At 71.0% G+C, this 55,424-nt stretch carries 53 protein-coding genes, 3 tRNA genes, 2 pseudogenes and 1 riboswitch (1 of these 59 only partly in view); of the genes and pseudogenes, 34 read left to right on the top strand and 24 right to left on the bottom strand.

What is annotated here, in order from left to right; genetic code table 11:
- The 8 genes from LE548_RS32035 to fahA all read right to left on the bottom strand — a co-directional run.
- Positions 1 to 2,329: the 5' portion of a fumarate reductase/succinate dehydrogenase flavoprotein subunit gene (locus LE548_RS32035; RefSeq protein ID WP_225100509.1), read on the bottom strand. Its footprint begins 437 nt before the window's first position; the window shows 2,329 of its 2,766 coding nt (coding positions 1–2,329); its start codon is at positions 2,327 to 2,329; its stop codon lies beyond the left edge, outside the window.
- An 11-nt stretch (positions 2,330 to 2,340) separates the two neighbouring features.
- Complete coding sequence (locus LE548_RS32030; protein WP_225100508.1) at positions 2,341 to 3,129, bottom strand: ABC transporter ATP-binding protein; 789 nt, start codon at positions 3,127 to 3,129, stop codon at positions 2,341 to 2,343.
- Positions 3,113 to 4,027 (bottom strand): ABC transporter permease, encoded by a 915-nt coding sequence (locus tag LE548_RS32025; protein ID WP_225100507.1) that lies wholly within the window; start codon positions 4,025 to 4,027, stop codon positions 3,113 to 3,115. Before LE548_RS32025 ends, LE548_RS32030 begins: the two co-directional genes overlap by 17 nt.
- Complete coding sequence (locus LE548_RS32020) at positions 4,024 to 5,367, bottom strand: ABC transporter substrate-binding protein (RefSeq protein ID WP_225100506.1); 1,344 nt, start codon at positions 5,365 to 5,367, stop codon at positions 4,024 to 4,026. The genes LE548_RS32025 and LE548_RS32020 overlap by 4 nt, the downstream gene beginning before the upstream one ends.
- A 15-nt stretch (positions 5,368 to 5,382) precedes the next feature.
- On the bottom strand, positions 5,383 to 5,610 hold the full coding sequence (locus LE548_RS32015; protein WP_030180763.1) for a ferredoxin family protein: 228 nt from the start codon (positions 5,608 to 5,610) through the stop codon (positions 5,383 to 5,385).
- Positions 5,611 to 5,655: 45 nt separating this feature from the next.
- Positions 5,656 to 6,447, bottom strand: a complete 792-nt coding sequence (locus LE548_RS32010; RefSeq protein WP_225100505.1) for a GntR family transcriptional regulator — start codon at positions 6,445 to 6,447, stop codon at positions 5,656 to 5,658.
- A gap of 132 nt (positions 6,448 to 6,579) precedes the next feature.
- Entirely contained in the window at positions 6,580 to 7,518 is a 939-nt protein-coding gene (locus LE548_RS32005; protein ID WP_225100504.1) for a M56 family metallopeptidase, read from the bottom strand.
- Between the two features lie 486 nt (positions 7,519 to 8,004).
- The gene (gene fahA, locus LE548_RS32000; protein ID WP_225100503.1) at positions 8,005 to 9,222 is read right to left on the bottom strand and encodes a fumarylacetoacetase; all 1,218 of its coding nucleotides are present in this window, start codon (positions 9,220 to 9,222) and stop codon (positions 8,005 to 8,007) included.
- Between the two features lie 281 nt (positions 9,223 to 9,503).
- On the opposite strand from fahA, the gene LE548_RS31995 reads away from it, so the two are divergent.
- The 3 genes from LE548_RS31995 to LE548_RS31985 all read left to right on the top strand — a co-directional run bounded on the left by LE548_RS31995 (position 9,504) and on the right by LE548_RS31985 (position 13,007).
- On the top strand, positions 9,504 to 10,748 hold the full coding sequence (locus LE548_RS31995; RefSeq protein WP_225100582.1) for an ATP-grasp domain-containing protein: 1,245 nt from the start codon (positions 9,504 to 9,506) through the stop codon (positions 10,746 to 10,748).
- Between the two features lie 120 nt (positions 10,749 to 10,868).
- On the top strand, positions 10,869 to 12,071 hold the full coding sequence (locus tag LE548_RS31990; RefSeq protein ID WP_225100502.1) for an FAD-dependent oxidoreductase: 1,203 nt from the start codon (positions 10,869 to 10,871) through the stop codon (positions 12,069 to 12,071).
- Positions 12,072 to 12,194: 123 nt separating this feature from the next.
- Positions 12,195 to 13,007, top strand: coding sequence for an HAD family hydrolase (locus LE548_RS31985; protein ID WP_225100501.1), 813 nt, complete (start codon positions 12,195 to 12,197; stop codon positions 13,005 to 13,007).
- A gap of 111 nt (positions 13,008 to 13,118) precedes the next feature.
- Here LE548_RS31985 and LE548_RS31980 read toward each other — a convergent pair whose 3' ends face one another.
- Positions 13,119 to 13,613 (bottom strand): transglycosylase SLT domain-containing protein, encoded by a 495-nt coding sequence (locus LE548_RS31980; protein ID WP_225100500.1) that lies wholly within the window; start codon positions 13,611 to 13,613, stop codon positions 13,119 to 13,121.
- A 5-nt stretch (positions 13,614 to 13,618) separates the two neighbouring features.
- A riboswitch (cyclic di-AMP (ydaO/yuaA leader) is annotated at positions 13,619 to 13,795 on the bottom strand.
- A 655-nt stretch (positions 13,796 to 14,450) separates the two neighbouring features.
- On the opposite strand from LE548_RS31980, the gene LE548_RS31975 reads away from it, so the two are divergent.
- The 4 genes from LE548_RS31975 (at position 14,451) to LE548_RS31960 (ending at position 18,962) form a co-directional block, all read left to right on the top strand.
- Positions 14,451 to 15,461: a polyprenyl synthetase family protein gene (locus LE548_RS31975; protein ID WP_225100499.1), complete on the top strand. Its 1,011-nt coding sequence runs from the start codon at positions 14,451 to 14,453 to the stop codon at positions 15,459 to 15,461.
- A gap of 364 nt (positions 15,462 to 15,825) precedes the next feature.
- Positions 15,826 to 17,025: a DUF2092 domain-containing protein gene (locus tag LE548_RS31970; RefSeq protein WP_225100498.1), complete on the top strand. Its 1,200-nt coding sequence runs from the start codon at positions 15,826 to 15,828 to the stop codon at positions 17,023 to 17,025.
- 70 nt (positions 17,026 to 17,095) lie between these two features.
- Positions 17,096 to 18,094, top strand: a complete 999-nt coding sequence (locus LE548_RS31965; protein ID WP_225100497.1) for an ABC transporter ATP-binding protein — start codon at positions 17,096 to 17,098, stop codon at positions 18,092 to 18,094.
- The gene (locus tag LE548_RS31960) at positions 18,081 to 18,962 is read left to right on the top strand and encodes an ABC transporter permease (RefSeq protein ID WP_225100496.1); all 882 of its coding nucleotides are present in this window, start codon (positions 18,081 to 18,083) and stop codon (positions 18,960 to 18,962) included. The genes LE548_RS31965 and LE548_RS31960 overlap by 14 nt, the downstream gene beginning before the upstream one ends.
- 6 nt (positions 18,963 to 18,968) lie before the next feature.
- Here the strand turns inward: LE548_RS31960 and LE548_RS31955 are convergent, their stop codons facing one another.
- Entirely contained in the window at positions 18,969 to 19,556 is a 588-nt protein-coding gene (locus LE548_RS31955; protein WP_225100495.1) for a flavodoxin family protein, read from the bottom strand.
- A gap of 204 nt (positions 19,557 to 19,760) precedes the next feature.
- Between LE548_RS31955 and LE548_RS31950 the strand changes: the two genes are divergently transcribed.
- On the top strand, positions 19,761 to 21,164 hold the full coding sequence (locus tag LE548_RS31950; RefSeq protein WP_225100494.1) for a tetratricopeptide repeat protein: 1,404 nt from the start codon (positions 19,761 to 19,763) through the stop codon (positions 21,162 to 21,164).
- A 28-nt stretch (positions 21,165 to 21,192) separates the two neighbouring features.
- Here the strand turns inward: LE548_RS31950 and LE548_RS31945 are convergent, their stop codons facing one another.
- From LE548_RS31945 to LE548_RS31935, 3 genes are all read right to left on the bottom strand, one after another.
- Positions 21,193 to 21,660 carry a VOC family protein gene (locus LE548_RS31945; RefSeq protein ID WP_225100493.1) on the bottom strand — a complete coding sequence of 156 codons (468 nt, stop codon included), beginning with the start codon at positions 21,658 to 21,660 and terminating at the stop codon, positions 21,193 to 21,195.
- A gap of 66 nt (positions 21,661 to 21,726) precedes the next feature.
- On the bottom strand, positions 21,727 to 22,686 hold the full coding sequence (gene rarD, locus LE548_RS31940; RefSeq protein WP_225100492.1) for an EamA family transporter RarD: 960 nt from the start codon (positions 22,684 to 22,686) through the stop codon (positions 21,727 to 21,729).
- Between the two features lie 119 nt (positions 22,687 to 22,805).
- Complete coding sequence (locus LE548_RS31935; RefSeq protein ID WP_225100491.1) at positions 22,806 to 23,660, bottom strand: SDR family oxidoreductase; 855 nt, start codon at positions 23,658 to 23,660, stop codon at positions 22,806 to 22,808.
- A gap of 93 nt (positions 23,661 to 23,753) precedes the next feature.
- Here LE548_RS31935 and LE548_RS31930 point away from each other — a divergent pair, with 93 nt between their 5' ends.
- Entirely contained in the window at positions 23,754 to 24,164 is a 411-nt protein-coding gene (locus LE548_RS31930; protein ID WP_225100490.1) for a helix-turn-helix domain-containing protein, read from the top strand.
- A gap of 16 nt (positions 24,165 to 24,180) precedes the next feature.
- Here the strand turns inward: LE548_RS31930 and LE548_RS31925 are convergent, their stop codons facing one another.
- The 5 genes from LE548_RS31925 to LE548_RS31905 all read right to left on the bottom strand — a co-directional run bounded on the left by LE548_RS31925 (position 24,181) and on the right by LE548_RS31905 (position 30,981).
- On the bottom strand, positions 24,181 to 25,242 hold the full coding sequence (locus tag LE548_RS31925) for a 2-oxoacid:ferredoxin oxidoreductase subunit beta (RefSeq protein WP_225100489.1): 1,062 nt from the start codon (positions 25,240 to 25,242) through the stop codon (positions 24,181 to 24,183).
- Positions 25,235 to 27,163, bottom strand: coding sequence for a 2-oxoacid:acceptor oxidoreductase subunit alpha (locus LE548_RS31920; protein ID WP_225100488.1), 1,929 nt, complete (start codon positions 27,161 to 27,163; stop codon positions 25,235 to 25,237). The genes LE548_RS31925 and LE548_RS31920 overlap by 8 nt, the downstream gene beginning before the upstream one ends.
- Before the next feature lie 178 nt (positions 27,164 to 27,341).
- A complete protein-coding gene (locus LE548_RS31915; RefSeq protein ID WP_263636806.1) occupies positions 27,342 to 28,031 on the bottom strand; it encodes a response regulator transcription factor in 690 nt (229 codons plus the stop codon).
- A 178-nt stretch (positions 28,032 to 28,209) separates the two neighbouring features.
- Positions 28,210 to 29,571, bottom strand: coding sequence for a sensor histidine kinase (locus tag LE548_RS31910; RefSeq protein ID WP_225100487.1), 1,362 nt, complete (start codon positions 29,569 to 29,571; stop codon positions 28,210 to 28,212).
- A gap of 228 nt (positions 29,572 to 29,799) precedes the next feature.
- Positions 29,800 to 30,981 carry a sensor histidine kinase gene (locus tag LE548_RS31905; RefSeq protein WP_225100486.1) on the bottom strand — a complete coding sequence of 394 codons (1,182 nt, stop codon included), beginning with the start codon at positions 30,979 to 30,981 and terminating at the stop codon, positions 29,800 to 29,802.
- Positions 30,982 to 31,248: 267 nt separating this feature from the next.
- On the opposite strand from LE548_RS31905, the gene LE548_RS31900 reads away from it, so the two are divergent.
- The 12 genes and pseudogenes from LE548_RS31900 to LE548_RS31845 form a co-directional block, all read left to right on the top strand.
- Complete coding sequence (locus tag LE548_RS31900; RefSeq protein ID WP_225100485.1) at positions 31,249 to 31,668, top strand: NADH-quinone oxidoreductase subunit A; 420 nt, start codon at positions 31,249 to 31,251, stop codon at positions 31,666 to 31,668.
- On the top strand, positions 31,659 to 32,255 hold the full coding sequence (locus tag LE548_RS31895; RefSeq protein ID WP_225100484.1) for an NADH-quinone oxidoreductase subunit B: 597 nt from the start codon (positions 31,659 to 31,661) through the stop codon (positions 32,253 to 32,255). Before LE548_RS31900 ends, LE548_RS31895 begins: the two co-directional genes overlap by 10 nt.
- The gene (locus tag LE548_RS31890; RefSeq protein WP_225100483.1) at positions 32,252 to 33,775 is read left to right on the top strand and encodes an NADH-quinone oxidoreductase subunit C; all 1,524 of its coding nucleotides are present in this window, start codon (positions 32,252 to 32,254) and stop codon (positions 33,773 to 33,775) included. The genes LE548_RS31895 and LE548_RS31890 overlap by 4 nt, the downstream gene beginning before the upstream one ends.
- A complete protein-coding gene (locus LE548_RS31885; protein WP_225100482.1) occupies positions 33,772 to 34,740 on the top strand; it encodes a complex I subunit 1 family protein in 969 nt (322 codons plus the stop codon). The genes LE548_RS31890 and LE548_RS31885 overlap by 4 nt, the downstream gene beginning before the upstream one ends.
- A gap of 2 nt (positions 34,741 to 34,742) precedes the next feature.
- Positions 34,743 to 35,294, top strand: a complete 552-nt coding sequence (locus LE548_RS31880) for an NADH-quinone oxidoreductase subunit I (RefSeq protein WP_225100481.1) — start codon at positions 34,743 to 34,745, stop codon at positions 35,292 to 35,294.
- Positions 35,295 to 35,308: 14 nt separating this feature from the next.
- Positions 35,309 to 35,947, top strand: a complete 639-nt coding sequence (locus LE548_RS31875) for an NADH-quinone oxidoreductase subunit J (RefSeq protein ID WP_225100580.1) — start codon at positions 35,309 to 35,311, stop codon at positions 35,945 to 35,947.
- Positions 35,947 to 36,336, top strand: a complete 390-nt coding sequence (gene nuoK, locus LE548_RS31870) for an NADH-quinone oxidoreductase subunit NuoK (protein WP_225100480.1) — start codon at positions 35,947 to 35,949, stop codon at positions 36,334 to 36,336. The genes LE548_RS31875 and nuoK overlap by 1 nt, the downstream gene beginning before the upstream one ends.
- Positions 36,333 to 38,327, top strand: a complete 1,995-nt coding sequence (locus LE548_RS31865; protein ID WP_225100479.1) for an NADH-quinone oxidoreductase subunit L — start codon at positions 36,333 to 36,335, stop codon at positions 38,325 to 38,327. The genes nuoK and LE548_RS31865 overlap by 4 nt, the downstream gene beginning before the upstream one ends.
- Positions 38,328 to 38,333: 6 nt before the next feature.
- The gene (locus LE548_RS31860; RefSeq protein WP_225100478.1) at positions 38,334 to 39,908 is read left to right on the top strand and encodes an NADH-quinone oxidoreductase subunit M; all 1,575 of its coding nucleotides are present in this window, start codon (positions 38,334 to 38,336) and stop codon (positions 39,906 to 39,908) included.
- Positions 39,905 to 41,422: an NADH-quinone oxidoreductase subunit N gene (locus LE548_RS31855; RefSeq protein WP_225100477.1), complete on the top strand. Its 1,518-nt coding sequence runs from the start codon at positions 39,905 to 39,907 to the stop codon at positions 41,420 to 41,422. The genes LE548_RS31860 and LE548_RS31855 overlap by 4 nt, the downstream gene beginning before the upstream one ends.
- Before the next feature lie 188 nt (positions 41,423 to 41,610).
- Entirely contained in the window at positions 41,611 to 42,474 is an 864-nt protein-coding gene (gene htpX / locus LE548_RS31850; protein ID WP_225100476.1) for a zinc metalloprotease HtpX, read from the top strand.
- A pseudogene (locus LE548_RS31845) lies at positions 42,471 to 42,587 on the top strand (YccF domain-containing protein); the annotation flags it as partial. The gene htpX and the pseudogene LE548_RS31845, both read left to right, overlap by 4 nt.
- On the opposite strand, the gene LE548_RS31840 reads toward LE548_RS31845, so the two are convergent.
- Positions 42,565 to 44,532 carry a recombinase family protein gene (locus LE548_RS31840; RefSeq protein WP_225100475.1) on the bottom strand — a complete coding sequence of 656 codons (1,968 nt, stop codon included), beginning with the start codon at positions 44,530 to 44,532 and terminating at the stop codon, positions 42,565 to 42,567. The pseudogene LE548_RS31845 and the gene LE548_RS31840 overlap by 23 nt on opposite strands.
- A gap of 94 nt (positions 44,533 to 44,626) precedes the next feature.
- On the opposite strand from LE548_RS31840, the gene LE548_RS31835 reads away from it, so the two are divergent.
- Positions 44,627 to 44,884 carry a hypothetical protein gene (locus LE548_RS31835; protein WP_225100474.1) on the top strand — a complete coding sequence of 86 codons (258 nt, stop codon included), beginning with the start codon at positions 44,627 to 44,629 and terminating at the stop codon, positions 44,882 to 44,884.
- A gap of 48 nt (positions 44,885 to 44,932) precedes the next feature.
- Here LE548_RS31835 and LE548_RS31830 read toward each other — a convergent pair whose 3' ends face one another.
- The gene (locus LE548_RS31830; RefSeq protein ID WP_225100473.1) at positions 44,933 to 45,334 is read right to left on the bottom strand and encodes a YccF domain-containing protein; all 402 of its coding nucleotides are present in this window, start codon (positions 45,332 to 45,334) and stop codon (positions 44,933 to 44,935) included.
- Between the two features lie 117 nt (positions 45,335 to 45,451).
- Between LE548_RS31830 and LE548_RS31825 the strand changes: the two are divergent.
- Positions 45,452 to 45,673 (top strand): annotated as a pseudogene (locus tag LE548_RS31825) (YccF domain-containing protein); the annotation flags it as partial.
- Between the two features lie 66 nt (positions 45,674 to 45,739).
- Here LE548_RS31825 and LE548_RS31820 read toward each other — a convergent pair.
- Positions 45,740 to 47,005, bottom strand: coding sequence for an APC family permease (locus LE548_RS31820; protein ID WP_225100471.1), 1,266 nt, complete (start codon positions 47,003 to 47,005; stop codon positions 45,740 to 45,742).
- Between the two features lie 156 nt (positions 47,006 to 47,161).
- Here LE548_RS31820 and LE548_RS31815 point away from each other — a divergent pair, with 156 nt between their 5' ends.
- Positions 47,162 to 47,428, top strand: a complete 267-nt coding sequence (locus LE548_RS31815; RefSeq protein WP_225100469.1) for a GlsB/YeaQ/YmgE family stress response membrane protein — start codon at positions 47,162 to 47,164, stop codon at positions 47,426 to 47,428.
- A gap of 93 nt (positions 47,429 to 47,521) precedes the next feature.
- Here the strand turns inward: LE548_RS31815 and LE548_RS31810 are convergent, their stop codons facing one another.
- Positions 47,522 to 48,010 (bottom strand): YajQ family cyclic di-GMP-binding protein, encoded by a 489-nt coding sequence (locus LE548_RS31810; RefSeq protein WP_225100467.1) that lies wholly within the window; start codon positions 48,008 to 48,010, stop codon positions 47,522 to 47,524.
- A gap of 226 nt (positions 48,011 to 48,236) precedes the next feature.
- Here LE548_RS31810 and LE548_RS31805 point away from each other — a divergent pair.
- From LE548_RS31805 to LE548_RS31795, 3 genes are all read left to right on the top strand, one after another.
- Positions 48,237 to 48,318: transfer RNA gene (locus LE548_RS31805), tRNA-Tyr, on the top strand.
- 165 nt (positions 48,319 to 48,483) lie between these two features.
- Positions 48,484 to 48,708 carry a hypothetical protein gene (locus LE548_RS31800; RefSeq protein ID WP_031167006.1) on the top strand — a complete coding sequence of 75 codons (225 nt, stop codon included), beginning with the start codon at positions 48,484 to 48,486 and terminating at the stop codon, positions 48,706 to 48,708.
- A gap of 41 nt (positions 48,709 to 48,749) precedes the next feature.
- The gene (locus LE548_RS31795) at positions 48,750 to 48,962 is read left to right on the top strand and encodes a hypothetical protein (protein ID WP_225100465.1); all 213 of its coding nucleotides are present in this window, start codon (positions 48,750 to 48,752) and stop codon (positions 48,960 to 48,962) included.
- Between the two features lie 84 nt (positions 48,963 to 49,046).
- On the opposite strand, the gene LE548_RS31790 is transcribed toward LE548_RS31795, so the two are convergent.
- Together LE548_RS31790 and LE548_RS31785 are read right to left on the bottom strand one after the other, a co-directional pair.
- Complete coding sequence (locus LE548_RS31790) at positions 49,047 to 49,703, bottom strand: SDR family oxidoreductase (protein WP_225100463.1); 657 nt, start codon at positions 49,701 to 49,703, stop codon at positions 49,047 to 49,049.
- 329 nt (positions 49,704 to 50,032) lie between these two features.
- Entirely contained in the window at positions 50,033 to 51,298 is a 1,266-nt protein-coding gene (locus LE548_RS31785) for an amidohydrolase family protein (protein WP_225100461.1), read from the bottom strand.
- Positions 51,299 to 51,677: 379 nt separating this feature from the next.
- On the opposite strand from LE548_RS31785, the gene LE548_RS31780 reads away from it, so the two are divergent.
- From LE548_RS31780 to LE548_RS31750, 7 genes are all read left to right on the top strand, one after another.
- Positions 51,678 to 51,750: transfer RNA gene (locus LE548_RS31780), tRNA-Thr, on the top strand.
- A gap of 46 nt (positions 51,751 to 51,796) precedes the next feature.
- A tRNA-Met gene (locus tag LE548_RS31775) sits at positions 51,797 to 51,869 on the top strand.
- Between the two features lie 90 nt (positions 51,870 to 51,959).
- Positions 51,960 to 52,124, top strand: a complete 165-nt coding sequence (rpmG, locus tag LE548_RS31770; protein ID WP_003948671.1) for a 50S ribosomal protein L33 — start codon at positions 51,960 to 51,962, stop codon at positions 52,122 to 52,124.
- 122 nt (positions 52,125 to 52,246) lie between these two features.
- Complete coding sequence (locus tag LE548_RS31765) at positions 52,247 to 52,699, top strand: MaoC family dehydratase N-terminal domain-containing protein (RefSeq protein WP_225100460.1); 453 nt, start codon at positions 52,247 to 52,249, stop codon at positions 52,697 to 52,699.
- Positions 52,700 to 52,706: 7 nt separating this feature from the next.
- Positions 52,707 to 53,135 (top strand): MaoC family dehydratase, encoded by a 429-nt coding sequence (locus tag LE548_RS31760; protein ID WP_225100458.1) that lies wholly within the window; start codon positions 52,707 to 52,709, stop codon positions 53,133 to 53,135.
- A 116-nt stretch (positions 53,136 to 53,251) separates the two neighbouring features.
- Complete coding sequence (locus tag LE548_RS31755) at positions 53,252 to 53,821, top strand: TetR/AcrR family transcriptional regulator (protein WP_225100456.1); 570 nt, start codon at positions 53,252 to 53,254, stop codon at positions 53,819 to 53,821.
- 163 nt (positions 53,822 to 53,984) lie between these two features.
- Positions 53,985 to 55,421, top strand: a complete 1,437-nt coding sequence (locus LE548_RS31750) for an MFS transporter (RefSeq protein WP_374116198.1) — start codon at positions 53,985 to 53,987, stop codon at positions 55,419 to 55,421.
- Positions 55,422 to 55,424 lie beyond the last annotated feature (3 nt).

Raw genomic sequence — 55,424 nt, 5'->3', positions numbered from 1 at the left:
GGGAGGGATCGTCCGCGGCACCGGCCAGCGGCCGGACAGCGTCGACCGAGACCAGCGCCCGTACGGCCTCGGTGCGGACGCCGACGTCGGGGTCGGCCAGCGCCGCCGCGAACACACCGGCCTCGCCGAGCCGCAGGGCGCGGAGCACATCGAGCGCGGCGGCCCGGACCACCGGATCGGCCTGGCCGAGCGCACCGGTGAGGGCTGCGCCCAGGGCGGGTTCGGGCGCCAGGGTCTCGACGATCTCGCGCAACGAGGCCACGGCGGCCGCGCGGACCTCGGCATCGGGATCGGCGAGGGCACCGGCCAGGGCCTGCCCGGTGCCGGGCGGCACGGTCTCGGTGAGGACCGAGACGGCCGTACGGCGCACAGCCGCATCGGTGTCCGCCAAGTAGGGCTGCAGAGCTACAAGTTCGGGCTCCGTCTCGGCCAGCTCCAGCAGCTGGAGGAGCCGAGGCGAGGCGGTGCCCTGGGTGTCGGCCCGTTCGCCGGAGACGTCGGCACGCGCAGAGGCCGGTCCTGCGGCGACCGGCGCCACCTCACGCGGCCCGGCCGTGGCCACGTGCTCCGGACGGACTTCGCCGATCCGTCGGGAGGGACCGCCGACGGGCGCGAACTCCTCGACCGGAACCAGATAGGGAGCCACGGGACGCGCCGTGAACTCCATGGCACCAGAGGGGGACTTGTGCAGATCGAGATGGTGGAACCAAGAGGCGTCGTCGCGGCCGGGGTGGTCGAGACGCTCGTGGTAGAGGCCCCAACGGGACTCGGTACGGGCGAGGGAGGCACGGGCGGCCATCTCCGCGCAGTCGCGGATGAAGGTGACCTCGGCGCAGCGCATCAGCTCGTGCGGGGTGCGGGCGCCCATGGCGGCGATGTCGGCGCGCATCCGCTCGAAGGCCTCCAGGGCGAGGGAGAGCCGCGCTCCGGACTTCGGCGGTGCGACGTAGTCGTTCACGAGGCGGCGCAGCTTGTACTCGACCTGGGGCTGCGGCGGACCGTCCGGGTGGCGCAGCGGGCGGTAGATCAGCTCGTGCGCCTCGCGCACCTGGTCCGCGGGAAGTTCGCCCTCGTACGCCGTGTACTGGGCGGCGTCCGCGCCCGCGAGGTCGCCGAAGACGAACGCGCCGATCATGTAGTTGTGCGGGACGCAGGCGAGGTCCCCGGCGGCGTACAGACGGGGGACGGTCGTGCGGGCGTGGTCGTCGACGCGGACGCCGGAGGCGGAGTGGCCGCCGCACAGGCCGATCTCGGAGATGTGCATCTCGACGTCGTGGGTGCGGTAGTCGTGCCCGCGTCCGGCGTGGAAGGTGCCCCGGGTGGGGCGTTCGGTGGAGTGCAGGATCGACTCCAGGGCGGAGACCGACTCCTCGGGGAGATGGCTGAGCTTGAGGTAGACCGGGCCGCGGGGGCCCGCGACCTCGGCGGCGAACTCGGCCATCATCTGCCCGGACCAGTAGTCGGAGTCGACGAACCGCTCGCCGTACCGGTTGACCTGGTAGCCGCCGAAGGGATTGGCAACGTAGGCGCAGGCCGGGCCGTTGTAGTCCTTGATCAGCGGGTTGATCTGAAAGCACTCGATGCCGGTCAGCTCGGCGCCCGCGTGGTAGGCCATGGCGTATCCGTCACCGGCGTTGGTGGGGTTCTCGTAGGTGCCGTAGAGGTAGCCGGAGGCGGGCAGGCCGAGCCGGCCGCAGGCGCCGGTCGCGAGGATGACGGCGCCCGCGCGGACGGTGACGAAGGCGCCCGTGCGCGTGTGGAAGCCGACGGCGCCCACGGCCCGCCCCTCGGCGGTCAGGACCCGGACCGGCATCACCCGGTTCTCGATCCGGATCCGCTCCCGCATCTCGCGCCGCCGCAATTGCCGGTAGAGGACCTTTTTGACGTCCTTGCCCTCTGGCATCGGCAGTACGTACGAGCCGGAGCGATGGACCTGGCGGACCGCGTACTCTCCGTGCTCGTCCTTCTCGAACTTGACCCCGTACGACTCCAGCCGCTGCACCATCGCGAAACCACGCGTGGCGGTCTGGCGGACGGTGGACTGGTCGACGATGCCGTCGTTGGCGCGGGTGATCTCGGCGACGTAGTCATCGGGTTCGGCGCGGCCCGGGACGACCGCGTTGTTGACGCCGTCCATGCCCATGGCCAGCGCGCCGGAGTGACGGACGTGGGCCTTCTCCAGCAACAGGACGTCCGCGCCGCGCTCGGCGGCGGTCAGGGCAGCCATGGTGCCGGCGGTGCCGCCGCCGATGACGAGGACGTCGCAGGTCAGCTCCTCGGCGTCGGTGACGGCGGGAATCTCCGGAGGAGTGGTGGCGGGGGTGGTCACCGGGGTGCCTTTCAGGAGCCGAGAGAGGTGAGGATGTCGCGGCGCAGGGCCGCGCGGGCCGGGTCGTCCACAGCGCCACGGTCGCGGGGCCCGGGGACGTCGCGTACGGCGACCACTCGGCCGGAGCCGAGCAGGGCCACGCGGTCGCCGAGGAAGAGGGCCTCGTCCACATCGTGCGTGACGAAGACGACGGTTGCCCCCGTGCCGCGGAGCACCTCCACCAGCAGGTCCTGCATGCCGGAGCGGGTCTGGGCGTCGAGGGCGCCGAAAGGCTCGTCCATGAGGACCGCCCGCGGGCTGTCGGCCAGCGCGCGCGCCAACTGGGCACGTTGGCGCTGCCCGCCCGACACCCGGTGCGGCAACTGTCCTGCCTGCGCGCTGAGTCCGACCCGTTCGAGCAAGGACTCGGCCCGGGCACGGCGTTCACCGCGCGGTACGCCGCTGATGGCGAGTGGAAGCTCGACGTTCCCGCGCAAGGTGCGCCAGGGCAGCAGTGCGTCCTCCTGGAAGACCAGCGCACGGTCGGCCGACGGCCCGGTCAGCGGGTTGCCGTCCACCTCGGCCGTGCCGCCCAGCGCAGGCAGCAACCCGGCGAGGGTGCGCAGAAGCGTGGACTTTCCGCAGCCGGAGGGGCCGACGACGGTGAGGATCTCACCGGGAGCGACATCCAGGTCGACGTTGTACAGCACCGGCGCGTCCGGGCGGCCGAGCACGGTGGAACGGAAAGTGAGCCGGGTGCCGCGTACGGCCCCCGATAGCGGCGCGACGGGAGCGGTGACGGTTTCAGACGAGGTGCTCATCGTGGGCCTCCTCGGTGTCCTTGTGGCCCTGCTGCTCGGGCTGGGTGTGATGCTCGGCCTTGCGGTCGGCACGGACGGGGGTGACGGTAGGCCGGGGCACGCGGGTGCGGCCAGTGGGGATGTACGAGGTGCGGGGCAGCCAGCGGGTCAGGCGCCGGCCGAGGAGTTCCACGGCCGTGGAGGTGACCCAGCCGAGGACGCCGATGGTGACCATGCCGACGAAGACGCCGGAATAGTTCACCACCGTGTAGTCCTGCCAGGTGCGGTAACCGACCCCGTACTGGCCGGAGATCATCTCGGCGGAGATCACACAGATCCACGACACGCCGATGCCGACCGACAGCCCGCCGAAGATGCCGGGCAGCGCGCCGGGCAGCACGACCGACCCGAGGATCCGCAGCCGTCCACCGCCCATGGTGCGCACCGCTTCCTCCCAGACGGGGGTCAGCGCACGGACGGCGTGCCGGGTGGAGACCAGCACGGGGAAGAAGGCGGCGGTGCAGGTGATGAAGACGATGCCCTGCTCGTTGGAAGGAAAGAGCAGAATCGCGACCGGGACGAGGGCGATCGCAGGGATCGGGCGGATCACTTCCAGGACCGGACCGAGCAGGTCCTCGGCGAGCCGCGAGCGGGCGACGAGCACGCCGGTCGCCACGCCCAGGACTGCCGCCAGCGCGAAGCCGGTGAGGATACGGGTGAGGCTGTCGGTGAGGTCGGTCCAGTAGTCGCTGCCGGAGAGCCGGTCGGCGAAGGCGCGGGCGACCTCGGTGACCGTCGGGAACTGCGAGAAGCGCAGCCACAGGTCGACCTTGAGGCCGGTCAGCAGCTGCCACAGGCAGAGGAAGGCGGCCAGGGAGGCGGTGCGCAGCGTATACCGGGCAAGGGGCAGCCGGGTCATGAGGCGCGTCCCAGAGCTTCGCGATACGACACGACGCGGGCGCCGCCGTGGGCGGTGACATAGGCCTGCGCGGTCGCAGGGGTGACGAAGGGCAGCAGCTGCTCGCCGTCGGTCACCCAGACGGCCTTCTCGGCGAACCAGAGCGTGCCGGTGGTGGCGTCAGGCACGTAGGCGCCACGGATGCGGTCCTGGTGCTGGGCCACGTACGCCAGCAGCTCCCGGGCGGACTTGAAGGAGACGGTCTTGTCACTGCCCTTGGCCCACACCTCGCTCGTGGCCGGCACGGGCGTGGCGGTGAGCCGCTTGGTGTAGGAGGTGCCAAGGGCCTTCTTCACGTACTGGTCGTCGACGAACGAGTCCACGTCGATGTCGCCGGTCAGCTTGGCGGCTTTCAGCACGGACACGTCCTGCTTCAGAGCGGAGACGAGCTGAGGCTTGACCGCCGGGTCGAAGGTGGCGATGCCGTGGGCGCCGTTGTAGAGGTAGACCACCTCGGCGGGCAGACCGGTGGCCTGGGCGACCTTCTCCGCGGCGGTGACAGGGTGGGCGTTGAGGTAGTCCGTCGCCTCGGCCTGGGCCTTGAGGAACGCCTCCAGGACCGCCGGGTGCCGACGGGCGAAGTCCTCGCGGGCGGTCACGCCGTGGAAGGTCGGCAGGTTCAGCTGTGCCCCGTCGTACAGGGCCTTCGCCTTGTCCTGGTAGGCGAGCAGGCCAGGCCAGGCGACGAACTGCGACAGGGCGTCCACGCTGCCGGAGGAGAGCGCCGAGGCGCCCACGGCGGGCTGCTGGTTGATCTTGGAGATGTCCTTGTCCGGGTCGATGCCGACACGCTGCAGGGCCCGCACGAGCGTGCCGTCGGCTGCGGAGCCGATGCTCGTGGAGACCTTCTTGCCCTTCAGATCCTTCAGTGAGGTGAGCGTCGAATCGGGCGCGGTGACCACGGTGTTGAGGCCGCCGCGCAGGTTGTAGCCGGTCACCGAGACCAGGTGGGTGGGCCGCCCGAGCTGCTTGCCGCGGGCCGCGTTCAGCAGCAGCGGGAAATCACCCATCGAGCCGATGTCGATCTTTCCAGCGGTCATCTGGGCGGTGATCGGGGCGCCGGTGGCGTAGTCCTGCCAGTCGACCTTGTAGGTGTGGCCGTCGTGCAGGGCGTTCAGGTCCCTCTCGAAGTAGCCGAGGGAGCGCAGCAGGGTGCCCGCCGTGACGGTGTTGATGGTCTTGGACTGATAGCCGATGGTGATGGTGACGTTCTTGCCGTCACCGGCCTCGGCGCTGCCGACGCAGCCGGTCAGCGGGAGGAGGAGAAGAGCGGCGGTAAGGGCAAGCGCGGTGCGTTTCACGGGAGTTCGGGCCTCTCACCGGAGCAGATAGGGCATGTTGACCGTGACGGCGCCGGTGGGGCAGCGGGCCGCGCACGGACCGCAGTACCAGCACTCGTCGACGTGCATGTACGCCTTGCCGGTGCTGTCGTCGATGGCGAGGGAGTCCAGCGGGCACATGTCCACGCAGAGGGTGCAGCCGTCGATGCACTTCGACTCGTCGATGGTCACGGGCACGTCGGCCCGCTGGGGCGCCAAGGGCATGGCTGTCTCCAGGAAACGTGCGGGCGGGGCGGTTGCGGCGGCCGGTTACAGCGACCGGTGGAGCAGGCCGCTCATGGTGATGCGGTCGCCGCGGAAGCGGATGAACTCCAGGTCGACGGGGCGGCCGTCGGCGAGGTGGGTGAGGCGTTCCAGCATCAGTACGGCGGTGCCACGCGGGGCCTGGAGGACGGCGGCGGAGTGGGCGTCCGCGTTCACCGCCTCCAGGGTGATCTCGGCGTGGCCGAGGCGCTGGCCGGTGATGGCTTCCAGGAGGCGGAAGACATCGGTGTTCTCCAAGTCGGCGCCGAGCAGGGCGGTGCCGAGGTCGAGCGGGATGTAGGTGAGGTCGAGTGAGAGGGGAAGGCCGTTGAGGCGGCGCAGGCGTTCGATGCACAGGACGTCGGCGCCGGCCGGGACGCCGAGGCGGTCGGCGACCGGGGCGGGGGCGGGGGCGGGGCCCATGGTGCGGACCTCGTTGGTGACGCGGCCGTGTTCGCGGAGGGTTTCCGCGAGGCCCATCAGACGGTCGAGCCCGTGCGGGTACTTCCGGGCGACGACCACGGTGCCGACGCCGGGCAGTCGCTCCACCAGGCCCTCGGCCCGGAGCAGGTCCAGGGCCTGGCGGACGGTGTTGCGGGAGGCGCGGTAGTCGGCGGCGAGGGTCGACTCGTGCGGGAGGGGACTTTCCTGGAAGGCGCCGCCGATGATCTGGCGGCGCAGGAGGTCGGCGAGCTGCCGGGCCCGGTCCGCGCGCAGCCGACGACGCGTCCGGTGGGCGGCGACGGTGGTCGCGGCGCCCTGACCGGCGTGGTCTCGGGGGCGATCGGCGGGAGGCATGGCTGGAACCATACCGATGCGGTAGGGAAAGTCGTGTTGCCGAAGTGTTGCGCCAGGTGAGGGGGCGTCGGATACGTCGCTGAGCTGCGGGTTTTCCTTTTCGTTCGGGAAGATCTGCCACCTGGGGGCCCGTCAGGTCAGTGCCGTCAGTCCCGGGGCGAAGGTGATCAGCAGGGGCAGCAGCGGAACCAAGGCGGCCACCGTCGTCGTCAGGGCCCGGTGCCGGCGCAGCAGCCGTGGCGGGGGCTCCAGGAGGCGGTCCACGCGCTCGCCCAGCAGGCGGCGGCTGGAGTCGCAGGAGAGGACGCCCCGGTGCTGGTTCAGCTCGATCAGCGCGAGGGCTGTGGTGAGGTGTCCGCAGCGACGGGACGCCGTGTCGTCGGCCGCCAGCTCGACCAGCCGGTGCGTCTGGGCGCAGAAGTGGGCGAAGAGCGGCACGCGCGGGAAGCCTGTGGCGAGCGCGGTGGACAGATGCAGGAGCCAGTCGTGGTGGGCTCGGGCGTGTCCGCGTTCGTGGGTGAGGACGGCGTCCAGCTGGTGGCCGGTGAGGCGCTGTAGCGCACCCGTAGTGACGACCAGCTGCGGCGGGTGCCCCGGCATCCACCAGGCGTCCGGGTACTCGTCCTCCAGCACCAGCATCGGGCCGCGCGCCGCGGGCAGCCCGGCCGGCAGATCGGGAGCGCGCTCACGCAGTTGTGCGCGGGCCCTGCCGCGCCTGCGGCGGGCCTCGACGAGCTCCCGGGCCAGCATCGCCGTCGTCCAGGCGGCCCCGAAGGCCAGCAGCAGGGTGAGGGTGGTGGCCCACACCGGTGCGGCGGAGAGGTCGTACGCGGCGGTGACCGAGGGCGGCGCCGGGGCGAAGACGCGGTCGCGGACGGTGTGGAAGACAGCCGCAGTGCCCAGGATCAGCGCGGCCAGGCAGCACAGCAGGACGGTGGCTACCAGGCACTGCCACACCCACAGTGCGACCACGGGTTCCCGTTCGGGCCAGGCGGCGCGGGTCAGCGCGCGCGGCGCCGGCAGGGCGGCCGTCAGGGCGACGACGCTCAGCAGGAGCAGGCAGACGGTCATGCCGGGGCTCCGGTTCCTGGTCGGAGAGGTGTGCGGGGCGGGTGGTGCCGAGGGTGCGTCACGCGGATGCGTGTCGCGTGTGGTGCGTGTCCCCGCCAGTATGACGAAAACCGGGGGCACGAGTCAGGTGTCGGGGACGATCCGCTTCGCGACCGGCCACGCGCGCGTGAACGCCGATGGCGGCCGCAACTGCTCCGGCGCGGCCCAGGTCGGCGGCCAACTGCCGTACTGCCGGCAGGTCTGCCCGTGCCAGGCCAGGGCGAGTTGTCGGCCCGCCTGGCCCGCCCGCCCCGCCCGGCCCGCCTGGCCCGCCCGCCCGGCCCGCCCGGCCCGCCCGCCCGGCCCGCCCGGCCGGCCCGCCCGGGTCGTCAGGCGAGGCCGTCGGGCCGTCGCCGTGGCCGGGCGGGGCGGTCAGGGGGCTGCCAGGGTGCCCGTGGCCGCCCCCGGCCGGCGAGTGTGGCGGGCGACCGGAGACCCGGGAGGGGGTCAGCGTGTCACGATCCGTCCGCTCACCTCGCCCAGCCCGACCCGGCATCCGTCCGGGCCGGGGGCCCACGCGGACAGGGTCACCACGTCGCCGTCCTCCAGGAAGGCCCGTTTGCCGTCGGGGAGTTCGAGGGGTTCGCGGCCGTTCCAGGTCAGCTCCAGCAGGGAGCCGCGTTGGCGTTCCTCGGGGCCGCTCACCGTGCCCGAGCCGTAGAGGTCGCCGGTGCGCAGCGAGGCGCCGTTCACCGTCATGTGGGCGAGTTGCTGGGCGGCGGTCCAGTACATGGTCGAGAAGGGGGGTTCGGAGACCACCTGGCCGTTGATCGCCACGGAGATCCGCAGGTCGTAGCCGCCCGGTTCGATGCCCGGCGCCGAGTCGTCGAGGTACGGCAGCAGGGGATGTGTGCGCTCCGGCGCGGCCACGCGCGCGTGCTCCAGCGCCTCCAGCGGGGTGACCCACGCCGACACCGAGGTCGCGAAGGACTTGCCGAGGAAAGGCCCGAGGGGGACGTACTCCCAGGCCTGGATGTCCCGCGCGGACCAGTCGTTCAGGAGACAGAGGCCGAAGACGTGGTCCCGGAAGTCGCCGAGTGCGACGGGCCTGCCCAGCTCGGAGGGGACGCCCACGACGAAGCCGACCTCGGCCTCGATGTCCAGCCGGATCGACGGGCCGAACACGGGTGCCGGGTCGCCCGGGCCCTTGCGCTGCCCGGACGGCCGTACGACGTCCGTGCCCGAGACGACGACCGTGCCGGAGCGGCCGTGGTACCCGATCGGCAGATGCTTCCAGTTGGGGGTGAGGGAGTCCGCGGCGTCCGGGCGGAAGATCTGGCCGACGTTACGCGCGTGGTTCTCCGAGGCGTAGAAGTCGACGTAGTCCCCGACCTCGAAGGGCAGGTGCAGGGTCACCTCGGACAGGGGGTGGAACAGCGGCTCCACGGCCGCGCGGTGCGCGGGATCCGTGACCCAGGCTGTGATTGCGCGCCGTACCTCGGACCAGACCGTGCGGCCAGCGGCCAGCAGGGGGTTGAGGACGGGGCGGGCCAGCAGCGACTGGTGCGACGAGCCGAGGGCGGCGGCCGCGGCGCCCGCGTCGAGGACATGGTCCCCGAGCCGGACGCCGACCCTCCGCTCCCTGCTGCCGGAGGGCGAGAACACGCCATAGGGAAGGTTGTGCGGGCCGAAGGGGTCGTCCTCGGGGACGTCGAAGGGGGGCATGAGGTGCTGCCTCACTCTCATCCGGGCCATGCATGGCAATGCGTTCCATGTGATCGCGCCACACGTTACGGCCGTGATGCATGTCTTGGGCAGAGACCAGGGGGTGCCTCGGCGTGTGCTCGAATGGTTGCTCGCACGAGGTCTAAAGGGTTCGCAATGTCCGGAAAGGTCTTGTCGGAGGGGGCAATTCCGGCTTAGCGTCCTTTGGGGACACGGACGGGCCGGATCCGTTCCGTTGGGGGGGACACGTGGGGGGACCCGTGGCCGGAGACGCCGTCAGTGTGCCGTTCCAGGCGGACCGTGACGTGCCGGGACTCATCGTCAAGTTCGGCGACTATCCGCTGCATCACGGCGGGGTCGGCGCGATCCGCAGTCTGGGCCGCCTCGGCGTGCCCATGTACGCCATCACCGAGGATCCGTACACGCCGGCGGCCTCCTCGCGCTATCTGAAGAAGGCGTTCGTGTGGCCGACGACCGGTGCGGAGGAGCCGGGCCACCTGGTCGAGGGCCTGCTGCGCGTCGGGCGCCGGATAGGCCGCCCGACCGTCCTGATACCGACCGACGAAGAGGCGGCCGTCCTGATCGCCGAGCACCAGGACGAGCTGGCCGGATCTTTTCTCTTCCCGAGGGTCGACCCCGCGCTGCCGCGCCGGCTGGCGAGCAAACAGGGGCTGCACGAACTGTGCGTCGAGCATGGCGTCGCGAGTCCGGCGGCCGTGTTCCCGGAGTCGTACGACGACGTCGTCGCCTTCGCCGGCACGGCCCGCTTCCCGGTGGTGGCCAAGAACCGCGAGGCGTTCGTACGGCGCCGGCGGCCCGCGGTGAACGGCACCACGCGCATCGCCACCCGCGAGGGTCTGCTCAGCCTGGCCCGTGACTGGGGCGAGGAACCGGGCGTGATCCTCCAGGAGTATCTGCCCCGGGAGGAGGCCGAGGACTGGATCGTGCACGCCTGCTTCGGCCCGGACTCCACCCCGCGCGCGCTGTTCACCGGTGTGAAGGTCCGCTCGTGGCCGCCGCACGCCGGCATGACGGCGAACGCGTACGTCGTCGACAACCCGGAACTCGCGGACCTTGCCGCACGTTTCATCAAACAGATCGGCTTCAGCGGCATCATCGACCTCGACCTGCGCTTCGACCGGCGCGACGGACAGTACAAACTCCTGGACTTCAACCCGCGCATGGGCGCCCAGTTCCGGCTCTTCGAGAACGAGTCGGGGGTGGACGTCGTACGCGCCCTGCATCTCGATCTCACCGGCCGCGCCGTACCGGAGGGGGAACAGCGCGCCGGCCACCGCTACATCGTGGAGAACATCGACCTGCCCGCCCTCCTCGCCTACCGCCGCAGCGGCTATACGACGCCGCACGCGCCGGCGAGGGCGAGCGGGACGGAGCTAGCCTGGTTCGCGGGGGACGACCCGCTGCCGTTCCTCACGATGCTCGCCCGCTTCGTGCGCCCGGGCGCGAAGCACCTCCATCAGCTGTGGCGCACCAACCGCCGCGGCAGCGGCACCTCCACGAAGTAGGCGTCCACGACGCAGGCATCCGCGAAGCAGGGACCCGCGAAGCAGGCGTCCACGACGTAGGCATCCACGAAGTAGGCAAGGCCACCACGCGTGGCGCACCGTGTCCTGGGGAGGGACTTCGTGACTCGACCGGTTGCAGTCATCGGCGCCGGGCCGTACGGCCTGTCCACCGCCGCCCATCTCCGCGCGCGCGGCATCCCCGTCCGCGTCTTCGGCGACCCCATGGTCAGCTGGCGCGCGCACATGCCCGAGGGCATGCTCCTGAAATCGACCCCCGCCGCCTCCAGCCTCGACTGCCCGCAGCCCGGCCACACCCTCGCCGACTTCTGCGCGGCGGCCGGGATCCGCCGCCTGGTCAGCGACGAGGACATCATCCCGGTGGAGACGTTCATCGCCTACGGCGAGTGGTTCCAGCAGCAGCTGCTGCCCGGACTGGAGCGGGTACGGGTCGTCTCCGTCGACCGTGACGCGCGCGGCGGCTTCGAACTCAAGCTGGACTCCGGAGAGCTGTTCACCGCGCGCGCGGTCGTCGTCGCCACCGGCCTGTCCGGCCTCGCCCACCTGCCGCTGGAGCTGGCGGGTGCGGCGCCCGACGGACCCGCCGCGACCGGCCCGGTCTCGCACAGCTCCCAGCACCACGACCTCGGCCGGTTCGCCGGCAAGGAGCTGATCGTCGTCGGCGCCGGTCAGTCCGCGCTGGAGACGGCGGCGCTCGCCGCCGAGGCGGGGGCACGCGTGCGCGTGGTCGCGCGCGGCCGCGGCCGGGTCGCCTTCGGCGCCCCGCCGTGGGAGCAGCCGCGGTTGCGCCCCGAGTCCCCCTTCGGCCGCGCCTGGTCGCTGTGGGCGCTCAGCTACTACCCGCACCCCTACCGCTACCTGCCCGAGCCCACCCGCCACTTCCTGGTCCGCCGGGTCCTCGGACCGCTCGGCGCCTGGTGGCTGCGTGAGCGCTTCGAGAGCGCCGTACAGGTGCAGGAGGTCGAGCGGATCGTGCGCGCCGAGGCGCCGGACGGCAGCCCGGTCCTCACCGTCCGCACCCATGGCGGCCGTACCGAGCGGCTCACCGCCGACCACGTCATCGCGGCCACCGGGTACCGCGTTGCCGTCGCGGCGATGGACTTCCTCGGCCACGGACTGCGCACCCGGCTCGCGGTGAGCCGCGGCACGCCGAAACTGGGCCCCGGTTGCGTCTCCTCCGTGCCCGGCCTGTACTTCACGGGCCTGCCGGCGTCGTCGTCGTACGGCCCGGTGATGCGGTTCGTCTGCGGCACGGAGTTCGCCTCCCCGCGTCTGGCGCGACACCTTGCCGCGGCCCACGGCTGACGCTCGCGCCGGCCACCGCACCGCGAACAGGAGGACGACACACACCACTTGGGGGTGATGAGCACGTAAGTACGCAGCACGACAAGATGAGTCGGACCGGCGTCGCATCCGTATTCTCTGATCATGGCAGCCTCCCCCGCATATGCACTGATCGCCACTGACCTGGACGGAACGCTGCTGCGCGGCGACGACACGGTCTCCGGCCGGTCGCTCGCCGCGCTCGCGCGGGTGGTGCGCGCCGGTGCGCGCCACCTGGTGGTGACGGGCCGTCCGGCCCCGCGGGTACGGCCGCTGCTCGCGCACCTCGGTTGTACGGGGCTCGCGGTGTGCGGGCAGGGCGCGCAAGTCTACGACGCGGCGGCGGGCCGGCTGCTGTGGTCGGTGCGGCTGGACCGGGAACTGGCGGAGGAGGCGCTCGGCAAGATCGAGGCGGAGGTGGGGGAGGTCTTCGCCGCTGTCGACCAGGACGGTGTCGACGGGCTCACACTGATCGAGCCCGGGTACCGTATGCCGCACCCGACCCTGCCCGCAGTGCGGGTCGGCCGGCGTGACGACCTGTGGCGCAGGCCCATCAGCAAGGTGCTGCTGCGCCATGCGGCCCTGTCCGACGACGAGTTGGCGGCCGTGGCGCGCGCGGTGGTGGGTTCGCTGGCGACGGTCACCATGTCGGGGCCGGGGACCGTGGAGCTCCAGCCGTGCGGGGTGACCAAAGCGACCGGGCTGGCGCTGGCCGCCGACCGGCTGGGGATCGCGCCGGAACGGGCGCTGGCGTTCGGGGACATGCCCAATGACATCCCGATGTTCGAGTGGGCCGGGCGCGGGGTGGCGATGGCCGATGCGCACCCGGAACTCAAGGCGGTGGCCGACGAGATCACCTCGTCGAACGAGGACGACGGCATCGCCGTGGTCCTCGAACGACTCTTCCCGGCCGGCTGACGGCCGCGCGACTCCGACGGTCCGATGACCGCCCGGCCGCTGTCAGGGCGACTGCCGGGCTGTCGTCGGGGCGACCGCGGTGCCGCTGTCAGAGCGACCGCCGTGCGGCTGTCAGTACGCGCTGTGGACGTTGTCGATCGAGCCGTAGCGCGCGGCGGCGTACTTGCAGGCCGCGGTGATGTTGGCGACCGGGTCGTAGATGTTGAACGAGGTGCCGGCCACGTGGTACGCGTTGAAGGTCGGGTCGATGACCTGGAGCAGGCCCTTGGACGGGATGCCCCGGGCCGCGTTGGAGTCCCAGTTGTTGATGGCCCACGGGTTGCCCGAGGACTCCCGGATGATGTTGCGGTAGATGCCGTGGTAGGAGCCCGGGATGCCCTTCTGGGCCATGATCGCGAGCGACTCGCGGATCCAGCCGTTGAGGTTGTTCGGGTACCCGGCACGGGTGGTGGAGGACACCTTGGTGGCCTTTTTCGCCGGGGCGGCGGAGGCGCTGGTGGCGCCGATGAGCGGCAGGGCGAGGACGGCGGCACCGGTGCCGACGACGGCGAGGGTGCGGGCGAGGCGGTTGGCCCGGGGGCGGCGGTGACGAGCGGCAGCACGCATGGGGATGTTCCTCTCCGTCGCCTGCGAGGTGAGCTGTCGGGTTCGGGCGGGGAGGTGCCCGGCCGTACCTTCGCGAGAAGGCACGGCTTCACCCCTAGCCGTTCCGTGCGACGCGTGTCGTCCGGTCCGGCGGCTTACCTGGGTCCCCCGCTCCTGCCGTACGAAATGGGTTCGTGGATGGTTATGCGGGCGGCGGCAGGATTCGGCGTCCGCCCGACGGCCCGGAACGTATGCGAGAGCACATGTCGGGAACAAGTGCTGGAATCACACAACGCACCATTTGACCTTGATCTGTGCCCTATGGGGTACTTGATCCTTTGCGGTTGCCAACGCCCAACTGGCCGACCGGGCAAGGGGAGGGAGGGTGCCCGGCGGCTGGGATGCCAGATGGGGGAGCGTGACCCAACTCACGAAATAGCAAACCCTGTCAAATCGGACTTGGCGGATTCCGGGGTCGGGGTGAGAGGTGGGTGTGAGGTGGCCGGCGGGCGGCCTGGGGGTGACCCGGGGGTGACCTGGGGATGCCTCCCGGAACCCGTGACGCGATGCCCGTCGTTGTCGTGTATGTCCGCGGGCGTGTGCGGGGTGGGGTGGAGGCGTTACTCCGCTCGCCCCCCGGGTTCGCGACAAAGCGCAAGGCTTCCTGTTAAGTCGATAGATGTCCGTTCTTATCGTCCGATCTTGCGCATACCGGCCATGATCCAATACCACCCGGGCTGGACCGGTGGGCGCTATCGGTGATCGAAACAGGACCGGATACGCTGACTTGAGTGATGGCAGCGACCTATCGACAAACCGTGTAATCGCCAGCAGACACCAGCAGACAGGAGACCCCTCGTGACCGTCGTCGGGCCGTTCGGGCTGAGCGTGCGGGACCAGGCTCTCGAAGCCGATGTCCAGGCCGGATTGGCGGCTGTCGAGGAAGGCTTGCTCGAAGCCACCAAGAGTGAGGTTCCGTTCATCACGGAGGCCGCGCAGCACCTGGTACGGGCCGGCGGGAAGCGGTTCCGGCCGCTGCTCGTGATGCTCGCGGCCCAGTTCGGCGACCGCTACGCGCCGGGAATCGTGCCGTCGGGCGTCGTCGTGGAGCTGACGCATCTGGCCACGCTGTACCACGACGACGTCATGGACGAGGCGGCCGTGCGGCGCGGTGTGGACAGCGCCAACACCCGCTGGGGCAACTCCGTCGCGGTCCTCACCGGTGACTTCCTGTTCGCCCGCGCTTCCCAGATCCTCGCCGACCTCGGGCCCGAGGCGGTCCGGGTGCAGGCCCTCGCGTTCGAGCGGCTGGTCACGGGCCAGATCCTGGAGACCGCCGGCCCCTCCGACGGCCGTGACCCGGTCGAGCACTACCTGGACGTGCTCAGCGGCAAGACCGGCTCCCTGGTGGCGGTCGCGTGCCGGTTCGGCGCGATGATGTCGGGCGCCGACGAGACGGTCATCGACGTCCTCACCCAGTACGGCGAGCGGCTCGGTGTCGCCTTCCAGCTCGCCGACGACGTCCTGGACATCGCCTCCGACTCGCACGAGTCCGGCAAGACCCCGGGCACCGACCTGCGCGAGGGCATCCCGACCCTGCCCGTGCTCCGGCTGCGCGAGCGCGCGGCCCGGCTGGGGCTGCCCGAGGACCTCGCGCTGTGCGAGCTGCTGGACTCCGACCTCGGCGACGACGCCCGGCACGCCGAGGCGCTGACCGCGCTGCGCGCCCACCCGGCGCTGGAGCAGGCCCGCCGCGACACCGTGCGGTATGCGGACGAGGCCCGGGCCGCGCTGTCCCCGCTGCGGGACTGCGACGCCAAGCGGGCGCTGGAGGAGCTGTGCGATGCCGTGGTGCACCGCGCGGGCTGACGCCCCTGACACCGGCTCTGCGGCAGCATTGGCTGACGTGTCCACGACCTGACGTGTCCGCAACGTGCCTCCGGCGGCCGGCCGTGCGGCGCGTGCGGGTGCCCGTGCGGGCAGGCGGCCGTACGACGGCGTACGGCATTCGTGCGATCCGTCCGGCCCCCTAGGGGTCGCGGAAGCCGTCACCCCCGCGTGTCATACCGCAGTCGTACATGGAGTTGGCTCCGTGGTCTGACGCTTCTTCATGGCCGGTTTGATGAGATGGAGAACACGGACATCACCACTCCTCACCGATTCGGGTGAGAATGGCGGCTCAGGGTGGACCAGCGTGAGGACAGCCGCCGCCGACGACGGAGGTAAGGCACACATGGCACCGTACGAATCCGACGACGCAGTGGACGCCGTGCGGGACGAGAACCCGCACAGCGGACGCCGCAAGGCCGCGCGGTACGCGGTCCCGGTCGCGGTGGTGGGGGTGGCGGCGGCCACGATCGGGCTGGTCCCGGCGCTCGCCGCCTCAGGCGACCCCGACCTGCCCAAGATCACCGCCAAGCAGCTCATCGACAAGATCGCAAAGTCGGACGTGCAGCAGCTGTCCGGCACGGTGAAGATCAGCACCGACCTCGGCCTGCCGAACCTCGGCGGCCTGGAGAGCAGCCTGGTCTCCGGGGCGGGCAAGGGCTCCGGCGAGGGCTCCTCCGCCGACCCCCAGGCCAAGCTCACCGAACTGGTCACCGGCACGCACACACTGCGCGTCGCTACCGATGGCCCGGACAAGCAGAAGGTGTCGCTGCTGGAGAGCGGCTCCGAGTACAGCCTCATCCACGACGGCACGAACGTCTGGGGCTACGACAGCAAGACCAACTCGGTCTTCCACGGCACCTCCGCCGACTCCGGCAAGGACAAGACCGAGCCCCCGGCCACCCCCAAGGACTTCGCCGACCAGGCGCTGAAGGCGGTGGACGACACCACGTCCGTCACTGTCGACGGCACCGAGCAGGTCGCCGGCCGCGCCGCCTACAAGCTGCTGATCAAGCCCCGCCAGTCCGGCACCACGGTCGGCGCGATCAGCATCGCCGTCGACTCGAAGACGGGCATGCCGCTGAAGTTCACGCTGACCCCGAAGAGCGGCGGCGCGGCCGTCGTCGACGCGGGCTTCACGGAGGTCTCCTTCGCCAAGCCCTCCGCGTCCACCTTCGCCTTCACCCCGCCCAAGGGCGCGAAGGTGACGGAGCAGAAGAAGGACGGCGCAGACCGGGAGCACGCGGTCAAGCGCGGCGAGGACTTCACCCCGGGGCACGACAAGGGCACCGTCCTCGGCAAGGGCTGGACGTCCATCGCCACCTTCGAGACCGGCTCCAAGGGCGGTCTGCCGACGGGCGGTTCCAAGGCCGGTGACCTCAGCGGCTTCCTCGGCTCACTCGGCGACCAGGTCTCCGGCAAGTTCGGCAAAGGCACGGTCTTCTCCACCCGCCTGATCAACGTCCTGATGACCGACGACGGCAAGGTCTACGCCGGCGCTGTGACCAAGTCCGCCCTGGTGAAGGCGGCCGACGCAGGAAAGTGACCCGGTCCGGGCACTACGGGCCGTTACCGTGCGTTGACTCTTCACGGGAGCACGAATCGAGGGGGAGCCGATGGACGGACTGTCCGCCACGGAGCGCGAGGCGGGGGACGCGCGGGAGCGGGCCCCCGGGCAGGCGGAGGCGAGCGTCATCGCCACCCGCGGCCTGACCAAGCGCTACGGCGGCGGACAGCTCGCCGTCGACGGCCTCGACCTGACCGTTCCGGCGGGCAGCGTCTTCGGCTTCCTCGGACCGAACGGCTCGGGCAAGACCACCACCATCCGCATGCTGATGGGCCTGATCGAGCCCACCGCCGGCACGGCGAGCGTGCTGGGCCGCCCGATGCCCCGGGCGGCCCGTGCCGTGCTGCCCGAGGTCGGCGCGCTCATCGAGGGCCCCGCCCTGTATGGCTTCCTCTCCGGCCGGGACAACCTGCTGCGTTACGACGCCGCCGACCCGACCGCCGACCCGCGCACCCGGCGCGCCCGCGTCGCCGCCGTCCTGGACCGGGTGGGCCTCGCGGCCGCCGCCGGCAAGAAGACGAAGGCGTACTCGCTCGGCATGAAGCAGCGCCTCGGTCTCGCGGCCGCACTGCTCCAGCCGCGCCGGCTGCTCGTCCTGGACGAGCCCACCAACGGCCTCGACCCGCAGGGCATGCGGGAGATCCGCACCCTGATCAGGGAATTGGCCGCTGACGGCACGACTGTCTTCCTCTCCTCCCACCTCCTCGACGAGATCGAGCAGGTGTGCACGCACGCGGCGGTCATGGCGCAGGGCCGGCTCATCACCCAGGGCGCGGTGGCCGACCTGGCGGCCGGGGCGCGCGGCCGGCTGGTGGTGATCACCCCGGACGCGGCCGAGGCGGCCCGGGTGCTGAAGGAACAGGGCGTCGGGGACGTCGGCGCCGACGGCGACCGGGTCACCGGCGACCCGCCCGCGCGGGACCTCGCCGAGGTGAACGCGGCCCTGGTCACGGCGGGCGTGCGGGTCCGCGGCTTCACGCTCGAACGGGCCTCGCTGGAGGACGCGTTCGTGGCACTGACGGGGGAGGGCTTCGATGTCGCGGGCTGAGGCGGCCCACGAGCCGGTCCTGCGGCGGCCGAGTCCGCTGTGGACGTTCGGGCTGCTGCGCAGCGAGCTGATCACGACGGTCCGCCGCTGGCGCACGCTTGCCCTGCTCGGGGTGCTGGCCGCGGTGCCGGTGCTGGTCGGGATCGCGGTGAAGATCGAGACGCGGGGCGGCTCGGCGGTCGGCCAGGGCGACCGGAGCCCGGCGTTCCTCGGGCAGATCACCAACAACGGTCTGTTCCTGGTGTTCACGGCGCTGGCCGCGACGCTGCCGTTCTTCCTGCCGATGGCCGTCGGTGTCGTCGCGGGTGACGCGATAGCGGGCGAGTCGGGCGCGGGCACCCTGCGCTATCTGCTGGTCGCCCCGGCCGGCCGGACCAGACTGCTGCTCACCAAGTACGCGACGGTGATGGCTTTCTGTCTGCTCGCCACACTCGTCGTCACCGTCTTCGCGCTGGCCGTCGGCGCGCTGCTGTTCCCGCTCGGCGATCTGATGACGATCTCCGGCACCCGCATCAGCTTCGCCGAAGGACTCGGTCGGGCGCTGCTGATCGCCCTGGTCGTCGCCGCCTCACTGATCGGCGTGGCGGCCCTCGGTCTGTTCGTGTCGACCCTCACCAACAGCGGCATCGCGGCGATGGCGACCACGGTGGGCCTGGTCATCACCGTCCAGATCCTCGACCAGATACCCCAACTGCACGCGCTGCAGCCGTACTTCTTCTCGCACTACTGGCTGTCCTTCGCCGACCTGATGCGCGACCCCGTGTACTGGGACGACCTGGTGAAGAACCTCGGCCTCCAGGCGCTGTACGCGGCCGTGTTCGGCTCGGCGGCCTGGGCGAGGTTCACGACGAAGGACATCAGCGCATAGACGCCCTCAAGCGCTCTGGTACGGGAAGCGGGCGAGGGGCGCGTCCTCGGCGAAGAACGTCTTCGCGCGCGTGAGCGCTTCGGTGTCCCGCAGTACGTCACCGGGCCCGCTGCCGTTGCCGAGCAGGACCCCGCCGAAGCGCATGCCCAAGTAGGCGGCCGAGTTGTTGAGCGTGCCGACGTACGGGTCGGCGACCGACGGCTCGCGGTCGGCCAGCGCCGCGATGCCCCACAGCGTGCGTCCGGCCATGGTCGCCCTGAAGTCCAGGCCGGGGGTGCGCAGCCAGCCCGACCAGTAGTCGAGGTAGCGCTTGGTGAGGCCGGACACCGAGTACCAGTACAGGGGCGAGGCGATCACGATGTCCGTGGCCGCGAGGGTGGCGTCCAGCAACAGGCCGGTGGTGCTGTCGTGCGGCGGCCGTATGTGCTCGGTGTCGTGCCGCAGGTCCGCGAAGTCGGGCAGCGGGTGCTCGGCGAGGCGGATCCAGCGCTGCTCGACGTTAGCCGGCAGCTGCTCGGCCGCCTCGCGGGCCAGCAGTTCGGTGTTGCCCTCGGTGCGGGCGCTGCCGAGCAGGAAGAGGAAGCGGCGGCTCATTGGTCCCCCAGGGGAGTGCTGTCGTATCCCGAATAAAGGCGTGTGCATTTTATGCACACGCAAGCAATTTCCTCCAGGGGTTCCCGCGTGCGGCTGGTGCGAGGCTGTGACGGTGCGGTGACGCGGAAGCCGAGGGGAGCGGACACACTGGTGGGCAGGACGCGTACGACCGGATCGCGACGCCGGGGGAGTGAGGGAAAACCGATGTCTCGACTGAGCTTCGAGAAGAAGCGGGCGCAGCAGCCCGCGGCGCATCCGGCCGTGGTACCGGTCCGGGTGTTCGACGCGGACGGCGCGTCGGTGGGCGGGACGTCGGTGACCCCGGCGCCGGGCGAGAAGATCCAGCAGGCGGTCCTGAACCACCTCCAGCGCCTCGCCATCAGCCTCGGCGCCCCCATACGTGCCACGATCCAGGACGACCGGGCGGGCCTCATGGTTCCCCTGGAGGTCTCGGCGGACGGCTCCAGCCGGGTCGCGGGGGAGCCGGTCCGGGTGGCTCCGCCGGGAAAGCCGACGAGTGGAGCGGGCGCGGCTCAGGGGGAAGAACAGGGCATGGTGGGAGTGGCTTCGCGAGGAGAGGCGGACGCGGCCGCGCCGGAGAGCGTGGCAGGCGGGGCTTCGGCGGAAGGTGAGGCCGGCGGGGCTTCGGTGCGGGAGCGGGGGGCCATGTCCGCCGGGACCGTACAGATGCCGACCGGGCAGTTCGGTCCCCCGCCGGTCATGTCTCCGGCCCCGGCTGCGATTCCGGCCCCGGCGGCGTCTCCGGCCCCGGCGGCGTCTCCGGCCCCGGCGGCCGGCACTGACATTCCGGGGAGCGAGGCCCCGAAGTCCGACGCCCCCGGGACCGACGTCCCCACGATCGGCGCCACGAAGGCCGTCATCCCGAAGTCCCAGGCCCCGAAGCCCGAGGCCACGCAGTCCGAGGCCACGCAGTCCGAGGCCGCGAAGTCCGAGGCCCCGAAGGCTGACGCCCCGAAGGCTGACGCCCCCAAGACAGGCTTCGCGTTGCTCGGTGTCCCCGGGATGAGCCTCGGCGAGGCCGACGAGCCCATCGGTTCCGGCCCCGTTCACACCCCCGCCCGAGGCTTCGACGCCGTTGCCGAGGAGGTGCTCGGGGACGGGCCCGTGACCGAGACGGCGGAGGGGGCCGAGTTGCTGACCGAGCCGATGACGCGGATCAACGAGGCCGTGCGGGCGGGCCGTATCGAGGCGGCGGCCGAACTCGCCGAGCGCACGGTCGCGGAGGCGGCCACCGTGCTGGGCCCCGGCCACGCCGAGGTGCTGCATCTGCGTGAACTGTCCGCCTACATCGCCTACTTGGGCGGCGAACCGGTCCGCGCCTGCCGGCAGTCGCTGGACCTCGCCCGGCTGCGCCGCCAGGCACGGGACACGGAGGCCGCCTACGGCAACATGCAGAGCGCGGCGACGGCCTGGCGTGCGGTGCGTGACCCCGAGGAGGGCCTGCGGCTGGGCCGTGACCTGATCGAGCTGTGGACGGACCTCAGCGCCGAGCCCGGTCCGGCCGCCGATGATCCACGGCCCCTGGAGTCCGCCCGCGCCCGCATGGTCCGCCTGACCGACCGGGCTGCCCGCGCCACTCAGCCGTAACCCCGCCCCGCACCGGACTTCGCGGGACTCACTGCAAGCAGAACTCGCCCCCCTCCGGATCCGTCAGCACCACCCACTCCCCGCTGGGCTCCTTCACCTCGCGTACGACCCGGGCGCCCAGTGCCTCCAGCCGTGCCACCTCCTGAGCGCGTCGCTCCGGGCCGGCGTGCAGGTCGAGGTGGAGGCGGTTCTTGACGGTCTTCGGCTCCGGGACGCGCTGGAAGAGCAGGCGCCGGCCCAGCCCGGTGCCGGTCTCGGGGTCGTACGGGTCGTCGGGGTGTCGTACGGCGATCAGGTCACGGAAGGCGAGGCGGCCGTGGTACTCGACCGTGGCCTCGGCGGGCAGCGCGCCGGCGGACAGCAGCCGTTCGACGAGGGCGCTGTTGTCCTCGGCCGTGTAGTGCAGCGCGGCGGCCCAGAAGTCGGCCTGGGCGTGCGGGTCGGCCGCGTCGATGACGAGCTTCCAGTGCAGGGGCGTGGGCGTCTGTGTCGACATGGTCGCCACTTATAGCGCGCGGCACTGACAACGGCCCCGTGCGAACCGCCCCGCGTGAACAGTCCGTCAGGCCTCCACCGCCGCGGACTCCGTCTTCCCTCCACGCGCCACGATCACCGATTCCCGCGTCCGCCGTGCCGTCCGCAGTGCGTCGCCCGTGAGCAGGATCAGCGCCAGCCAGACCAGTGCGAACCCGGCCCAGCGCTCCACCGGCATGGCCTCGTGGAAGTACAGGACGCCGAGCAGGAACTGGAAGACGGGGGCGAGGTATTGCAGCAGGCCCAGCGTGGACAGCGGTACGCGGATCGCCGCCGCGCCGAAGCAGACCAGGGGCAGCGCGGTGACCAGGCCGGTGGAAGCGAGCAGGGCGGCGTGTCCGGTCCCGTCGTTCACGAAGCTGGACTTGCCGTGCGCGACGAGCCACAGCAGATAGGCGAGCGCGGGCAGGAACTGGATCGCGGTCTCGGCGGCCAGCGACTCGATGCCGCCGAGGCCGACCTTCTTCTTCACCAGGCCGTAGGTGGCGAAGGAGAAGGCGAGGGTGAGCGAGATCCACGGCGGGCGGCCGTAGCCGACGGTCAGGACGACGACGGCGGCGAAACCGGTCGCGACCGCCGCCCACTGCACGGGCCGCAGCCGCTCCTTCAGCAGCAGCACGCCCATCGCGATGGTCACCAGCGGGTTGATGAAGTACCCGAGCGAGGACTCGACCACATGGCCGGAGTTCACGGCCCAGATGTAGACGCCCCAGTTCACGGTGATGACGGCGGCGGCCACGGCGACGAGCGCGAGCCGGCGCGGCTGCCGCAGCAGCTCGCCCGCCCAGGCCCAGCGCCGTATGAAGAGCAGCGCGGCGGCGACGACGACCAGGGACCAGACCATGCGGTGGGTGAGGATCTCCACCGCCCCGGCGGGCTTCAGCAGCGGCCAGAACAGAGGGACCAGCCCCCACATGCCATAGGCGGCGAAGCCGTTCAGCAGGCCTGCCCGGTCCTGGTTCCCGGAGCTGTCGGTCGTCCCGCTCACGGCCCCTCCTTCTTGCTCGTGACACGCGCGCGAGAAAGAAGGTAGCCCCAGGCACCCCCGGCTGTCATGCCCGTATTGGCATACGGTCATGACGGCCGGGGTGGAGCGGGCCGTGCGGGTCAGCCCTTCAGCGCGGCGGCGATCGACTCGGCGATCGGCGTGCTCGGGCGGCCGATCAGGCGGGTGAGGTCACCGCTGGTGACGACGAGCTCGCCCTTCTCGATGGAGGCGTCGACACCGGCGAGGATCCGCGCGAGCGGCTCGGGCAGCCCGGCGCCGGTGAGGATGTCCGCGTAGGCGTCGACGGAGACCGGGTTGACGGCGATGGTCCGGCCGGTCTGCCGGCTCAGCTCGGCCGCGTACTCCGCGTAGCTCCAGGCGACGTCGCCGCCGAGCTCGTACGTCGTGTTCTCGTGCCCCTCGCCGGTCAGGACGGCGACCGCGGCGGCCGCGTAGTCGGCGCGGGCGGCGGAGGAGACCCGGCCCTCGCCGGCGGCGTGGGTGACGGCGTCGTGCGCCAGGACCGGACCCAGGTTCTCGGCGAAGACCTCGTTGTACCAGCCGTTGCGCAGCAGTACGTACGGCAGGCCGGAGGCGAGCAGCGCCTGCTCGGTGCCGCGGTGGTCGTCGGCGAGCGCGGCCGTCAGGGCGCCCGGCGCGCTGGTGTAGGCGAGAAGCGCCACCCCTGCCGCCTTGGCCGCCTCGATGACGACCTTGTGCTGGGCCACACGGTCCTTGCCGATCTCGCTGCCGGAGATCAGCAGCACCTTGTCGCCGGCGGAGAACACACCGTCGAAGGACTCCGGGGTGTCGTAGTCGGCGACGGCCAGCTGGACCCCGCGCGCCGCCAGCGGCGCGGCCTTCGCCTCGTCGCGGACGACCGCGGTGATCTGCTCGGCCGGGACCTTCTCCAGCAGGCCCTCGATCACGTGCGTGCCGAGGTGTCCGGTGGCTCCGGTGACGACGATGCTCATGGTGTGCCATCTCCTTCTGGGGTGCGTTCTGCCGCTAACCATAGGAGGTGCGCTAACTTCCGGAAAGTACCCACTTTGAGGTAAGGTACGGGTATGCCGGTAAGTCAGTGGAGGGGCGACGGCGAGGCCATGTGCCCCCAGCGCCTGGTCCTGGAGCACGTCACGAGTCGCTGGGGCGTGCTGGTGCTGATCCAGCTTCTCGACCGCCCGTACCGCTTCAGCGAACTGCGCCGGGCGATCGGGCGGGTCAGCGAGAAGATGCTCACCCAGACCCTTCAGACCCTGGAGCGCGACGGCCTGGTCCACCGGGACGCCAAGCCGGTCATCCCGCCACGCGTCGACTACTCCCTGACCGAGCTCGGGCGCGAGGCGGCGGAGCAGGTGCGGGCGCTGGCGCAGTGGACCGAGCAGCGCATGGCCGATGTGCTCGGCGCCCGCCAGGCCTACGACGAGAGGCGCCAGGCATACGGCGAGGCCCGGGACATCCAGTCCCGGGCCTCGTAGCGGAGCGAAGAGAGGGTCAGCCGACGACCGTCCAGGTGTCGCCGCCCGCCAGCAGCGCGGCCAGGTCGCCCTTGCCCTTCTGCTCGATCGCGGTGTCCAGCTGGTCGGCCATCGCCGTGTCGTAGACCGGCCGTTCGACGCTGCGGAAGACCCCGATGGGGGTGTGGTGCAGAGTGTCGGGGTCGGCGAGCCGGGAGAGCGCGAAGGCGGTGGTCGGGGACGCGGCGCGCGCGTCGTGGACCAGGATGTCCGCCTCGTTGTCCGCCGTCACCGTGACCACCTCCAGATCACCGGTGGCCCGGTTGCGCACGACACCGCGCGCCCCGTCGGCACCGAAGCGGATCGGCTGCCTGTGCTCCAGCCGGATCAGCGCCTCCTCGGACCGCTGCCGGTCCTTCAGGGCGTCGAAGGCACCGTCGTTGAAGATGTTGCAGTTCTGGTAGATCTCGATCAGGGCCGTGCCCGGATGGTCGGCCGCCTGGCGCAGCACCTCGGTCAGATGCTTGCGGTCGGAGTCGATCGTGCGCGCCACGAAGGACGCCTCCGCGCCGATCGCGAGGGACACCGGGTTGAAGGGGGCGTCCAGCGAGCCCATCGGGGTCGACTTGGTGATCTTGCCGACCTCGGAGGTGGGCGAGTACTGGCCCTTCGTCAGGCCGTAGATCCGGTTGTTGAACAGCAGGATCTTCAGGTTGACGTTGCGCCGCAGGGCGTGGATCAGATGGTTGCCGCCGATGGACAGCGCGTCGCCGTCACCGGTGACCACCCACACCGACAGATCCCGCCTGCTGGTGGCCAGGCCGGTCGCGATCGCCGGGGCGCGGCCGTGGATGGAGTGCATCCCGTAGGTGTTCATGTAGTACGGGAAGCGGGAGGAGCAGCCGATGCCGGAGACGAAGACGATGTTCTCCTTCGCCAGCCCCAGCTCCGGCATGAACCCCTGCACGGCGGCCAGGATCGCGTAGTCACCGCAGCCCGGGCACCAGCGCACCTCCTGGTCCGACTTGAAGTCCTTCATCGACTGCTTGGCCTCGGCCTTGGGGACCAGCTGGAGCAGCCCGTTGCCGGCGTCAGTCATGGATGGCCTCCTTCAGCGCCGTGGCGAGCTGTTCCGCCTTGAACGGCATGCCGTTGACCTGGTTGTAGGAGTGGGCGTCGACCAGGTACTTCGCCCGGATCAGGGTGGCGAGCTGTCCGAGGTTCATCTCGGGGATCACGACCTTGTCGTACCGCTTCAGCACGGCACCCAGGTTGCGCGGGAAGGGGTTGATGTGGCGCAGGTGGGCCTGTGCGATCGACTCGCCGGCCCGGCGCAGCCGCCGTACCGCCGCCGTGATCGGTCCGTACGTCGAGCCCCAGCCCAGCACCAGCGTGCGCGCGCCGTCCGGGTCGTCGGCCTCGATGTCAGGGACCACGATGCCGTCGACCTTGGCCTGCCGGGTGCGGACCATGAAGTCGTGGTTGGCCGGGTCGTAGGAGATGTTGCCGGTGCCGTCCTGCTTCTCGATGCCGCCGATGCGGTGCTCCAGACCCGGCGTGCCCGGGAGCGCCCACGGCCGGGCGAGGGTCTGCGGGTCCCGCTTGTACGGCCAGAAGACCTCGGTGCCGTCCTCCAGGGTGTGGTTCGGGCCGGAGGCGAACTGGACGGTCAGGTCCGGCAGCTCCTCCAGGTCCGGGATCCGCCAGGGCTCCGAGCCGTTGGCCAGGTAGCCGTCGGAGAGCAGCATCACCGGTGTGCGGTACGTCAGCGCGATCCGGGCCGCCTCCAGTGCCGCGTCGAAGCAGTCGGCCGGGGTCTTCGGCGCCACGATCGGGACCGGCGCCTCGCCGTTGCGGCCGAACATCGCCTGCAGCAGATCGGCCTGCTCGGTCTTGGTCGGCAGACCCGTGGACGGGCCGCCGCGCTGGATGTCGACCACCAGCAGCGGCAGCTCCAGAGAGACGGCCAGGCCGATCGTCTCGCTCTTGAGCGCCACACCGGGGCCGGACGTCGTCGTCACCGCCAGCGAGCCGCCGAAGGCCGCGCCGAGCGCCGCGCCGATGCCCGCGATCTCGTCCTCGGCCTGGAACGTGCGCACGCCGAAGTTCTTGTGCTTGCTCAGCTCGTGCAGGATGTCCGAGGCCGGCGTGATCGGGTACGAGCCCAGGAACAGCGGCAGATCCGCCTGCCGCGAGGCCGCGATCAGGCCGTAGGCGAGGGCGAGGTTGCCGGAGATGTTCCGGTAGGTGCCGACGGGGAAGGCCTTGGCGGCCGGGGCGACCTCGTAGGAGACCGCGAAGTCCTCCGTCGTCTCGCCGAAGTTCCAGCCCGCCCGGAACGCGGCGATGTTCGCGGCCATGATCTCCGGCTTCTTCGCGAACTTCGACTTCAGGAACTTCTCGGTGCCCTCGGTCGGCCGGTGGTACATCCAGCTCAGAAGGCCCAGCGCGAACATGTTCTTGCTGCGTTCGGCCTCCTTGCGGGAGAGGTCGAATTCCTTCAGCGCCTCCACCGTGAGCGTGGTCAGCGGCACCGGATGCAGGTTGTAGCCGTCCAGCGAGCCGTCCTCCAGCGGGGAGGCGTCGTAGCCGACCTTCTGCAGGGCGCGCTTGGTGAACTCGTCCGTGTTGACGATGATCTCGGCGCCGCGCGGCAGGTCGCCGATGTTCGCCTTCAGGGCGGCCGGGTTCATCGCGACGAGCACGTTCGGCGCGTCACCCGGGGTGAGGATGTCGTGGTCCGCGAAGTGGAGCTGGAAGGACGAGACACCGGGCAGGGTGCCGGCGGGGGCACGGATCTCGGCGGGGAAGTTCGGCAGGGTGGAGAGGTCGTTGCCGAAGGAAGCGGTCTCCGAGGTGAATCGGTCACCGGTGAGCTGCATGCCGTCACCCGAGTCCCCCGCGAACCGGATGATCACCCGGTCCAGGCGCCGTACGTCCTTCGCGTCGCCCGGGTGGCGCTGCTCTCCGACGACAGATCCGTCGGTCTGCTCCGCCTGGCTGCTGACCTGGCTGGTCACTGAACTGGACCTCCTTCGAGGCGGCTGTCCGGGGTTGGTCGTCCCACGAACCATCCCAGATCAACCCTACGTCGGTCAGGGTTGCCTTCCCGAGGTCATCCACAGATCGGACGACATTTCGAGACGGCGTGTCGCGCTGGTCTGCTCCATCGACTTCTACGCGGGTCTTCTACACGGGTCATGAATTCAGATACGTGAGAACGGCCAGAACCCGCCGGTGGTCACCATCGCTCGGCGCCAGGCCGAGCTTCAGGAAAATGTTGCTGACGTGCTTCTCCACGGCGCCGTCGCTGACCACCAGCTGCCGGGCGATGGCCGAATTCGTACGCCCCTCGGCCATCAGCCCGAGCACCTCGCGCTCGCGCGGGGTCAGCCCCGTCAGCACGTCCTGCTTGCGGCTGCGGCCGAGCAGCTGCGCGACCACCTCCGGGTCCAGCGCCGTACCGCCCTCGGCGACCCGCACCACGGCGTCCACGAACTCGCGCACCTCCGCGACCCGGTCCTTGAGCAGATAGCCCACACCCCGGCTGGAACCGGCCAGCAGTTCGGTGGCGTAGCGCTCCTCCACGTACTGCGACAGCACCAGCACCCCGAGCCCCGGATACGCCTTGCGCAGGCGTACGGCCGCGCGCACGCCCTCGTCGGTGTGGGTCGGGGGCATCCGTACGTCCGCCACGACCACGTCGGGCAGCGCCCCCTGAGCGTCGAGGTCGGCGATGGTCTTCACCAGCGCCTCCGCGTCCCCGACACCGGCCACGACATCGTGCCCGCGGTCGGTCAGCAGCCGGGTCAGGCCCTCTCTGAGCAGCACTGAATCCTCGGCGATGACCACCCGCACCCTGTCTTTCACGATCTCCTGGCCCCCCATGCCCGCTCTCCGACGGCGTTCGCCCACATGATCTGTACGACGGTCGCATACGGAGAACAAGCATTCCAGCAATCGTCCCGGTTCGCCGCCCCACCTGGGAAGTTCACCGGTGGGAGAGGGGGTGCAGGGGGCGTGGCGTCGGGCCTCAAGAGGGGTTTCGGGTCTCAGGGGGGTTACGTCAGGCCCGCCAGGGCAGTTCCGCGATCACCCGGGTCGGGCCGCCCTCGGGGGAGTCCACCACGAGGACGCCGTCCACCGCGTCCAGACGTCCGGCGAGACCGGCCAGGCCCGAGCCGCCGGAGACGTCCGCGCCGCCCACGCCGTCGTCGGCCACCTGGATCAGCAGCCGGTCCTCCGCGCACCACACGTCGACCGAGGCGGACCGGGCCCGGCTGTGCTTGCTGATGTTCTGCAGCAGCTCGGAGACCGTGAAGTAGGCGATGCCTTCGATGGCCGGCGCCGGACGGCCCGGCAGATCGACCTCGACCTGCACCGGCACCGTGCAGCGGGAGGCGACCGCGGACAGGGCCGCGTCCAGGCCACGGTCGGTGAGCACGGCCGGATGGATGCCCCGGGCGAGGTCGCGCAGCTCCTGAAGCGCCGTCTTCACCTCGCCGTGCGCCTCCTCGACCATCTGCGCCGCCGCCCGCGGATCCTCCCGGAGTTTCTCCTTCGCCAGCCCCAGGTCCATGGCCAGGTTCACCAGCCGGGCCTGCGCCCCGTCGTGCAGATCCCGCTCGATGCGCCGCAGGTCGGCGGCGGCCGTGTCGACCACGACCCCCCGGTCCGACTCCAGCTCCACCACCCGCGCCGACAGCGGCGACGGCCCCAGCAGCCCCCGTACCAGCAGCCCGTCCACCGTCGTCAGGGCCCGGACGATCCATGGTGTGGCCAGCGTGAACACCAGCCCGACCAGCGCGGTCACGGTGATCTCGAAGGGGTTGTCCAGGTACACGCTGTGATGCTCGTCGCCGTACAGCTGAAGGCCGCCCTGGCCGGCGTAGGCGGGGAAGACCCAGAACCACAGCGGGTAGGTCAGCAGCGACCAGCCCATGGCCCATAGGGTCACCGTCACCGTGAACGAGAACACCGCCCAGGGGAACTGCACCAGCGCGTACAGCATGTTCCGCCAGGAGGCACCGCTCTTGAGGACCGCGCCCATCCAGGCCAGCGCGCCCGGCTTGCGCGTCCGGAGCGGCTCCGGCGCGGCCACGTCCAGGCCGAGCAGCCCGCGCGCCCGCGCACGCTCCAGCGCGCCGAAGCCCCGGCAGCCGGCCAGCGCCGCCGCGAGCACCGGGACGCCGAGGAAGGTCACGAGCAGGCCCGCCCCGAGCGACACCGTCGTCACCGTCCAGGTGAACAGCACGATCGAGACCGGCAGGCTCAGCAGGACGTACCCGAACTCGCGCCAGGTGCGCGCCTCGAACGGCGCCCGCAGCCCGGCGGGCAGTCGGCGGCCGCTTCCGGCGGGCCGCCCCTGCTCCCGCTCGTAGCCGCTTCCGTACCCCTGCCCGTACCCGCTTCCGTACCCCGTGGCCATCGAATCCCGTTCCGTTCTCGTTGTCGCTGCTGCCGTCGCCGTCGCCGTCGCCGTCGTGGCCGTGGCCGTCGCTGTCGCCGCGGCCGTCGCCGTGGCCGTCGTCGTCCCGACGGCGGCTCGTGCCGTGATTGCCGTATCTCCAGGGTCGTGTGACCGGGGTGCCCGGGCCATGGAGTCCGTCGGCGTCCCGACCCGGGGGTTTTCCCCACCTCGCAGCACCTACGGGGGCTACGCGGCGCGGTCCCGCCACGGCAGCTCCGCCGTGACCACCGTCGGGCCGCCGGCCGGGGAGTCCAGGACGAACAGGCCGTCCACCGCGCCCAGCCGCTCCGCCAGCCCCCGCATCCCGCTGCCGCCCTCCAGCCGGGCACCGCCCTGGCCGTCGTCGCGGACCTGGATGAGCAGCCGGTCCTCCGCGCGCCACACGTCGACCGAGGCGGACCGGGCCCGGCTGTGCTTGCTGATGTTCTGCAGCAGCTCGGAGACCGTGAAGTAGGCGATGCCCTCGATTGCCGCCGCCGGCCGGTTCGCCAGGTCCACGGTGACCTTCACCGGCACCGTGCAGCGCGTGGCCACCGAGGACAGGGCCGCGTCCAGGCCACGGTCGGTGAGCACGGCCGGATGGATGCCCCGGGCGAGGTCGCGCAGCTCCTGCAGGGCCAGCTTCACCTCGCCATGTGCCTCCTCCACCATCGCCGCCGCCGAGTCGGGGTCCTCCAGCAGCTTCTCCTTGGCCAGGCCGAGCCCCATGGCCAGGTTCACCAGCCGGGCCTGCGCCCCGTCGTGCAGATCCCGCTCGATCCGGCGCAGGTCGGCGGCGGCCGTGTCGACCACGACCCCCCGGTCCGACTCCAGCTCGGCGATACGCCGTTCCAGCTCGTCCGAGGGCGACAGCAGCCCGCGGACCATCGCCCGGTCCACGTTCGCCAGCCCCCGGGCCAGATACGGCAGCACCGGCCACAGCACGAACAGCGAGGTCAGTGTGGTGCAGAAGGTGAGGATGCCCCAGGGCAGCCGGATCAGGTCGTACAGCAGCGTGCGCCAGCCCACCGGGTCCTTCAGTGCCATCCACAGCCGCTGCGTCAGGCCCCCGCCTCTGGCGAACGGCAGCGGGGTCGGCTCCTCCACCCGCACCCCGAGCAGCCACCGGGCGCGGGCCCGCTCCAGCTTGCCCAGCTGCCGGGAGCCCAGCAGGCCGAGTGCGAGCAGCGGCAGGCCGATCACGGTGACCGTGAGCGATCCGCCGACGGACAGCGCGGTGATCGCGTAGACGAAGCCGAACACCGTGACCGGCAGGTTCAGCAGGAGATGCAGGATCTCCTTCCATGTGTGCACGTCGAAGGCCGGGCGGGGCGGAGGCGGTCGGTCGGTGTCATCGGCCCGGCCGACGGCAGAGCTGGGAGCGGTCATACCGGTCAGCCTGCCGTGCGCGGCACCTCCGGCGCCATGCGGTACGCCGCCCTCCGCCCGCGGGGGAAAACCCCACCCCGGCCCACCCCCGGCCCACCCCAGGCCCGCTCCCGGCCCACCCCCAGGTCGGCCGCCACCCGTCTCACCCCGTGATGGGCTGCTTACCAGCGCTTTATCAGGGCCTAGACTCCGATGCGTACGGATCCTCGAACACGCGGGATCACATAGTCACACAGGTCACTCAGGTCAGGGAGCGAGGCGCGGACGGTGCGGGAGACGTTGGGGGACTCGACGGTCGCCGCGGCGAACGTCATCGCGGCCGGCTACTTCCGGTCCTACTCGGTCGTGGGCCTGCTCGCCCTCATCGGCGTGCTGTTCGTCGCGGTCGCCTTCGGTGCGGGCCGCCTGCTGCGCCCCGTCGTCCCCACCCCCGAGAAACTCCTGACCTACGAGTGCGGCGTCGACCCCGTCGGCGAGGGCTGGGCCCACACCCAGGTCCGCTACTACGTCTACGCCTTCCTGTACGTGATCTTCGCGGTCGACTCGATCTTCCTGTTCCCCTGGGCGACGGTCTTCGCCGCCCCCGGCTACGGCGTGACGACGCTCGTGGAGATGTTCGTCTTCCTCGGCTTCCTCGCCGTGGGCCTGCTGTACGCATACAAGAAGGGCGTCCTGGCATGGACGTGACCCCCGCTCCTGTGTCGCTCCCGGAGCCGAAGCGGCTGGGCGCGCTGGCCCGGCTGGCCCCCGAGCCGATGAAGGTGATCCTGAACTGGGGCCGCCGCTACTCGCTCTGGGTCTTCAACTTCGGCCTCGCCTGCTGCGCGATCGAGTTCATCGCCGCGTCGATGGCCCGCCACGACTTCATCCGCCTCGGCGTGATCCCCTTCGCGCCGGGCCCCCGCCAGGCCGACCTGATGGTCGTCTCGGGCACGGTGACGGACAAGATGGCCCCGGCCGTGAAGCGCCTGTACGAGCAGATGCCCGAGCCGAAGTACGTCATCTCCTTCGGCGCCTGCTCCAACTGCGGCGGCCCGTACTGGGATTCCTACTCCGTCACCAAGGGCGTCGACCAGATCATCCCCGTGGACGTCTACGTCCCCGGCTGCCCGCCCCGCCCCGAGGCGCTGCTCCAGGGCATCCTCAAGCTCCAGGAGAAGATCGCCCGCGAGTCGCTCGGCGAGCGGTACGGCGACTCCCGCCCGTCGGTGGCCGCCCTCACGAGCGACCTGGTGAAGCCCCCGGTGCCCACCGCGGAGGGGGACGCCCGATGAGCACCGTCGGCTGGCTGCCCGCCCCGGTCGAGGACCTCTTCGGTACGGACGTCACGGCCGAGGAGTCGTACGACCTCCTCACCGTGGACGTACCGCCGTCCGCCTGGCTCACTGCCCTGGAGACGGCCCGTACGACCCTGGGCTGCACCTACTTCGACTGGCTGAGCGCGGTCGACGAACCGGGCACGGGTTTCCGTGTCTCGGCCCACGTCGTCGCCCTGCACCCGGTCCGCCGTCTCCTCGTCCGTACGACGGTCCCGCATGAGGCGCCGCACCTGCCCACCGCCGTCGGCGTGTACGCGGGCGCCGCCTGGCACGAGCGCGAGACCCATGAGATGTTCGGCGTCGCGTTCGAGGGCCACCCGGGGCTGGAGCACCTGTTGCTGCCCGAGAACTTCGAGGGCCACCCCCTCCGCAAGGACTTCGTCCTCGCCGCCCGCGTGGCCAAGGCCTGGCCCGGCGCGAAGGAACCCGGGGAGTCGGAACACGGCGGCCCCAAGCGCCGCCAGATGCTCCCCCCGGGCGTCCCCGACCCCAACGAGTGGGGCCCCCTGAAGGGCCAGCTCCCCCCGGCCCCGGCCCGCCCGGTCCGAGGCACGGCCGCCGAACGCCCCGCACGCGCGCGTGCGGGTGCCGGTGCGGGTGCCGCCGGGGAGCGTCCGGTACGGCGCGCCCGTACGGCAGCGGAGGGCTCAGCGAGCCAGACGACGCCGACGGCTGGTGCGCCCGGTGTGCCCGGGGAGACCGCCGCGGGGGCTCCGGGTGCTGGTCCCGCCGCTGGTGCCGGCCCCGCCGCGGGTGCCCGGCCGCGCCGGATGCGAAGCGCGAGCCAGGGTTCGGTGAGCCAGACGGCGGCGGCACGACCTGCGGCTGAGGGCGAGTCCGGCCAAGCCGCGGGCCAGGCAACGGAGGGTGTGGCTGCTGCCGGGGCTGCCGGGGCTGCCGGGGCTGCCGAGGCTGCGGCAGCCGGGCCCGCTTCGGCACCGGGCCGCCCGCGCCGCTCGCGCAGCGCCTCGGAGGGCTCGGCCTCACAACGAGCCGAGGCCGAGGAGCCGACGCAGACGCCGGAGCCGGAGCAGCCCCTGGCACCTGCCGAACCGACGGAACCGGAGAGTCCAGCCCGCCCCACACGCCGCAGCACGGCCCCGCGCAGCTCGGACGCCCCCTGGCACCACGCCCGCCCAGCCTTCGACGAGCCGACGCCGAAGCCTGCGGCAGAGCCGGAGCCGGAGTCGGTGCCCGAGCCGGAGCCGGTGCCTGAGCCGGAGTCGGCGCCTGAGCCGGAGCCGGTGTCTGAGCCCGCGCCGCAGCGCGAGCGGTCCGAACCCGAGCGGCCCGAACCCGAGCGGTCCGCACCGCAGGGCAGGTCATCCGCACAGCCCGCCGAAGACGAACCGCCCATCCCGGACACCGAAACGTCCACCCCGGACAACGAACCGCCCACTTCCGGAACCCCCCACGGCGCCCCCGACGGCGCCATGGACGGCACCCGCGACGACACCACAGGAGGCCCGCAGTGAACGACGCGCTGGATGTCGTCCTGCGACTCCTCGTCGTGTTCGTCGTCTTCCTCACCTTCCCCCTGATCGTCGGCCAGACCGAGCACAAGGTGATGGCCCACATGCAGGGCCGCCTCGGCCCGATGTACGCGGGCGGCTTCCACGGCTGGGCCCAGCTCATCGCGGACGGCGTGAAGTTCGCGCAGAAGGAGGACGTGGTCCCGGCGGGCGCCGACCGCCGTGTCTTCCAGCTCGCCCCCGCCGTCGCCCTGCTGCCGTACCTCCTCGTCCTGCTCGCCATCCCGATCGGCCCGAGCAAGGGTGCCGTCGGCCAGGTCCTCGACGCGGGCGTCTTCTTCGTGCTCGCGGTGATGGGCGTCGGCGTGCTCGGCTCGCTGATGGCGGGCTGGGCCAGCGCGAACAAGTTCTCCCTGCTCGGCGGCCTGCGCACGGCCGCCCAGCTGCTCGCCTACGAACTGCCCATGCTGCTCGCAGCCGCCTCGGTCGCGATGGCCGCGGGCACGGTCTCCCTGCCCGGCATCCTGCACGCCTTCCACTGGTGGTGGGTGCCCTGGCAGATCGTCGGCGCGCTCGTCTTCTTCGTCGCCGGCCTCGCCGAGCTGCAACGCCCTCCCTTCGACATGCCCGTCGCCGACTCGGAGATCATCTTCGGCGCGTACACCGAGTACACGGGCCTGCGTTTCGCACTCTTCCTCCTCGCCGAGTACGCCGGCATCGTCGTTCTGTGCGGTCTGACCACCGTCCTCTTCCTGGGCGGCTGGCACGGCCCCTGGGGCGCCGACGGGCTTGGCTGGCTGTGGACCCTGCTGAAGACCGCGATCCTCGCCTTCGTCGTCATCTGGCTCCGCGTCACCTACCCCCGCCTGCGCGAGGACCAGCTCCAGAAGCTCTCCTGGACCCTCCTCGTCCCGCTCTCTCTCGCCCAGATCGCCCTCACCGGCATCGTCAAGGTGGTGATCTCCTAACCGTGGCTCCCATTCCTGGCAGTGGCCTGGCCAAGGGCCTGGCCGTCACCCTGCGCACGATGACGAGGAAGCACGTCACCGAGCAGTACCCGGACGCCCAGCCCGAGCTGCCGCCCCGCACCCGTGGCGTGATCGGCCTGTTCGAGGAGAACTGCACGGTCTGCATGCTCTGCGCCCGCGAGTGCCCCGACTGGTGCATCTACATCGACTCCCACAAGGAGACCGTCCCGCCCGCCGCCCCCGGCGGACGTGAGCGCAGCCGCAACGTCCTCGATCGGTTCGCGATCGACTTCTCCCTGTGCATGTACTGCGGTATCTGCATCGAGGTCTGTCCTTTCGACGCCCTGTTCTGGTCCCCGGAGTTCGAGTACGCCGAGACGGACATCCGCGACCTCACCCACGAGCGGGACAAGCTCCGCGAGTGGATGTGGACCGTCCCGGCCCCGCCGGCCCTGGACCCCGCCGCGGAGGAACCGAAGGAGATCGCCGCCGCCCGCAAGACCGCCGAGAAGCTGGCGGCCGCGCAGGCCGAACCGGGGGAGGGCCAGTCGTGAGCCTCGCCGCGGCCATGAGCCTGGCGGCAGCCCGGCACGGCTTTCTGTCCCCGACCGGCGTCGAGATCGCCTTCCTGCTCGTCGGCCTGGTCACCTTCGGCGCGGCCCTGATCACGGTCACCACCCGCCAGCTGGTGCACGCCGCCCTGTGGCTGGTGGTGGCGCTCGGCGGCCTCGCCGTCGAATACCTGCTGCTCACCGCCGAGTTCATCGCCTGGGTGCAGGTCCTCATCTACGTCGGTTCCGTCGTCGTCCTCCTCCTGTTCGGTCTGATGCTCACCAAGGCGCCGATCGGCCGATCCCCGGACGCCGACTCCGGCAACCGCTGGGTCGCCCTCGCCGTCGCGGCCGCCGCTGCCGTGGCTCTGGTGTGGGTGGTCGTCGACGCCTTCCGGACGACGTGGATCGACCTGACCGGCCCCGCCGCCGGCACCACCCGCGTCACCGGCGAGAGCCTCTTCCGCACCTGGGTCCTGCCCTTCGAGGCCCTCTCCGTCCTCCTCCTCGCGGCCCTGGTCGGCGCGATCGTCCTGTCCCGCAAGGCGAGGGCGGAGTCGGGCCCTCCCCCTGTGAACCCCCGAGCGGTCACCGAGAGTTCCCCTTCCGTCACGGATTCCGGAATTCACCCGGACGAGAAGGAAGGCGCCCGCTGATGCACCTCGCCTATCCCGCCGTACTCTCCGCCCTCCTGTTCTGCACCGGCCTGTACGGCGTCCTCGCCCGCCGCAACGCGATCCTGGTCCTGATGTCGGTCGAGCTGATGCTGAACGCCGTCAACCTCAACCTGGTCGCCTTCGACGTCTGGCTCAGCCGGGCCGCGAAGGAGACCCTGCACTCCGGCCAGGCGCTGACCCTGTTCACCATCGCCATCGCCGCCGCCGAGATCGGCATCGGCCTGGCGATCGTGCTCGCCGTCTACCGCAACCGCGGCACCTCCGACATCGACAAGCTCCGCGACACCGCCGAGGGCCCCGGCACCGGCGGCCCCGGAACCGAGGGCCCCGGCACCTCCGCGGCCGAGAAGGCTGAGGCCACCGCGTGACCACGACCCACCTCGCCGTCCTCGTCCCCCTCCTGCCGTTCCTGGGGGCCGCCGCGGGCCTGCTGCTCGGCCGTACCGCTCCCGGGTTCGTGCGACCGCTCGCCGTGCTGCCGCCACTGGCCTCCCTCGTGCTGGCCGCGCTGGTCGCCGCCGACCAGGGCGGCGGCCGGGCGATCGACGCCCACACGGAGCTGACCCCCACCGGCTCGGTCCCGATCGAGCTGGCCCTGCACATCGACGGCTTCGCCGCGCTGGTGGCGATCCTGGTCGCGTTCGTCGCGTCCTGCGTGCAGATCTACTCGACCGGCTACCTGCGCGACGACCCGCGCTACCCCTCCTACGCGGCTCTCGTCTCCCTGTTCACCTCCGCGATGCTCCTGGTCGTCTACTCGGGCGACCTGATCGTGCTGCTGGTCGGCTGGGAGGTCATGGGCATCTGCTCCTACTTCCTGGTCGGCCACTACTGGGAGACCCCCGAGGCCCGCGCCGCCTCCCTGAAGGCCTTCCTGGTCACCAAGCTCGGTGACGTGCCGTTCCTCATCGGCTTGTTCGCCCTCGGCACCGACGCCGGGTCGTTCCGCATCACCCGGATCCTCGGCGCGGTCACGAGCGGCGGCCTCCACCACCCGACCGTGATCGCCCTGCTGCTCCTCGCGGGCGTGGCCGGCAAGTCGGCGCAGTTCCCGCTGCACACCTGGCTCCCGGACGCGATGGCGGGCCCCACGCCCGTCTCGGCGCTGATCCACGCCGCGACGATGGTCGCCGCCGGTGTCTACTTCATCGCCCGTCTCCTCCCCGTCTTCGAGGCCTCCCGGGCCACGATGGTCGTCCTCGCCGTCATGGCCGCCGTGACGATGGCCGGCTCCGCACTCGCCGCACTCGCCCAGGACGACATCAAGCGCGTCCTCGCCTACTCGACCATCGGCCAGCTCGGCTACATGACCGGCGCCCTCGCCGTCGGCGACCGCGGTGCCGCCGTCTTCCACCTCCTGTCCCACGGCGCCTTCAAGGCGCTGCTGTTCCTCGCGGCCGGCGTGATCATCCATGCCGCCGGCACCAACTCGCTGGCCGCCATGTCCCGCATGCGCGGCCTGCGCGACCGCGTCCCGGACGCCTACTGGACGATGACCGTGGCGCTGCTCGCGCTCGCCGCGATCCCGCCGTTCAGCGGCTTCTTCTCCAAGGAGTCCGTCCTCGGCGCCGCTGAGCACGTCGCCACCGGGAACACCGACCACGCCCCCGCAGCGGCCGGCTGGACCGTCCTTGTCGCCGGTCTGCTCACCGCCCTGCTCACCGCCGCCTACGCGATCCGCCTGTGGCTGCTGGCCTTCCGCGGCCGGGGTGCCGAGGCCCCCGATCACGGCCGCCAGCCCCTGACGATGAACGCGGTGCTGTGGGTGCTGGCCGTGCCCTCCCTGGCCTTCGGCGGGCTCGCCTACCGCGCGTTGCCCGGCTGGTTCGACGGCCGCGACCTGACCCCGACGCTCCTCACCTCCGTCCTCGGCACGGGCCTCGCCCTGGTCGGCGGACTGCTCACCTACGGCGCCTGGCAGCGCACCAGCGCACTCGCCGCCCGGGTCCCGATGGGCGCCGTCGCCGCTCACCCCGAGACCTACGCCGGACTGGTCGAGGCCGAGACCATCGCCGGCCACGAGCCGGCGTACGGCGACGTGGCCGCCGCGCCCGACCCGGCGGACCCCGGGCGGCTGCTGCTCGGCCCGCTGTACCGGCACGCGGCCGCCGGCTTCCACCTGGACGCCGTGTACTCGGCGCTGTTCGTCCGCCCGGTCCAGGCCGGAGCGAGTCTCGTCCGGTTCCTCGACCGCGAGGTCGTCGACACCTACGTACGCGGCGCGGCCGCCCTGCCCCGGCTGCTCGGGGCCGGCGTACGGCGGGCGCAGACCGGCAATGTGCAGACCTATGTGAGCGCGCTGCTCGCCGGCACCGTCGTCCTGGCGGTCGCCGTCGTCCTCGTCGCCACGGGAGCGTGAGCAGGCGTGATCGATATCAACGAGTCCGTGATGCAGTTCCTTCTGGCATTCGTCGTCGTAGGCCCGCTCCTCGGCGCCGCCGCCGCTCTCCTGCCGGCCCCGCCCGGGCTGAAGGGGAAGTCACCTGAGCAGGCCGTGCTCCGCCACGGCGTCACCGTGACCGGCGCGATCCTCGTCGCCGCGATCGTCCTGGCACTCGGCTTCGACCACGACCACCCGTCGACGATGCAGGCCACGACCGACATCAGCTGGATCCCCGCACTCGACGTGCGGATCCACCTCGGCATCGACGGCATTTCCCTCCCCCTTCTGGTCCTGACCGCGCTGCTGACCTTCCTCTGCGCGCTGTACTCCTACTTCAAGCCGCCCGCGGGCGGCTCCCCCAGGGCGTTCGTCGCGTTGCTGCTCCTGCTGGAGTCCGGCACCCTCGCGACCTTCGCCGTTCTCGACCTGCTGCTGTTCTTCCTCGCGTTCGAGATGGTGCTCATCCCGATGTACTTCCTCATCGCCCGCTGGGGCGGCGAGGGCCGGGCCCGGGCCGCGTGGAAGTTCATCCTGTTCACGCTGCTCGGTTCCGTCGTCATGCTGCTCGGCCTGCTCCTGATCGGAATCAAGGCGGGCACATTCGACATGGTGGCACTCGCCACTGACAACGGTCGGTCACTGACCGCATCCGTGCAGGTCATCGCCGTTCTGGCGATCGGGATCGGGCTCGCGGTCAAGGCGCCGATGTGGCCGCTGCACAGCTGGCTGCCCGACGCCCACACCGCCGCCCCGACCGTCGGCTCGGTCCTGCTGGCCGGTGTCCTGCTGAAGATGGGTACGTACGGATTCGTCCGTATCCTGCTGCCGATCGCGCCGCACGGCTTCCACACCTTCGCGCCGTACCTCGCCGCGTTCGCCGTCGTCGGGATCATCTACGGGTCCCTGGCCTGCCTGGCTCTGGCCAAGCAGGGCGCCAAGGGCGACCTCAAGCGCCTGATCGCCTACTCCTCCGTCGGCCACATGGGCTTCGTCCTGCTGGGCATCGCCACCATGACCCCGACCGGCGTCAACGGCGCCCTGTTCGCCAACATCGCCCACGGCCTCATCACCGGCCTGCTGTTCTTCCTGGTCGGCGCCCTGAAGGACCGTACGGGCACGACCGACCTCGACTCCCTTGCCGAGGAGACCGGAGCCGCGCTCTACGGCAAGGCCCCGCGCCTCGGCGGCCTGCTCGCCTTCGGCGCCGTCGCCTCCCTCGGCCTGCCCGGACTCGCCGGGTTCTGGGGGGAGATGCTGGCCCTGTTCGGCGCGTTCAAGCCCGCCGCCGACCTCAGCCGGCCCGGGTTCCTCACCTTCATGGCGATCGGCGCGTTCGGCACCCTGCTGACCGCCGCGTACATGCTGATCGTGGTCCGCCGGGTCTGCATGGGCGGCGTGGAGCAGGAGGTCCCGAAGCTCGCGGACGTCCACGGCTACGAGTTCGCCACCTGGACCCCGCTCGTCGTCCTCACCGTCGGCGCCGGACTGTGGCCGAGGGCGCTGCTCGGCCTCACCGACCCGGCCGTGCACCAGCTCCTCGCAGGAGGCACCCGATGAGCGCTCAGCCCCTCGCCGAGTCGCTGGTCCAGTCCGTCGACTGGCTCGCCGTCGCCCCGCCGACCATCGCCGCCGCCGTCGCGCTGGTGGTGCTGGTCGCCGACCTGTTCCTGCCCGAGACCCGCAAGCCCGTCCTCGGCTGGATCTCGGTCGCCGGACTGGGCGCGGCCGCGGTGATGCTGCTGCCGCTCCTGGACGGCGACCGCAGCACCTTCTGCGTGAACCGCACCACGCGCGCATGCAGTTACACCGCCGACCACTTCACGCTCGTCATCCAGTTCCTCGTCCTCGGTGGCGCTCTGCTCACGGCCCTGCTGTCCGTCACGAACCTCAAGGACGACGAGCGGCGCGTCCCGGCGGGGGAGTTCTGGTTCCTGCTGCTGTCCTCCGCGGCCGGCGCCGCCCTGCTGCCCGCCTCCCGAGACCTGGCCACCCTGATCGTCGCCCTGGAGGTCGCCTCCCTGCCGGCCTTCGCCCTCGTCGGCATCCGGCACGGCGAAAAGCGTTCCTCCGAGGCGGCACTGAAGTTCTTCCTGTCCTCGGTCACGGCCACCGCGGTCAGCCTGATGGGCGTCAGCTTCGTCTACGCCTCCACCGGCACCCTCTACCTCACCCAGGTCGCCCAGCGCCTGACCCACGTCGACGGCCAGCTGCACACCCTCGCCCAGACCGGTGTCGTCCTCACCCTCGTCGGCTTCGCCTTCAAGACGGCCGCCGTGCCCTTCCACTTCTGGGTGCCCGACACCTACGTGGGTGCACCGCTGCCCGTCGCCGCCTACCTGTCGGTCGTCGGCAAGGCCGTCGGCTTCTCAGGCCTGATCCTTGTCACCGTCGTCGCGTTCCCGTCGTACGCCGACGTCTGGGGGCCCGCGCTCGCCGCCCTGGCCGCCCTCACCATGACCGTCGGCAATGTCGGCGCCCTGCGCCAGCAGGCCACGCGCGCGTACAGCGCCGTACGACTGCTCGCCTGGTCCTCCGTCGGCCAGGCCGGCTACCTCCTGGTGCCGATCGCCGCCGCAGGCTACGCCAGGAACCCGCAGAAGGCGATCGGCTCCACGGTCGCCTACGCGCTGATGTACGCGGCCGTGAATCTCGGCGCGTTCGCGGTGGCCGCCCTGGTGGGCCGCAGCCGCGCCCTGAACCGGATCAGCGACTACCGGGGCCTGTACGCCGCCAACCCGCTCACCGCGCTCCTCCTTGCGTTCTTCCTGCTGTGCCTGGCGGGGCTGCCGCCGGGCATCATCGGGCTGTTCGCCAAGGTCACCGTGTTCTCCGCAGCCGTCGACGCGGGCCTCGGCTGGCTCGCCGTCGTCATGGCCGTCAACGTCGTGATCGCCCTCTTCTATTACCTCCAGTGGACGGGGCTGCTGTTCCGCGCCCCCGAGGGCGAGCCCGCCCGGCACCGCGTCCCGGCCCCGCTCACGGCCGCCCTCACCCTCACCGGGATCCTCGGCGTCGCCCTGTCCGGAGCACCCCAGTTGGTCCTCCGTTTCGCCGCCACCGGCCTGTTCTGACCCACTGCCCCGCGCGTGGCGCATCCGTGCCCCACGCGCGCGGGCGGGCGAAGCCGCTCGTCACCCGTACAGCCGAGCGGCGCCCGCGCAGGCACAGGGAACTCGTGACCGCCGCCTGGCGTTGTCACAAGCGGGAGGGTCCACTGGACCCGAAGTGTTCCCCACCCGCGCGATTTGGAGGGCGTACGGTGCACCGCCGGCACAACGGGCTCAGGACCGCAGTACTCCTCGGGGGACTGTCCGCACTCATCATCGTCATCGGCAGCTTCTTCGGCCGCACGGGACTGATCGTCGCCGTTCTGATCGCTCTGGGCACGAACGCGTACGCGTACTGGAACAGCGACAAGCTGGCCCTTCGCGCGATGCGCGCACGCCCGGTCAGCGAGTTCGAGGCCCCCGCGCTCTACCGGATGGTCCGCGAGCTGTCCACGCAGGCCCGCCAGCCGATGCCCCGCCTGTACATCTCGCCGACGGAGGCCCCCAACGCCTTCGCCACGGGCCGCAACCCGCGCAACGCGGCCGTGTGCTGCACCGAGGGCATCCTGCGCCTGCTGGACGAGCGCGAGCTGCGCGGCGTGATCGGGCACGAGCTGAGCCATGTCTACAACCGGGACATCCTCATCTCCTCGGTCGCCGGCGCCCTCGCCTCGGTGATCATGTTCCTGGTGAACTTCGCCTGGCTGATCCCGGTCGGCCGCTCGGACGACGACGACGGCCCCGGCCTGCTCGGCATGCTCCTGATCATGATCCTCGGCCCGCTCGCCGCCACCCTCATCCAGCTGGCCATCAGCCGCTCCCGCGAGTACGAGGCGGACGCCTCCGGCGCTCAGCTCACCGGCGACCCGCTGGCCCTCGCCGGCGCCCTGCGCAAGCTGGAGATCGGCACCCAGCAACTCCCGCTGCCACCTGAGCCCCGCATCGAGACCGCCAGCCACATGATGATCGCGAACCCCTTCCGCGCGGGCCAGGGACTGACCAAGATGTTCTCCACGCACCCGCCGATGGCGGACCGCATCGCCCGACTGGAGAAGATGGCAGGACGCATCCGATGAAGACCATCCTGAACATCATTTGGCTCGTCCTGAGCGGCTTCTGGCTGTTCCTCGGCTACCTGTTCGCCGGCGTCCTGCTGTGCATCACCATCATCGGCATCCCGTTCGGGATCGTCCTTCTGGGTAAAGCATCGCGCTCGGGTCGACTCGCCCTTCGATAATCATCGGGGGCAGCAGTTCGGGGTCCGGAAGAGGGATCCGCTCGACATCGGCCAAGGCGGCGTTCACCCGGTCCCAGGTGCCATCGGAGGTCCAGGCATTGAAGTGCTTCGATGCCATGCGGGTGGCGCCCGTCTCTTTGACCACATCAGGCCAGGATTTCCCCGTGCGCGCCTTGTAGAAGATCGCATCCACGGAGCGACGAACGACGCCCATCCGCCCCTTCGGCAACAGAGGCGCAACTTTGGCCCAGTCTTCGTCCGAGAGCGACGTTGCCGGCACGTCGAGGCTGGTAGCCACGTACCAAGCCCGCACTGTGCAGGGGACCCCGCCTCGCCGCCCGTTCGGTACCGGCCCAGTGATGGTGACCTTCAACTCCAGCAGGGACAGAATCGCCGCCTGCTGCTGTGGGGTCATGTCGGGAAACGATTTGCTCGCCATGCTTGCGAGCGCTCGGAGATCCTCGGCGTACCGGTCCGACTCTTCCAGTTCCATCAGCCATTCGGCCGCCTCGGCGCGCAGGTTCTGAAGTTGCTGTAGCTCTTCGTTGAGAGCCGCCGTAGCAGCCTCGATGGCGTCGGCTGACTTGCTCTGTTTGGCCGTGGCGACGATGACGGCTGTGATCGAGGCATTCATACCCTCGATCTGCTGATCAAGATCAGCGATTCGGCCCATCAACGCGGACTTGTTGCCGTCCTCAGTCCCGATCCACTCGGCGGCCAGTTCCTGAGGTTTCTGGCTGTTGCTAGCGATCTCCATGACCTTCTGCCAGACGTGCCCTTCGAGCGCATCAGCATCGATGCGGGAGCAGCCGCAGGGCTTCTGACTCAGGTCTTTGGGGGCGTTTCCCGCGCATCGGTAGAAGCGAGCCCCCGCGCCTTCAGCCGCAAAGCTGATGCCCGTGTATGTCTTCGCACAGAGACTGACCACTCGCCCCGTCAGCGGATAGAACCATCGTTGTCCGCTGCTGCGCTTCGCCGTTTCGGCCACCTTGCGTCGGAGTTCCGCGCTTTCCTCGGCACTCAGAATCCGTGGCAACTCAATCTCGACGGAGTCGCCCCAGACAGGATTGCCATCCTCGTCGGTCTGGGCATGTCGGCCGCGAAAGGTGAGGAGTCCGTCGAGGACTGGAGAAGACATGACTCGATCACGCAGGTTGTCACGCGTCCATGCCCGACCGGATCGCGCGGTGATTCCTTCCACGTTGAGCCGGATGGTGGCCTTCCGAAGGTTGAGCCCTTCACCCACCACGAGTTCGTAGACGTAACGGATGACCTTCGCCTCAGCGTCATCGACTACCAGGTACGAGCCCGGCGTGCCCTTATTGCCGATGCGGTATCCATAGGGAGGCCGTCCGCCGATGTGGGCAGCCGGGGTCAGCTCAGCCTTCTCCTGCAAGCCGCCCTGGGTGCGGTCGCGGATCGTCTCCCACTCGGTCTCGGCATAGTCGGCGTCCCGGCGCATCTTCTTGCGCCCCTCGGACGTGGTGTTGTCGTAGTCGTCGGCGACCACCGCGACGTAGACACCGATGTCCTCCAGGGCCCAGACCCAGCGCCAGAAGACCCGCCCCTTCCCGCCGATCACGCGGCCGTCAGGGACTACGACGATGTCGAAGGGGCGGGGAGTCTTCTGAGCGTCCTCCATCAGACGCTTGAGGTCTCCTCGGTCAGCCGCTTCCAGGGAGCCAGAAACACCCTCGTCCTTGTAGGTGCCTGCGTGCTGCCACTGCTTGAGCGCGATGTGCCGTGTGGTCTTCCGGCTCTGCCTGGCTACGCCGTAGCCCTTCTTCTGATCCTCGGTGGAGACCCGAAGGTAGTCGACGGCTCGCAGCGTCCGTCGGCTGGCTGCCCGAGCAGCGGTTTCGGTGGAGGAGGGCAGGTGTGTGCTTACATGGGACATGTCGACTCCTAGTCAGTCGGCCAGCCCCGGGGCGGTGCCAGCCGCTGCCGGGGCGCTTGTCTCAACTCTCTTATTATCTCGGCATTCTGATGCTTTGTCTGCCGAACTCGAAGGCCGCATGACCCTGCGCCAGCACCGAGAACTACTGGTCGACACCGGATGGCTCTTCCTACTCAACGCCTGCGTCCAGTACGACCGAGGCCAGCGCGAAGCCGCCAACCTCAGCAAGGCCGCCGCACTCCGCATCGGTGAAGAAGCCGGCCACGGCGAGATCAAGGCATGGGCATGGGAGATCGAGGCCCCTCCATTTTGGAAGGGGCTTCGTTGCGGGCCGTTGCCTCTGTGTAGGTGACACTCGGTGCCGGCACGACTTCCGTCACCATAGGCTGCCGCCACGTGGTCAGCGCCCGCCGAACGCCTCGTCCGTCGGGACAACCTCCCGCCCCAGAGGCATGAGCGAGATCGGGATGAGCTTCAGGTTCGCCCACCCGAAGGGGATCCCGATGATCGACAGGAACAGAGGGATGCTCGTGATCAGGTGCGCCAGCGCCAGCCACCATCCGGCGAAAATCACCCAGATCACGTTGCCGATGCACGACGGGGCGCCGGCGTCCGGCCGCTCCACCGTGGTGCGGCCGAACGGCCACAGGACAAACCCGGCGATACGCAGCGACGCGATGCCGAATGGGATGGTGACGATGAAGATGAAGCAGATCAGCGCAGCGATCACGTAGCCGATCGCCATCCAGAGGCCACAGAAGAAGAGCCACACGAGGTTGAGCAGCAGGTTGAACAGCTTCATGGTCGATCTCTCTCCGGGTCGCTCCGTCAGCAAGGCCTGCTGCCACAAGTATCAGTTGATCAGGCGTCCAGACGGAACCGCAGAGCCCTTGTAGCGCGATCGGGAACGTTCCGAGACGAGCGCCGCGACGCGGGCGCCCCTTCCTGCATCGGCAACGTCCTGTGGCTGATCCTGGCCGGCTGGTGGCTGGCGATCGCCCACATCGTCACCGGCATCGCCCTGTGCATCACGATCATCGGCATCCCGTTCGGCATCGCCAACTTCAAGCTGATCCCGGTCTCCCTGCTGCCGCTGGGCCGCGAGATCGTCCCCACGGACCAGCCGTTCGCGACCCGCTGAGCGGACCGCCGGCCCGCTGCGTGCGTGCGGCACGTCAGGGGCAGTCGCCGGCGACCTGAGGGTGCGTCACGCGCCGCGCCGGCCCACGTGCCGGCCCGCCCACCACCGTCGTACGCCGTAGACGGCCACGCCCAGCGCGAGCACGCCCGCTCCCGTTGCCACCGAGACGGCGGGCAGGGCGAACGCCAGCGTGGTGCAGCCCAGCAGCCCCAGTACGGGCACCAGGCGGGACAGCGGGGCCGGACTCAGCGTCCACGCGGAGGCGTTGGCGACGGCGTAGTAGGCCAGCACACCGAAGGACGAGAAGCCGATCGCGCCGCGCACGTCCGCCGTGGCGGCGAGTACGGCGACCACCGCGCCCACGGTCGGCTCCGCCCGGTGCGGCACGTGGAAGCGGGGATGCACGGCTGCCAGTGACCTGGGCAGATGGCCGTCCCGGGCCATGGCGAGCGTCGTACGGGACACGCCGAGGATCAGCGCGAGCAGCGAGCCCAGCGCGGCCACCGCCGCCCCCGCGCGCACCACGGGCACGAGCCCCGGCGCCCCGGCCGCCCGCACCGCGTCGGCCAGCGGGGCGGTCGCGTGCCCGAGCCGGTCCGCACCGAGGACCGAGAGCGTCGCGACGGCCACGCACGCGTACACCACGAGTGTGATGCCCAGGGCGAGCGGGATGGCGCGCGGGATCGTGCGCGCCGGATCCCGTACCTCCTCGCCGAGGGTCGCGATCCGCGCGTATCCGGCGAACGCGAAGAACAGCAGCCCAGCCGCCTGAAGCACGCCGCCCGCCCCGGACGACAGCTCGATGTCCAGTCGGCCGGTGTCGGCCTGTCCGGACGCGAGGCACACGACGACCACGGCCGCGAGGACGGCGAGAACGACGGCCACGATCACCCGCGTCAGCCATGCCGACTTCTGGATTCCGCCGTAGTTCACGGCCGTCAGCGCCACCACGGCCGCGACGGCCACCGCGTGAGCCTGCTCCGGCCAGACGTACGCGCCGACCGTGAGCGCCATGGCCGCGCAGGAGGCTGTCTTGCCGACCACGAACGCCCAGCCGGCGAGATACCCCCAGAAGGCGCCCAGCCGCTCCCGTCCGTACACGTACGTCCCGCCGGAGGCCGGATAGCGGGCGGCGAGCCGGGCCGAGGACATGGCGTTGCAGTAGGCCACGACGGCCGCGAGCGCCAGTCCGGGCAGCAGCCCCGACCCGGCCGCGCGCGCGGCCGGCCCCAGGGCCGAGAAGACGCCCGCGCCGACCATCGAGCCGAGGCCGACGACCACGGCGTCCCGCACTCCCAGCGTGCGCCGGAGGCCGGTGTCGGAAGGTGTCATGCGCCGCACCCTACTGACCGCCCCGCAACCAGGTGGTGGACCTGTGACGTCCTCTTCATCACCGGAACATGAACACGCGCGCGTCGACAGCGGGTTCTCACCGGATCCTCAGCAGGCGGACAGTGCGAGGACAGTTCGGAAGGGCAGGTTCACGGCATGAGCATCATCGGTTGGATCATCCTGGGCCTGGTGGCCGGAGTCATCGCCAAGGTCCTCCTGCCGGGACGTGACCCCGGCGGCTTCATCGGTACGACCCTCATCGGCATCGCGGGGGCATTCATCGGCGGCTGGATCTCGGCCCGCTGGCTGCACCACCCGATCACCAGGAACTTCTACGACGGCGCCACCTGGGCCGCGGCCATCGGTGGCTCCCTGGTGCTGCTGATCGTCTACCGCATCCTGTTCGGCAACTCACGCGACTGAGCGCCGCGCGGGAGCACGGAGGGAGCGCACAGGCGCGGAAGGGCGGGCTGCCCGGCACCGGACGACCCGCCCTTCCGCGCCTGTGCCAATTTTCTACCGGTAGTTGACGAACTGCAGCGCGAAGTCGAAGTCCTTGCCCTTCAGCAGCGCGATCACGGCCTGCAGATCGTCGCGGCTCTTGGAGCTGACGCGCAGCTCATCGCCCTGGACCTGGGCCTTCACGCCCTTCGGGCCCTCGTCGCGAATGATCTTCGCCACCTTCTTCGCGTTGTCCTGGGAGATGCCCTCCTGGAGCGACGCGGAGATCTTGTACTCCTTGCCGGACAGCTGGGGCTCGTCCGCGTCCAGCGCCTTGAGCGAGATGCCGCGCTTGATCAGCTTGGACTGGAAGACGTCGAGGACAGCCTTCACCCGGTCCTCGGAGTTCGCCCGCATCTCGATCTTGTCGCCGGACCACGAGATCGAGGCGCCCACGCCCTTGAAGTCGTAGCGCTGCGAGATCTCCTTGGCGGTCTGGTTGAGGGCGTTGTCGACCTCCTGCCGCTCGACCTTCGAGACGATGTCGAAACTGGAGTCGGCCATGTCCTGTGGCTCCTTGATATCAGGGTGCGAATCGGGTGCGTGCCGGCGTGCGCGGCGGCGGCCGCCGGGCCCGGCATGACACCGGGCCGCATCCGCACCAGCCTAGCCACCCCGGGAGCCGGCAGGTGGAGATCAACCGGGTGGCGAAGCACCCCTCTGCATCGGGTATTGTTTACGTCGTTGCCGGGGAGCACCGCCGAAAGCGGGTTCGAAGGCAGCACTACCCGGCGGTGTGCCCGAGCGGCCAAAGGGAGCAGACTGTAAATCTGCCGGCTCAGCCTTCCCAGGTTCGAATCCTGGCGCCGCCACACGGGAACGAGAGCCCGTGATCTGTGAGAGCAGATCACGGGCTCTCGTCGTTTGCGTTGTCCTCGGCTGCTCTTCGCTAGAATCGAACGCATGAGCGATAGCTTGGGGATGCAGGAATGACCGGCCCGGGTGCGGGTCCCGGCGGGGCGGACGATGCTGGAGCCATGGCCGGGAAGCGACCCATCATCGTGCATCTGCCGTCCCCGACCGGTGGGCGCCGGGTCCGTGTGGACGGCGAGATCCTCGGTCTTGCGCACAGCGTGCGGGACCTGGTGGAGTTCCTGCGCCGCGCGGGGCTGGAGATCGAGCCGGAGCAGGTGGCCGACTCGCCCCTGATCGACTGGCGCGGGGTGGGGCCCGACCGCTGGGAGGCCGAGACCCGCACCTGAGGCGCTGTGCCCCGCGCTCGTCCGCGGGGCACACTGACGACATGTCCTCCCGACGCAGAACCTGTCCCGTGTGCCGCCGCGACATCGCCGTCGTGGCGGGCCGTTTCGCGAGGCACGACCCGCCCGGGGCGCGGGAGAACGGCGAGCTCGTCTCCTGCGCCGGGTCGCGGCAGCAGGCGCAACTCGGTGCGGTCCAGCAGGCGTTGGACGGCTACGCCGTGCCGGAGTTTCCCGGGCAGTTGCCCCTGTTCTGACGCGGTGGATGCTCATGGGGTGACAGCGGGCAGTGCAACGCGGCCCGTTGAGGGCTGCGACCGTTCAACGGGCGGCGACCCGCCTCAGTTCCCGGCCACCGACTTCACCGCGACCGACACCGGCTGCGACCCGCTGATGAGTTCCAGCGTCAGGCCGGTCGTCGCCGGGGTGTCCACCAACTCGGCCAGTACGGCCGCCACGTCGTCCCTCGGGACCATCCCACGCCCGGTGTGCGCCTCCAGCCGGACCTGGCCGGTACCGGCGTCGTCCGTCAGCGAGCCGGGCCGCAGGATCGTCCAGTCCAGGGCCTCCTGACGGGACACGTACGCGTCCGCCTCGCCCTTGGCCCGCAGATACGCGTCGAAGACGTTGTTGCCCTGGTGCGCGGGATCCGCGCCCATCGAGGAGACGACCAGAAAGCGGCGTACGCGCGCGCGTACCGCCGCGTCCGCGAACAGCACCGCCGCGCCCTTGTCCACCGTCTCCTTGCGGGCCGTGCCGCTGCCCGGGCCCGCGCCTGCCGCGAAGACCGCCGCGTCGGCGCCCTGCAGATGCGCCGCGACCTCCTCGACCGAGGCGGACTCCAGGTCGAGCAGGACCGGTTCGGCCCCGGCCGCTCGCAGGTCGGCGCCCTGCTCCGCCGTGCGGATGATGCCCGCGACCTCATCTCCGCGCGCGGAGAGCAGGCGCTCCAGCCGCAGCGCGATCTGACCATGACCACCAGCGATGACAATGCGCATGATTCCGACCGTACGCCCGAGGGGGCGCATCCGCCGCACGAGTTGACCGGCATGGCCGGAGCACGCCGGGCGCGCGCCCACGCCCCCGCGCCAGACGTGCACTACGAGCGCAGAGCGCGCGCTCGTAACCGCGCGCCCAGTGCCCACTCCGAGCGCCTCGCGCCCCATCACTGCTCCACAGCCCAGGCCTCTACGGCGCCCTGGCCTCTACGGCCCCCGGCCTCTACGGCCCTGGCCTTCAAGGCATCCAAGCGCCCTCGGCTCCCCGTCCCCCCCGCATAGCTCCCCGCCCTCGCAGCGCCCCGCCTGTACGCGGCGCCCCGCGCCCCTCACGACAGTTCGCCCCGCCCCTGCCGCGGTAGCCCCAGTTCCGCTGTCGCTGCCGAGTTGCAGTACTCGCGGACCGCACTGGTGCGGGCGACCACGCGCCCCCGGTGGACCACGATGCGGCTGTAGGCGAGGGAGAGGGCGCCGGGCAGGTGGGTGCCGCGTACGGCCAGCAGGTCGGCCGGGAAGCCCGCCTCCACGCGTACCTCCGGCAGGCCCAGGACCGCGCGGGCCGAGGTGCTCACGGCGTCGTAGGCGTCCTCCGGGCGCAGGCCGTGGGCGGAGGCGAGGAGGTAGGCCGCCTCCAGGGGATCGCCGCGGCCGACGGGGTTGGAGACGTCCCGCAGGGCGCCGCTGCCGGCCGCCACCCGTACCCCGGCCGAGCGCAGCAGCCGTACCGGAGGCGTGTCCCGGCGCTCGGCGGCGCAGCAGCCGCCCTGGGGCAGGCACACCACCGTGACGCCGGCCGCCGCGAGCTGGTCGGCGGCGCGCGAGGCGCTCTCGGCGGGCAGGCGCCCGAGACCGGCGCACGGCCCGATTGTCACGCCGGGGCGCAGGCCCCCCGCCATGACCGCGAGCCGGGACAACCGGGCCGGGTCGGCGGCGTCCGTGTGCAGGTCCACCGGGCAGCCGTGCTCGGAGGCCACCTCCAGGACCGCCTCGACATAGCCCGCGGGGTCGGGGTCCAGGTCCGGGCAGCCGCCCACCACGGAGGCGCCCATCTTCAGCGCATCACGCAGCATGGCGAGCCCGTCCGCGCCCGCCACGCCGGTCAGCAGCCGCGGGGTGGCCACCGTCGTCAGCTCCGCGAGCCCCCGCAGCGACCGCCGCGCCTGCAGGACGGCGCCCAGCGCGCCGAGTCCCTGGACGTCGCCCACGCGCACGTGCGCGCGTACCGCCGTCGCCCCGTGTCCGAGCTGCAGCAAGGCCGCCTCCGTCGCCCGGCGCTGGACGTTCTCAGGCGTGCACGACACCGGGCCGGGCGCCTCGGCGGACAGGGCCGTGTCGGCGTGGGCGTGCGGTTCGGCCGGCGCCGGCAGGAGCAGATAGCCGCTGAGGTCCACGCGCGTGGTGCCCGTACGGGCCGGGCCCGGTGCCAGGCTGCCCGCCGTGCCCACCGCCTCGATGCGCCCGCCGCTCAGCCGTACGTCCACGGTCCGGCCGTCGGTGAGCCGTGCCCCGCACAGCAGCAGGGCGGCCGGGTCGGGCTGTCCCGAGGGGCCCGGGGAGTTCGACGGCGGATGGGGCTGCGGCTGGCTGTCGGGCATCGCGCTCCAGGGTCGGGGCCGGGGGCTCGGGGCGTACCTGCGTGAGAGACGCGGGGGCGCGGGCCCCCAAGATCACGCAGAGTGAGTCGAGCCTAGGGTGGCGAGCCGCGTGGGGCGCGCAGGAGCGCAATAGTCGTACCGGTGTGGTCCGCCCATGGCGGTACACGTGTCGCCCGCCCGCGTGGCCCCGAACCGGTCCTGTCGACGCCCACGCGCGCGTGGGCGTCGATCCACTGTTCCCGCGGAGGCCCACGCGCGCGTGTCCGGCGTCGGGATACGTCTCAGGAGGCGGTTGTGCGGGCTGAGATGGGGGGTGTGACGGGCCGCCGGATACGGATTTGGGTGAACGGCGGCGGACCGTGTAATGTCTTCATCGCTCGCCCCAATAGCTCAGTCGGCAGAGCGTCTCCATGGTAAGGAGAAGGTCAACGGTTCGATTCCGTTTTGGGGCTCTGGTGTGAGAGGTTCCCGCCGAAAGGCGGGGCCCGATCGCATCAAAGCGGTGTAGCTCAGTCGGTAGAGCAAGCGGCTCATAATCGCTGTGTCACCGGTTCAAGTCCGGTCACCGCTACTGACAGTAGCCGATTGCGGGGTCGGTCCTTCGATCGGCTACTCTTTCTTGCGTTAAATCAGTCCATCCGTTCGTCTTAGGAGCACTCACGTGGCTGCCACCGACGTCCGCCCGAAGATCACGCTGGCCTGCGTGGAGTGCAAGGAGCGGAACTACATCACCAAGAAGAACCGGCGTAACAACCCGGACCGTCTTGAGATGAAGAAGCACTGCCCGCGCTGCAACGCGCACACTGCGCACCGCGAGACGCGCTGAACAGGGTTCAACAGGCTCGTACGTGAGGCCGTCCCCTTCCGAGGGGGCGGCCTCACGGCGTTTCACCGGCCGGTTTACGGCTAATTTGGGGCCATCACAGCAGACATCAGGAGGTGCCGGGCATGGCGCTCGACCAGTCCTTCGTGGGACGGACCTACCCGCCCACCGCGCCCTACGAGGTGGGCCGGGAGAAGATCCGCGAGTTCGCCGAGGCGGTGGGAGAGGCCAACCCGGTGTACACGGACCCGGAGGCCGCGAAGGCGCTCGGGCATTCCGATGTGATCGCCCCGCCGACGTTCGTGTTCTCCATCACCTTCCGGGCCGCCGGTCAGGTCGTCGAGGACCCGCAGCTCGGCCTCGACTACAGCCGCGTGGTGCACGGCGACCAGAAGTTCGCCTACAACCGCCCCGTGCGCGCCGGAGACCGGCTCACGGTCACCTCCACCATCGAGGCGATCAAGTCCATGGCGGGCAACGACATCCTGGACATCCGCGGTGAGGTGCACGACGAGGCGGGCGAGCATGTCGTGACCGCCTGGACCAAGCTCGTGGCCCGCGCGGCCGAGGAGGCGTGAGGACCTGATGACGGCGAAGATCGCGTACGACGACGTCGAGGTCGGCACCGAGCTGCCGGCCCAGACCTTTCCCGTGACCCGTGCCACGCTCGTGCGCTACGCGGGCGCCTCCGGGGACTTCAACCCGATCCACTGGAACGAGAAGTTCGCCAAGGAGGTCGGCCTGCCGGACGTCATCGCGCACGGCATGTTCACCATGGCCGAGGCGATCCGCGTGGTCACCGACTGGACCGGGGACCCGGGCGCGGTCGTGGAGTACGGCGTCCGCTTCACCAAGCCCGTCGTCGTGCCGAACGACGACAAGGGCGCCCAGATCGAGGTCAGCGGCAAGGTCGCGGCCAAGCTGGACGACAACACCGTCCGCGTGGACCTGACGGCGACCAGTGGCGGCCAGAAGGTGCTGGGCATGTCCCGGGCGGTCGTACGACTGGCCTGACGGCAAGCGCGCAGTGCTTGAGGTAAGGGGCGTCCTCCATGGTGGGGCGCCCCTTACGCATGCCCGTGCCGAAGACCCCCTTGCCAAGTTAGTGATTGAGTACTAACTTCCTTCCCGTGGTCAGGATGAGTGCAGAAGAGCGGCGCGAGAGTGTCATCCGCGCGGCAATCGCGGAGTTCGCGCAGAAGGGCTACTACGGCACGTCCACGGAGGCGATCGCGAGCCGCGTGGGCGTATCGCAGCCGTACCTCTTCCGGCTCTTCGCGGGCAAGAAGGCGATCTTCGCCGCCGCGTCCCTCCGCTGTGTGGAGGACACCTGCCGGGTCCTGGGGGAGGCGGCCGAGGGGCTGGAGGGTGAGGAGGCCCTGCACGCCATGGCGAACGCCTATGTGCGGCTGATCACGGAGCAGCCCGAGAGGCTGCAGATGCAGATGCAGACCTACATCACGGTTGCGGCGGCCGAGGCGGAGGGTGACCACGAGTTCGGCGAGGCGGTACGGGCCGGCTGGATGAAGCTCTGGGACACCGTTCACCTGCCGCTGGGGGCGGACGACAACGACACCACGACCTTCCTGGCGTACGGAATGCTCATCAACACCCTTGCGGCCATGGGGTTTCCGCCCGAACACCGGGTCTGGCAGGGGATGTATCCGTCGGCCCGGACCACCGGCCGGCTGGAGAAGTAGCGGAACGAGGCGGATTGTCCTGCCTCTTTTCCTGCGCCAAAAAGTTAGTAATCAATGACTAACTAGATCACTCTCTGGGGGAGAGATGCCACAGCAGAACTCACCGAGCACAGGACGCGGGGGCGCCGCCTGGACCCTCGTCATCACCAGCGTCGCCGGATTCATGGCGGCCCTCGACAACCTCGTCGTCACCACCGCCCTGCCATCCATCCGCAAGGACCTCGGCGGGGCGCTGGACGACCTCGAATGGACCGTGAGCGCCTACACGCTCACCTTCGCCGTGCTGCTCATGTTCGGCGCCGCGCTCGGTGACCGGTTCGGGCGCCGCCGGCTCTTCATCGCCGGACTCACCGTCTTCACCGGCGCCTCCGCCGCCGCGGCCATGGCGCCCGGCATCGGCGCGTTGATCGCCGCCCGCGCGGTGCAGGGCGTCGGCGCGGCCGTGATGATGCCGCTCACGCTGACCCTGCTGACCGCCGCCGTGCCCGCCGCCAGGCGCGGGATGATGTACGGCATCTGGGGTGCCGTCAACGGCCTCGCCGTCGCCTCCGGACCGCTCATCGGCGGCAGCCTCACCGAGCACGTCTCCTGGCACTGGATCTTCTGGCTGAACGTGCCGCTCGGCCTGGCCGTGCTGCCGCTCGCCCGGCTGCGGCTCGCCGAGTCCCACGGCACCGGCGCCCCGCTCGACGTCGCCGGCACACTGCTCGCCAGCGGCGGGCTCTTCGGGATCGTCTACGGCCTGGTCCGCGGGCCCGCCGACGGCTGGACCGACACCGTGGTCCTCACCGCTCTGTTCGCCGGTGCCGCGCTGCTGGCCGGGTTCGTTCTGTACAGCTCGCGCGCGGAGAACCCGATGCTCCCCATGCGGCTGTTCCGCTCCCGCGCGTTCTCCGGGATCAACGCGGCCAGTCTGCTGATGTTCGTCGGGATGTTCGGCTCGATCTTCCTGCTCAGCCAGTACATGCAGGGCGTGCTCGGCTACTCGCCCACCGAGGCGGGCCTCAGGATGCTGCCGTGGACCGGTATGCCGATGCTCGTCGCGCCGGTCGCCGGCATCCTCTCCGACCGCCTGGGGGGCCGTCCCGTCGTCGCAGCGGGCCTGTTCCTGCAGGCCGTCGGGCTCGGCTACATGGCCGTCGTGGCCACCGTGGACGCCTCCTACGCCGCCCAGCTGCCTGCCCTGATCGTCAGCGGGGTCGGCATGGCCCTGTACTTCGCCCCGGCCGCCAGCCTCGTGATGTCCAGCGTCCGCCCGCAGGAGCAGGGCATCGCCTCCGGCGCGAACAACGCGCTGCGCGAGGTGGGCGGTGCGCTCGGTATCGCCGTGATGTCGTCGATCTTCTCCGCGCGGGGCGGTTACGAGAGCGCACAGAGCTTCGTGGACGGCCTGCGGCCCGCCCTGGTCACCGGTTCGGCGGTGGTTGCCGCGGCGGCGCTGGCCGCGCTGGTGATACCGGCCCGCCGGAGCGCGGGTCCGCTGGGTGCGGAGGAGGTACAGGCGTCCGGGCGGGGCGTGGAGACCGGCTCCTCGACAGCCATGCCGGTTGCGGGGACCGAGGCGCTGGAGACCGGGTCGCTGGAGTCGTCGGCCCGCTGATCC

It is taken from the genome of Streptomyces sp. CoH27, from assembly GCF_020181035.1.
Classification (GTDB): Bacteria; Actinomycetota; Actinomycetes; order Streptomycetales; family Streptomycetaceae; genus Streptomyces; species Streptomyces camelliae.
This window is presented reverse-complemented; position numbering and strand designations above follow the sequence as displayed.

Excerpts from the sequence above, each read along its gene's own strand:
- fahA (WP_225100503.1), bottom strand. The coding sequence starts at position 9,222 with ATGCCCCCCTTCGACGTCCCCGAGGACGACCCCTTCGGCCCGCACAAC.
- LE548_RS31955 (WP_225100495.1), bottom strand. The coding sequence starts at position 19,556 with ATGAGCCGCCGCTTCCTCTTCCTGCTCGGCAGCGCCCGCACCGAGGGC.
- LE548_RS31890 (WP_225100483.1), top strand. The coding sequence starts at position 32,252 with ATGAGCACCGTCGGCTGGCTGCCCGCCCCGGTCGAGGACCTCTTCGGT.
- LE548_RS31785 (WP_225100461.1), bottom strand. The coding sequence starts at position 51,298 with ATGCCCGACAGCCAGCCGCAGCCCCATCCGCCGTCGAACTCCCCGGGC.
- LE548_RS31945 (WP_225100493.1), bottom strand. The coding sequence starts at position 21,660 with ATGTCGACACAGACGCCCACGCCCCTGCACTGGAAGCTCGTCATCGAC.
- LE548_RS31950 (WP_225100494.1), top strand. The coding sequence starts at position 19,761 with ATGTCTCGACTGAGCTTCGAGAAGAAGCGGGCGCAGCAGCCCGCGGCG.
- LE548_RS31930 (WP_225100490.1), top strand. The coding sequence starts at position 23,754 with ATGCCGGTAAGTCAGTGGAGGGGCGACGGCGAGGCCATGTGCCCCCAG.
- LE548_RS31815 (WP_225100469.1), top strand. The coding sequence starts at position 47,162 with ATGAGCATCATCGGTTGGATCATCCTGGGCCTGGTGGCCGGAGTCATC.
- LE548_RS31910 (WP_225100487.1), bottom strand. The coding sequence starts at position 29,571 with ATGGCCACGGGGTACGGAAGCGGGTACGGGCAGGGGTACGGAAGCGGC.
- LE548_RS31790 (WP_225100463.1), bottom strand. The coding sequence starts at position 49,703 with ATGCGCATTGTCATCGCTGGTGGTCATGGTCAGATCGCGCTGCGGCTG.
- LE548_RS31760 (WP_225100458.1), top strand. The coding sequence starts at position 52,707 with ATGACGGCGAAGATCGCGTACGACGACGTCGAGGTCGGCACCGAGCTG.
- LE548_RS31820 (WP_225100471.1), bottom strand. The coding sequence starts at position 47,005 with ATGACACCTTCCGACACCGGCCTCCGGCGCACGCTGGGAGTGCGGGAC.
- LE548_RS31800 (WP_031167006.1), top strand. The coding sequence starts at position 48,484 with ATGGCCGGGAAGCGACCCATCATCGTGCATCTGCCGTCCCCGACCGGT.
- LE548_RS31925 (WP_225100489.1), bottom strand. The coding sequence starts at position 25,242 with ATGACTGACGCCGGCAACGGGCTGCTCCAGCTGGTCCCCAAGGCCGAG.
- LE548_RS31765 (WP_225100460.1), top strand. The coding sequence starts at position 52,247 with ATGGCGCTCGACCAGTCCTTCGTGGGACGGACCTACCCGCCCACCGCG.
- LE548_RS31970 (WP_225100498.1), top strand. The coding sequence starts at position 15,826 with ATGGCACCGTACGAATCCGACGACGCAGTGGACGCCGTGCGGGACGAG.
- LE548_RS31965 (WP_225100497.1), top strand. The coding sequence starts at position 17,096 with ATGGACGGACTGTCCGCCACGGAGCGCGAGGCGGGGGACGCGCGGGAG.
- LE548_RS31810 (WP_225100467.1), bottom strand. The coding sequence starts at position 48,010 with ATGGCCGACTCCAGTTTCGACATCGTCTCGAAGGTCGAGCGGCAGGAG.
- LE548_RS31840 (WP_225100475.1), bottom strand. The coding sequence starts at position 44,532 with ATGTCCCATGTAAGCACACACCTGCCCTCCTCCACCGAAACCGCTGCT.
- LE548_RS31895 (WP_225100484.1), top strand. The coding sequence starts at position 31,659 with ATGGACGTGACCCCCGCTCCTGTGTCGCTCCCGGAGCCGAAGCGGCTG.
- LE548_RS32010 (WP_225100505.1), bottom strand. The coding sequence starts at position 6,447 with ATGCCTCCCGCCGATCGCCCCCGAGACCACGCCGGTCAGGGCGCCGCG.
- LE548_RS31855 (WP_225100477.1), top strand. The coding sequence starts at position 39,905 with ATGAGCGCTCAGCCCCTCGCCGAGTCGCTGGTCCAGTCCGTCGACTGG.
- LE548_RS31905 (WP_225100486.1), bottom strand. The coding sequence starts at position 30,981 with ATGACCGCTCCCAGCTCTGCCGTCGGCCGGGCCGATGACACCGACCGA.
- LE548_RS32025 (WP_225100507.1), bottom strand. The coding sequence starts at position 4,027 with ATGACCCGGCTGCCCCTTGCCCGGTATACGCTGCGCACCGCCTCCCTG.
- LE548_RS31830 (WP_225100473.1), bottom strand. The coding sequence starts at position 45,334 with ATGAAGCTGTTCAACCTGCTGCTCAACCTCGTGTGGCTCTTCTTCTGT.
- nuoK (WP_225100480.1), top strand. The coding sequence starts at position 35,947 with ATGCACCTCGCCTATCCCGCCGTACTCTCCGCCCTCCTGTTCTGCACC.
- LE548_RS31750 (WP_374116198.1), top strand. The coding sequence starts at position 53,985 with ATGGCGGCCCTCGACAACCTCGTCGTCACCACCGCCCTGCCATCCATC.
- LE548_RS31915 (WP_263636806.1), bottom strand. The coding sequence starts at position 28,031 with ATGGGGGGCCAGGAGATCGTGAAAGACAGGGTGCGGGTGGTCATCGCC.
- LE548_RS32015 (WP_030180763.1), bottom strand. The coding sequence starts at position 5,610 with ATGCCCTTGGCGCCCCAGCGGGCCGACGTGCCCGTGACCATCGACGAG.
- LE548_RS31960 (WP_225100496.1), top strand. The coding sequence starts at position 18,081 with ATGTCGCGGGCTGAGGCGGCCCACGAGCCGGTCCTGCGGCGGCCGAGT.
- LE548_RS31980 (WP_225100500.1), bottom strand. The coding sequence starts at position 13,613 with ATGCGTGCTGCCGCTCGTCACCGCCGCCCCCGGGCCAACCGCCTCGCC.
- LE548_RS32005 (WP_225100504.1), bottom strand. The coding sequence starts at position 7,518 with ATGACCGTCTGCCTGCTCCTGCTGAGCGTCGTCGCCCTGACGGCCGCC.
- LE548_RS31935 (WP_225100491.1), bottom strand. The coding sequence starts at position 23,660 with ATGAGCATCGTCGTCACCGGAGCCACCGGACACCTCGGCACGCACGTG.
- LE548_RS32030 (WP_225100508.1), bottom strand. The coding sequence starts at position 3,129 with ATGAGCACCTCGTCTGAAACCGTCACCGCTCCCGTCGCGCCGCTATCG.
- LE548_RS31795 (WP_225100465.1), top strand. The coding sequence starts at position 48,750 with ATGTCCTCCCGACGCAGAACCTGTCCCGTGTGCCGCCGCGACATCGCC.
- LE548_RS31875 (WP_225100580.1), top strand. The coding sequence starts at position 35,309 with ATGAGCCTGGCGGCAGCCCGGCACGGCTTTCTGTCCCCGACCGGCGTC.
- LE548_RS31985 (WP_225100501.1), top strand. The coding sequence starts at position 12,195 with ATGGCAGCCTCCCCCGCATATGCACTGATCGCCACTGACCTGGACGGA.